The 52,786-nt window shown below is 54.5% G+C and carries 70 protein-coding genes and 3 pseudogenes (2 of these 73 cut by a window edge); 48 read left to right on the top strand and 25 right to left on the bottom strand.

The window, feature by feature from the left end; genetic code table 11:
- From ACQG1Y_RS10180 to ACQG1Y_RS10115, 14 genes are all read right to left on the bottom strand, one after another.
- A protein-coding gene (locus tag ACQG1Y_RS10180) for a bacteriophage antitermination protein Q (RefSeq protein WP_053520726.1) crosses the window boundary here: on the bottom strand, positions 1-282 show its start. It extends 408 nt beyond the left edge of the window; the window shows 282 of its 690 coding nt (coding positions 1-282); the start codon lies at positions 280-282; the stop codon falls past the left edge of the window.
- A gap of 109 nt (positions 283-391) precedes the next feature.
- The gene (locus tag ACQG1Y_RS10175) at positions 392-589 is read right to left on the bottom strand and encodes a Lar family restriction alleviation protein (protein ID WP_071524127.1); all 198 of its coding nucleotides are present in this window, start codon (positions 587-589) and stop codon (positions 392-394) included.
- A complete protein-coding gene (locus tag ACQG1Y_RS10170; RefSeq protein WP_426736749.1) occupies positions 586-1,197 on the bottom strand; it encodes a recombination protein NinG in 612 nt (203 codons plus the stop codon). Before ACQG1Y_RS10170 ends, ACQG1Y_RS10175 begins: the two co-directional genes overlap by 4 nt.
- Entirely contained in the window at positions 1,190-1,360 is a 171-nt protein-coding gene (locus ACQG1Y_RS10165) for a NinE family protein (RefSeq protein WP_032680710.1), read from the bottom strand. Before ACQG1Y_RS10165 ends, ACQG1Y_RS10170 begins: the two co-directional genes overlap by 8 nt.
- Complete coding sequence (locus tag ACQG1Y_RS10160; RefSeq protein ID WP_414234571.1) at positions 1,360-1,815, bottom strand: YbcN family protein; 456 nt, start codon at positions 1,813-1,815, stop codon at positions 1,360-1,362. The genes ACQG1Y_RS10165 and ACQG1Y_RS10160 overlap by 1 nt, the downstream gene beginning before the upstream one ends.
- Positions 1,816-1,997: 182 nt before the next feature.
- Positions 1,998-2,354, bottom strand: coding sequence for a hypothetical protein (locus ACQG1Y_RS10155; protein WP_045332562.1), 357 nt, complete (start codon positions 2,352-2,354; stop codon positions 1,998-2,000).
- A 420-nt stretch (positions 2,355-2,774) separates the two neighbouring features.
- Positions 2,775-3,506, bottom strand: a complete 732-nt coding sequence (locus tag ACQG1Y_RS10150; RefSeq protein ID WP_426736748.1) for a hypothetical protein — start codon at positions 3,504-3,506, stop codon at positions 2,775-2,777.
- Positions 3,503-3,922: an ead/Ea22-like family protein gene (locus ACQG1Y_RS10145; RefSeq protein ID WP_426736747.1), complete on the bottom strand. Its 420-nt coding sequence runs from the start codon at positions 3,920-3,922 to the stop codon at positions 3,503-3,505. Before ACQG1Y_RS10145 ends, ACQG1Y_RS10150 begins: the two co-directional genes overlap by 4 nt.
- Positions 3,919-4,116 carry a hypothetical protein gene (locus tag ACQG1Y_RS10140; RefSeq protein WP_426736746.1) on the bottom strand — a complete coding sequence of 66 codons (198 nt, stop codon included), beginning with the start codon at positions 4,114-4,116 and terminating at the stop codon, positions 3,919-3,921. Before ACQG1Y_RS10140 ends, ACQG1Y_RS10145 begins: the two co-directional genes overlap by 4 nt.
- A complete protein-coding gene (locus ACQG1Y_RS10135) occupies positions 4,113-4,412 on the bottom strand; it encodes a protein ren (protein ID WP_426736745.1) in 300 nt (99 codons plus the stop codon). The genes ACQG1Y_RS10140 and ACQG1Y_RS10135 overlap by 4 nt, the downstream gene beginning before the upstream one ends.
- A 1-nt stretch (position 4,413) precedes the next feature.
- Positions 4,414-5,103 (bottom strand): replication protein P, encoded by a 690-nt coding sequence (locus ACQG1Y_RS10130; protein ID WP_426736744.1) that lies wholly within the window; start codon positions 5,101-5,103, stop codon positions 4,414-4,416.
- On the bottom strand, positions 5,100-5,999 hold the full coding sequence (locus ACQG1Y_RS10125; RefSeq protein WP_426736743.1) for a replication protein: 900 nt from the start codon (positions 5,997-5,999) through the stop codon (positions 5,100-5,102). Before ACQG1Y_RS10125 ends, ACQG1Y_RS10130 begins: the two co-directional genes overlap by 4 nt.
- Positions 6,000-6,084: 85 nt before the next feature.
- Positions 6,085-6,630 carry a toxin YdaT family protein gene (locus ACQG1Y_RS10120; protein WP_426736742.1) on the bottom strand — a complete coding sequence of 182 codons (546 nt, stop codon included), beginning with the start codon at positions 6,628-6,630 and terminating at the stop codon, positions 6,085-6,087.
- Positions 6,631-6,659: 29 nt separating this feature from the next.
- Positions 6,660-6,887, bottom strand: a complete 228-nt coding sequence (locus ACQG1Y_RS10115; protein ID WP_045348771.1) for a helix-turn-helix domain-containing protein — start codon at positions 6,885-6,887, stop codon at positions 6,660-6,662.
- Positions 6,888-6,998: 111 nt separating this feature from the next.
- Here ACQG1Y_RS10115 and ACQG1Y_RS10110 point away from each other — a divergent pair, with 111 nt between their 5' ends.
- The 24 genes and pseudogenes from ACQG1Y_RS10110 to add all read left to right on the top strand — a co-directional run bounded on the left by ACQG1Y_RS10110 (position 6,999) and on the right by add (position 22,081).
- Entirely contained in the window at positions 6,999-7,703 is a 705-nt protein-coding gene (locus ACQG1Y_RS10110) for an XRE family transcriptional regulator (protein ID WP_047345900.1), read from the top strand.
- A gap of 511 nt (positions 7,704-8,214) precedes the next feature.
- Positions 8,215-8,403 carry a DUF551 domain-containing protein gene (locus ACQG1Y_RS10105; RefSeq protein ID WP_426736741.1) on the top strand — a complete coding sequence of 63 codons (189 nt, stop codon included), beginning with the start codon at positions 8,215-8,217 and terminating at the stop codon, positions 8,401-8,403.
- A 145-nt stretch (positions 8,404-8,548) separates the two neighbouring features.
- The gene (locus ACQG1Y_RS10100) at positions 8,549-8,758 is read left to right on the top strand and encodes a hypothetical protein (RefSeq protein WP_426736740.1); all 210 of its coding nucleotides are present in this window, start codon (positions 8,549-8,551) and stop codon (positions 8,756-8,758) included.
- Position 8,759: 1 nt separating this feature from the next.
- Complete coding sequence (locus ACQG1Y_RS10095) at positions 8,760-8,918, top strand: hypothetical protein (RefSeq protein ID WP_286495073.1); 159 nt, start codon at positions 8,760-8,762, stop codon at positions 8,916-8,918.
- Entirely contained in the window at positions 8,915-9,124 is a 210-nt protein-coding gene (locus tag ACQG1Y_RS10090) for a hypothetical protein (protein ID WP_001514158.1), read from the top strand. The genes ACQG1Y_RS10095 and ACQG1Y_RS10090 overlap by 4 nt, the downstream gene beginning before the upstream one ends.
- A gap of 70 nt (positions 9,125-9,194) precedes the next feature.
- Positions 9,195-10,163, top strand: coding sequence for a hypothetical protein (locus ACQG1Y_RS10085; RefSeq protein ID WP_426736739.1), 969 nt, complete (start codon positions 9,195-9,197; stop codon positions 10,161-10,163).
- Between the two features lie 7 nt (positions 10,164-10,170).
- On the top strand, positions 10,171-10,455 hold the full coding sequence (gamL, locus tag ACQG1Y_RS10080) for a host nuclease inhibitor GamL (RefSeq protein ID WP_214553240.1): 285 nt from the start codon (positions 10,171-10,173) through the stop codon (positions 10,453-10,455).
- Between the two features lie 18 nt (positions 10,456-10,473).
- Entirely contained in the window at positions 10,474-11,319 is an 846-nt protein-coding gene (bet, locus tag ACQG1Y_RS10075) for a phage recombination protein Bet (RefSeq protein ID WP_045324626.1), read from the top strand.
- Positions 11,316-11,996, top strand: coding sequence for a lambda exonuclease family protein (locus ACQG1Y_RS10070; RefSeq protein ID WP_048249393.1), 681 nt, complete (start codon positions 11,316-11,318; stop codon positions 11,994-11,996). Before bet ends, ACQG1Y_RS10070 begins: the two co-directional genes overlap by 4 nt.
- Positions 11,993-12,421: a hypothetical protein gene (locus ACQG1Y_RS10065; RefSeq protein WP_048249391.1), complete on the top strand. Its 429-nt coding sequence runs from the start codon at positions 11,993-11,995 to the stop codon at positions 12,419-12,421. Before ACQG1Y_RS10070 ends, ACQG1Y_RS10065 begins: the two co-directional genes overlap by 4 nt.
- Positions 12,418-12,570: a DUF1317 family protein gene (locus ACQG1Y_RS10060; protein ID WP_023306344.1), complete on the top strand. Its 153-nt coding sequence runs from the start codon at positions 12,418-12,420 to the stop codon at positions 12,568-12,570. The genes ACQG1Y_RS10065 and ACQG1Y_RS10060 overlap by 4 nt, the downstream gene beginning before the upstream one ends.
- Positions 12,567-14,753 (top strand): Dam family site-specific DNA-(adenine-N6)-methyltransferase, encoded by a 2,187-nt coding sequence (locus tag ACQG1Y_RS10055; protein WP_426736738.1) that lies wholly within the window; start codon positions 12,567-12,569, stop codon positions 14,751-14,753. Before ACQG1Y_RS10060 ends, ACQG1Y_RS10055 begins: the two co-directional genes overlap by 4 nt.
- Before the next feature lie 2 nt (positions 14,754-14,755).
- Positions 14,756-14,971 (top strand): annotated as a pseudogene (locus ACQG1Y_RS10050) (hypothetical protein).
- A complete protein-coding gene (locus ACQG1Y_RS10045; protein ID WP_047723671.1) occupies positions 14,971-15,267 on the top strand; it encodes a DUF4406 domain-containing protein in 297 nt (98 codons plus the stop codon). Before ACQG1Y_RS10050 ends, ACQG1Y_RS10045 begins: the two are co-directional and overlap by 1 nt.
- Positions 15,264-15,455: a DUF1382 family protein gene (locus tag ACQG1Y_RS10040; RefSeq protein ID WP_426736737.1), complete on the top strand. Its 192-nt coding sequence runs from the start codon at positions 15,264-15,266 to the stop codon at positions 15,453-15,455. The genes ACQG1Y_RS10045 and ACQG1Y_RS10040 overlap by 4 nt, the downstream gene beginning before the upstream one ends.
- A 98-nt stretch (positions 15,456-15,553) precedes the next feature.
- Positions 15,554-15,742 (top strand): TraR/DksA family transcriptional regulator, encoded by a 189-nt coding sequence (locus ACQG1Y_RS10035; protein WP_426737154.1) that lies wholly within the window; start codon positions 15,554-15,556, stop codon positions 15,740-15,742.
- A gap of 78 nt (positions 15,743-15,820) precedes the next feature.
- Positions 15,821-16,267, top strand: a complete 447-nt coding sequence (locus ACQG1Y_RS10030) for a phage protein NinX family protein (protein WP_121909075.1) — start codon at positions 15,821-15,823, stop codon at positions 16,265-16,267.
- A complete protein-coding gene (locus ACQG1Y_RS10025) occupies positions 16,230-16,469 on the top strand; it encodes a DUF4222 domain-containing protein (RefSeq protein ID WP_039025583.1) in 240 nt (79 codons plus the stop codon). Before ACQG1Y_RS10030 ends, ACQG1Y_RS10025 begins: the two co-directional genes overlap by 38 nt.
- Before the next feature lie 9 nt (positions 16,470-16,478).
- Positions 16,479-16,643: a hypothetical protein gene (locus tag ACQG1Y_RS10020; protein ID WP_164076817.1), complete on the top strand. Its 165-nt coding sequence runs from the start codon at positions 16,479-16,481 to the stop codon at positions 16,641-16,643.
- Positions 16,644-16,751: 108 nt separating this feature from the next.
- Positions 16,752-17,000 (top strand): excisionase family protein, encoded by a 249-nt coding sequence (gene xisR, locus ACQG1Y_RS10015; RefSeq protein ID WP_150189013.1) that lies wholly within the window; start codon positions 16,752-16,754, stop codon positions 16,998-17,000.
- Positions 17,001-17,032: 32 nt separating this feature from the next.
- Positions 17,033-18,313 carry a site-specific integrase gene (locus ACQG1Y_RS10010; RefSeq protein WP_045345348.1) on the top strand — a complete coding sequence of 427 codons (1,281 nt, stop codon included), beginning with the start codon at positions 17,033-17,035 and terminating at the stop codon, positions 18,311-18,313.
- A gap of 44 nt (positions 18,314-18,357) precedes the next feature.
- Positions 18,358-19,764 (top strand): annotated as a pseudogene (malX, locus tag ACQG1Y_RS10005) (maltose/glucose-specific PTS transporter subunit IIBC); the annotation flags it as partial.
- A 49-nt stretch (positions 19,765-19,813) separates the two neighbouring features.
- Positions 19,814-20,986, top strand: a pseudogene (locus ACQG1Y_RS10000) (MalY/PatB family protein).
- A gap of 96 nt (positions 20,987-21,082) precedes the next feature.
- The gene (add, locus tag ACQG1Y_RS09995) at positions 21,083-22,081 is read left to right on the top strand and encodes an adenosine deaminase (protein ID WP_032653360.1); all 999 of its coding nucleotides are present in this window, start codon (positions 21,083-21,085) and stop codon (positions 22,079-22,081) included.
- A 56-nt stretch (positions 22,082-22,137) separates the two neighbouring features.
- On the opposite strand, the gene ACQG1Y_RS09990 is transcribed toward add, so the two are convergent.
- Positions 22,138-23,178, bottom strand: coding sequence for an oxidoreductase (locus ACQG1Y_RS09990; RefSeq protein WP_032648137.1), 1,041 nt, complete (start codon positions 23,176-23,178; stop codon positions 22,138-22,140).
- Positions 23,179-23,417: 239 nt separating this feature from the next.
- Here ACQG1Y_RS09990 and blr point away from each other — a divergent pair, with 239 nt between their 5' ends.
- From blr to gstA, 12 genes are all read left to right on the top strand, one after another.
- A complete protein-coding gene (blr, locus tag ACQG1Y_RS09985) occupies positions 23,418-23,543 on the top strand; it encodes a division septum protein Blr (RefSeq protein WP_151884424.1) in 126 nt (41 codons plus the stop codon).
- A gap of 229 nt (positions 23,544-23,772) precedes the next feature.
- Positions 23,773-23,988, top strand: coding sequence for a transcription modulator YdgT (gene ydgT, locus ACQG1Y_RS09980; RefSeq protein WP_000217941.1), 216 nt, complete (start codon positions 23,773-23,775; stop codon positions 23,986-23,988).
- Between the two features lie 85 nt (positions 23,989-24,073).
- Entirely contained in the window at positions 24,074-24,514 is a 441-nt protein-coding gene (locus tag ACQG1Y_RS09975; protein WP_017693547.1) for a DUF2569 domain-containing protein, read from the top strand.
- Between the two features lie 76 nt (positions 24,515-24,590).
- Entirely contained in the window at positions 24,591-25,172 is a 582-nt protein-coding gene (rsxA, locus tag ACQG1Y_RS09970; RefSeq protein WP_000133206.1) for an electron transport complex subunit RsxA, read from the top strand.
- On the top strand, positions 25,172-25,750 hold the full coding sequence (gene rsxB, locus ACQG1Y_RS09965; protein WP_257438657.1) for an electron transport complex subunit RsxB: 579 nt from the start codon (positions 25,172-25,174) through the stop codon (positions 25,748-25,750). Before rsxA ends, rsxB begins: the two co-directional genes overlap by 1 nt.
- Positions 25,743-27,764, top strand: a complete 2,022-nt coding sequence (gene rsxC, locus ACQG1Y_RS09960; RefSeq protein WP_368740520.1) for an electron transport complex subunit RsxC — start codon at positions 25,743-25,745, stop codon at positions 27,762-27,764. The genes rsxB and rsxC overlap by 8 nt, the downstream gene beginning before the upstream one ends.
- Complete coding sequence (gene rsxD / locus ACQG1Y_RS09955; protein ID WP_257438656.1) at positions 27,765-28,817, top strand: electron transport complex subunit RsxD; 1,053 nt, start codon at positions 27,765-27,767, stop codon at positions 28,815-28,817.
- A 10-nt stretch (positions 28,818-28,827) separates the two neighbouring features.
- A complete protein-coding gene (gene rsxG, locus ACQG1Y_RS09950; protein ID WP_003857590.1) occupies positions 28,828-29,448 on the top strand; it encodes an electron transport complex subunit RsxG in 621 nt (206 codons plus the stop codon).
- A gap of 2 nt (positions 29,449-29,450) precedes the next feature.
- Positions 29,451-30,137 carry an electron transport complex subunit E gene (locus ACQG1Y_RS09945; RefSeq protein WP_003857592.1) on the top strand — a complete coding sequence of 229 codons (687 nt, stop codon included), beginning with the start codon at positions 29,451-29,453 and terminating at the stop codon, positions 30,135-30,137.
- A complete protein-coding gene (nth, locus tag ACQG1Y_RS09940) occupies positions 30,134-30,769 on the top strand; it encodes an endonuclease III (RefSeq protein ID WP_015570668.1) in 636 nt (211 codons plus the stop codon). The genes ACQG1Y_RS09945 and nth overlap by 4 nt, the downstream gene beginning before the upstream one ends.
- A 613-nt stretch (positions 30,770-31,382) precedes the next feature.
- Positions 31,383-32,891 (top strand): dipeptide/tripeptide permease DtpA, encoded by a 1,509-nt coding sequence (gene dtpA / locus ACQG1Y_RS09935; protein ID WP_003857596.1) that lies wholly within the window; start codon positions 31,383-31,385, stop codon positions 32,889-32,891.
- 105 nt (positions 32,892-32,996) lie between these two features.
- Positions 32,997-33,602 carry a glutathione transferase GstA gene (gstA, locus tag ACQG1Y_RS09930; protein ID WP_003857598.1) on the top strand — a complete coding sequence of 202 codons (606 nt, stop codon included), beginning with the start codon at positions 32,997-32,999 and terminating at the stop codon, positions 33,600-33,602.
- Between the two features lie 90 nt (positions 33,603-33,692).
- On the opposite strand, the gene pdxY is transcribed toward gstA, so the two are convergent.
- From pdxY to anmK, 5 genes are all read right to left on the bottom strand, one after another.
- Entirely contained in the window at positions 33,693-34,553 is an 861-nt protein-coding gene (pdxY, locus tag ACQG1Y_RS09925) for a pyridoxal kinase PdxY (RefSeq protein ID WP_214604565.1), read from the bottom strand.
- Positions 34,554-34,619: 66 nt separating this feature from the next.
- Complete coding sequence (tyrS, locus tag ACQG1Y_RS09920) at positions 34,620-35,894, bottom strand: tyrosine--tRNA ligase (RefSeq protein WP_017384594.1); 1,275 nt, start codon at positions 35,892-35,894, stop codon at positions 34,620-34,622.
- A gap of 125 nt (positions 35,895-36,019) precedes the next feature.
- Positions 36,020-36,676: a pyridoxamine 5'-phosphate oxidase gene (gene pdxH / locus ACQG1Y_RS09915; protein ID WP_032648127.1), complete on the bottom strand. Its 657-nt coding sequence runs from the start codon at positions 36,674-36,676 to the stop codon at positions 36,020-36,022.
- Positions 36,677-36,733: 57 nt separating this feature from the next.
- Positions 36,734-37,057: a C-type lysozyme inhibitor gene (gene mliC, locus ACQG1Y_RS09910; protein WP_006808994.1), complete on the bottom strand. Its 324-nt coding sequence runs from the start codon at positions 37,055-37,057 to the stop codon at positions 36,734-36,736.
- 93 nt (positions 37,058-37,150) lie between these two features.
- Positions 37,151-38,275, bottom strand: a complete 1,125-nt coding sequence (anmK, locus tag ACQG1Y_RS09905) for an anhydro-N-acetylmuramic acid kinase (protein ID WP_022650944.1) — start codon at positions 38,273-38,275, stop codon at positions 37,151-37,153.
- Positions 38,276-38,530: 255 nt separating this feature from the next.
- Between anmK and slyB the strand changes: the two genes are divergently transcribed.
- Entirely contained in the window at positions 38,531-38,998 is a 468-nt protein-coding gene (slyB, locus tag ACQG1Y_RS09900; RefSeq protein WP_003857604.1) for an outer membrane lipoprotein SlyB, read from the top strand.
- A gap of 193 nt (positions 38,999-39,191) precedes the next feature.
- The gene (locus tag ACQG1Y_RS09895) at positions 39,192-40,556 is read left to right on the top strand and encodes a sensor domain-containing diguanylate cyclase (protein ID WP_023303565.1); all 1,365 of its coding nucleotides are present in this window, start codon (positions 39,192-39,194) and stop codon (positions 40,554-40,556) included.
- 35 nt (positions 40,557-40,591) lie between these two features.
- On the opposite strand, the gene slyA is transcribed toward ACQG1Y_RS09895, so the two are convergent.
- Positions 40,592-41,032 carry a transcriptional regulator SlyA gene (slyA, locus tag ACQG1Y_RS09890; protein WP_006808997.1) on the bottom strand — a complete coding sequence of 147 codons (441 nt, stop codon included), beginning with the start codon at positions 41,030-41,032 and terminating at the stop codon, positions 40,592-40,594.
- A gap of 187 nt (positions 41,033-41,219) precedes the next feature.
- Between slyA and ACQG1Y_RS09885 the strand changes: the two genes are divergently transcribed.
- From ACQG1Y_RS09885 to ACQG1Y_RS09875, 3 genes are read left to right on the top strand one after another with little or no spacing between them, the layout of a single operon-like run.
- Positions 41,220-41,456, top strand: coding sequence for a DUF1656 domain-containing protein (locus ACQG1Y_RS09885; RefSeq protein WP_003857607.1), 237 nt, complete (start codon positions 41,220-41,222; stop codon positions 41,454-41,456).
- Between the two features lie 2 nt (positions 41,457-41,458).
- A complete protein-coding gene (locus ACQG1Y_RS09880; RefSeq protein WP_219378637.1) occupies positions 41,459-42,319 on the top strand; it encodes an efflux RND transporter periplasmic adaptor subunit in 861 nt (286 codons plus the stop codon).
- The gene (locus tag ACQG1Y_RS09875) at positions 42,319-44,352 is read left to right on the top strand and encodes an FUSC family protein (protein ID WP_026080711.1); all 2,034 of its coding nucleotides are present in this window, start codon (positions 42,319-42,321) and stop codon (positions 44,350-44,352) included. The genes ACQG1Y_RS09880 and ACQG1Y_RS09875 overlap by 1 nt, the downstream gene beginning before the upstream one ends.
- Here ACQG1Y_RS09875 and sodC read toward each other — a convergent pair.
- The 3 genes from sodC to ACQG1Y_RS09860 all read right to left on the bottom strand — a co-directional run bounded on the left by sodC (position 44,331) and on the right by ACQG1Y_RS09860 (position 46,115).
- Complete coding sequence (gene sodC / locus ACQG1Y_RS09870) at positions 44,331-44,849, bottom strand: superoxide dismutase [Cu-Zn] SodC (RefSeq protein ID WP_023303563.1); 519 nt, start codon at positions 44,847-44,849, stop codon at positions 44,331-44,333. The genes ACQG1Y_RS09875 and sodC overlap by 22 nt on opposite strands.
- A gap of 81 nt (positions 44,850-44,930) precedes the next feature.
- Positions 44,931-45,827, bottom strand: coding sequence for an aldo/keto reductase (locus ACQG1Y_RS09865; protein WP_015570678.1), 897 nt, complete (start codon positions 45,825-45,827; stop codon positions 44,931-44,933).
- Between the two features lie 48 nt (positions 45,828-45,875).
- Positions 45,876-46,115, bottom strand: a complete 240-nt coding sequence (locus ACQG1Y_RS09860; RefSeq protein WP_017384600.1) for a DUF1289 domain-containing protein — start codon at positions 46,113-46,115, stop codon at positions 45,876-45,878.
- Between the two features lie 147 nt (positions 46,116-46,262).
- Between ACQG1Y_RS09860 and eptA the strand changes: the two genes are divergently transcribed.
- The 5 genes from eptA to rnt all read left to right on the top strand — a co-directional run bounded on the left by eptA (position 46,263) and on the right by rnt (position 50,943).
- A complete protein-coding gene (gene eptA, locus ACQG1Y_RS09855; RefSeq protein ID WP_332945590.1) occupies positions 46,263-47,888 on the top strand; it encodes a phosphoethanolamine transferase EptA in 1,626 nt (541 codons plus the stop codon).
- Between the two features lie 41 nt (positions 47,889-47,929).
- On the top strand, positions 47,930-48,529 hold the full coding sequence (locus ACQG1Y_RS09850) for a TetR/AcrR family transcriptional regulator (RefSeq protein WP_017384602.1): 600 nt from the start codon (positions 47,930-47,932) through the stop codon (positions 48,527-48,529).
- A gap of 53 nt (positions 48,530-48,582) precedes the next feature.
- Positions 48,583-49,680: an alkene reductase gene (locus tag ACQG1Y_RS09845; protein ID WP_015570682.1), complete on the top strand. Its 1,098-nt coding sequence runs from the start codon at positions 48,583-48,585 to the stop codon at positions 49,678-49,680.
- Between the two features lie 99 nt (positions 49,681-49,779).
- Entirely contained in the window at positions 49,780-50,187 is a 408-nt protein-coding gene (gene gloA / locus ACQG1Y_RS09840) for a lactoylglutathione lyase (RefSeq protein WP_003857623.1), read from the top strand.
- Between the two features lie 96 nt (positions 50,188-50,283).
- Complete coding sequence (rnt, locus tag ACQG1Y_RS09835; RefSeq protein WP_003857625.1) at positions 50,284-50,943, top strand: ribonuclease T; 660 nt, start codon at positions 50,284-50,286, stop codon at positions 50,941-50,943.
- Positions 50,944-51,021: 78 nt separating this feature from the next.
- On the opposite strand, the gene grxD is transcribed toward rnt, so the two are convergent.
- Positions 51,022-51,369 carry a monothiol glutaredoxin 4 gene (gene grxD / locus ACQG1Y_RS09830; protein ID WP_003832760.1) on the bottom strand — a complete coding sequence of 116 codons (348 nt, stop codon included), beginning with the start codon at positions 51,367-51,369 and terminating at the stop codon, positions 51,022-51,024.
- Positions 51,370-51,707: 338 nt separating this feature from the next.
- On the opposite strand from grxD, the gene ACQG1Y_RS09825 reads away from it, so the two are divergent.
- Entirely contained in the window at positions 51,708-52,466 is a 759-nt protein-coding gene (locus tag ACQG1Y_RS09825; protein WP_017384605.1) for a C40 family peptidase, read from the top strand.
- A 122-nt stretch (positions 52,467-52,588) separates the two neighbouring features.
- A protein-coding gene (sodB, locus tag ACQG1Y_RS09820) for a superoxide dismutase [Fe] (RefSeq protein WP_023296387.1) crosses the window boundary here: on the top strand, positions 52,589-52,786 show its 5' end (the start). 384 nt of this gene lie beyond the right edge of the window; 198 of the gene's 582 nt are visible here — the first part of the coding sequence; its start codon is at positions 52,589-52,591; its stop codon lies beyond the right edge, outside the window.

Genomic DNA, 52,786 nt, shown 5'->3' with positions numbered 1-52,786 from the left:
GACAGCGCGGCGCCATGATGCTGTCACGAATTCTGCCGGGCTGACAAGCGCGATAGAAGATCCCTTAGCGCGGGACTGACTGCCGCTCATCGCCGGGCCATCAGGGTTAACTTTTCGGCCGGTGACCGGATCGGTGATTTTCTTCCGGCCCCGGCTGCGCGCCGTCGCGGTGAATTGCGCGTTCTCGGCGAAAGCTACCAGCTGCCCTTTCGTCGCCCCGCTCAAATCTGCGGTCGCCACAATGAGCTGCTGACGTACGTATTCCAGTTGCTGACTGTTCATGCGGCTTCCTTCTGTGGCTGGTTGGTTTTGGTCTGGCTGTGCTTTGCTACTGGTAGCATGCTGGCGCGCTTAACGCTTTCGGCCTGGTATCTGACAATCTGCTCTCTGGTCATGATGGCCTCCGATTCCACGCACGAATCGCATCGCGTTTTGTTGGATATGTGTCGGTTATTGGCTTAATTAGGCACTGCTTAGTTGCGCATCCGGCATAAACACCATCACCATCGGCAACCAGTTCTGCCTCACCACCACAGAATGGGCAGTTAAGAAGTGAAGCCCAATGCGGAAGCTTGAGGTCGTAAATCATGCGGCCTCCCGCTGTTTCAGCGCGCGAAGGTCTGCCCTGGCCTTGGCGCGTATGCCGTCCAGTTCTTCACGTGTGTATCGATGGGTTTCGTTGTTGGATTCCAGCGCCAGCACGCGTTCTTCGCCGATCAGATCGACCAGCGCGGAACGGTACGCCTCGATGTTCCCGGATTTGTGAACGTTGCACGCGGAGCACTGGAGCCAGATATTGTCCGGGTTAAAGCGAAGTTGTGGTGCGGCGGCCGTGGTGCGATAATGCCCGGCATGCCAGGCAAAAGCGGTCTTGGTTCCGCAGGAGATACAGCCGTGCCCGGCGGCCAGCAGCATTTCGCGACGCCAGTCGTTGAAGGCACGCTGAGTCATCTGCACCCAGTGACGGATCGGCTTCAGTTCATTGCGACGTGCAGCGCGCCGCTGGCGTCCCGCCTTCTCTTCGGTGCGCTGACGCTGCGCTTCCTTCTGCTTGGCGGCTTCACGGGCTTTTGCCGTCTGTTCTTTGCCGATCGCGCTGGCGCACTCGAATGAGCAAACTACCTGCCCGTCGCGTACCGGGTGGAACCACTGGCGACAGGCTTTATGGGCGCACTTGCGGCGCGGTAACTTAGCCATGCGTTCTCCTCGCCGCGAGACGCAGCCATTTCTGATCCACCAGGCGGGCGGTGTAGTCTTTCATAGTCGGGATGTCGGACGGCTTAACCGCGGGCTTAGGCTGGCGGCGCGCCGGAACGCGGAAGATTTCGTTTGTGATGACGCGAGAGAGTGGAGTAGACATCATGCCTCCTGCTTATCGCGCAGCTGCTGATATTCACAGCTCTGCGGGATGGTCAGGTGGCAGCCGATATTCATCGCCCAGGCTTCGACTTTGCACAGGAAGATGTACATCTCGCCGGTTTCCAGCTCTGACGTATGGCGGAGGGATTGGACCGTGGTAACCTCGCCGGACACGACATCTACCCGGTCTTTGCTTTCGTAGCCGAGATAGGTGTGCTTCATCGCGTCTTTGACCCACTCAGACGTAGCGAAGGTCTTGCCGCGGGCGATGAGGTACTCGCTGATTTCCGTGTACCACATGTGGCTGAGGGCGTTCTGCGACAGGCTGCGCTTCTCGCGCCACGGCTTAACCTGAAGGCGGAAGCATTGCCCGGCATCCAGTAATGGCTGAATCTGCTGGCCGATGGCCGCGAAGTTGCCGCGATGGAGTTTGATGCCGTCTACTGGGAGAACCATACGGCCTCCTTAACGGAAACCGCAGAATGCAGAAAATCGCAGGTGCATTTCTGCATCTGTGACAAGGTGAGGAGTTCAGATTGTGGTCGCATTTAAGTCCCCTTAAATGCGCAGAAGTCACCGGAGTTGTTCAGGCTCCGATGACATGATTATGGCTGGATGATTATGGAAAATCAAAATTATTAGTTATGTTTGATTTGTTCAAGAGTGGCTTTCATGCCAACCAAGGAAATATTTAATTCTTTAACTTTATCTGTGTTGTAAAACTTCGAGTTAAGCCAGTACTCTGACTTTTCTAAACATCTCTTAGCCAGATCGCGATCATAATCAATAACATCAGATGATGCTTCATACCAAAGCCTATAAAGATGCTCTTCCTGTTCCGTGTCGTTTGGCTCACCACGTCTCAGTTTTTCTGTGTATACAACTGTAGGCGAAATTGCATTGGTTAATCCCTTGATAGCTTTCAGCCTGAGTTCGGACTTATTTTTTTGCCACTCATGCAGGCGTTCTACCATCCATACAAGTAAGGTATCCATGGAGTTGCCGTTTTAAGTAAACCGTTTTACGTAGGCGACTGGAGGGCCGAGTTTATGCTTTTTCGCATCGCTTTCGGTTGGCTGGCCGGAATCGATCCGGGCATGCTCCTCTGGCAAATTGGTTGTCTGACCTCTCGGGTTTTCATGGGTTAACCTTCAATCGCAACACTGAAGGCAAGAGCTGAACACCCCCAGGGTGAACTGGTAGACATCGGCACAGCCTCCGTCGCCACTCTTTGCCCACTATCCAATCTTGTTCCATCCCCTGGTCAGACACTCAGATGTTGCGCTCTGCAGCGGCATGCGGGGGAATACAAAAACTCGGACAAAATAAGGCCCTCCTTTCTGGATCTCTCGCGGGGATAAAACTATTAAACAGGCGTTCGTCTAAAGATTCAACTATACAACATATGGTTTTTTTCAGATCTTAGGTGCCGCTGAAATCATCGCCGCCCAGCATAACTTCGCCCGGTGCGCCGCTTGCTGGCATCCGCTCATTGCTTCGTATACTTCCCATTCCTTCTCATCGCTAAAGCTCTCATCTGGCTCTGATTCGAACCCATTGACGATCATGTCTTCTGTCGGCTCAACTGGCACCGCCACCCAACCATCCGGAATCACCGTAGAGTTGCCGCTGGTCGACTCGGCAATTTTTGGCGAAGAATCCAGAGCTGGCTTGGTCTGCATGGTGGTGGTCGACTCGGCGTTTTCGGCACCCTGAAGCATGGCGGCGCGTAAGTCTCTTACCTCCTCAGCAAGTCGATGCGCACAGTGCGTATAGGCTACAGCGACTCTCCTTTCGCAATTCATCGCATGGTTCAGCATTTCTCCAGCAAGGTTATCCAGCGCAGTTATGTCCAGCACAGATACCGGCGCTGGAGGGGCAGAGTAATAATACTCGTCCTCAATGCCCTCAACGGGTTTTGAGAAGCCGATAAAAGTACCGTAATGCCAAGGATAAGGGCCATATGGTTCAACGGTCACTCGACGCCAGCGGTGAATAGCAGGCTCCGCTTCGAGCGATGCCAGCGCCAGCTTCATCGCAGCGAGCGCCATCGCCGCATCTTCGTTTACTGCGCCTGGCACAGCATCGCGCTCTTCTTCAAGCTCCGCGATGGTCTTCAGGAGCCATTCTTTGGTAAGGGTAATCATGATGCTGCTCCTTTACCGGCTGCGGCGGCGTTGACTCCAGCATCGTGCAGTGCCTCAAGCACCTGATGCTGCTTGTAAACCATTTCCGTGTGATACGGCTCATCGAAATCGACGCGATGCAACATGCTATAGCGCTGTGGAAGTACAACCTCCCGCGCCTCCAGCTCAGCAATCCGCTTGTCTTTGGCTTCCAGCTCATCCAGCAGCGCCAGCACGATGGCAGGGTTGGCTGCGGCTATGAAGTCAGCTAGATGGCTTTCCCCATTAACAGATTCGCAGCTCGCGATGTGGTCATAGCAAACATTGTCACCTACATCGTAACGACCGCCATAAACACTATTCCCTTCAGCGTGCCAGTCATCACCATCTAAAGCCGTGGCTAATTGGCGCAGCGCCTGTTTGTCGATGTTGCTCATTGGACGGCCTCCTCCATGGCTGGGTCTGCAGGTAAAGTCATGTGCGGCACTTCAATCAGTTCTGCTCTAGCATCAGCCGTGTTCAGCGCCATTAATGCGACGATCCGCTTCTGCTCAGCATCCATTCGTAACGTTACTGTCTTGCCGTTCAAATTGAAGAACACCGCTACGTTTTTGACATCTTCGATTTTCATACCCCTACCCTCCCCCAAACCATCAATACTCGCTTCATCGCCGCGCTGTTGCGGCATTCCTGAAATATTCCGTTGGTGCAGCTGCGCGCGGTGCCGTCCTGCTCTTCCGGCGTGGCCAGGCGATAAGTCACCGTTCGCCAGACCTTGCTCACCCGGATAATTTTTCGAGACTTTTCCAGATCGAGAGCGTTCTTCGTGATGCAGTTGATGGTCATACCGCACTCTGTGGCCACATCCTTCGCGGTGAAGGTGCGGTGCGTTTCGAGATAACGCAGAATTGCCTGTTTGCCATTCATCTCACACCATCCCGTTCGACTTGTTGCGGTTGTACTTGGCCAGCAGCAGCTGGATCGGCGTCGGACCGTGATCGGCAGCCGGTGCCGCTATTGCCCGGCGTACCGGCGGCACTGGCTTACCATCGGTGACACGCCTCTCCCACATGTCCAGCAGGTCGCCCGCGTCACGCGCCAGCTCACCATGAGTCAACTGGCGCTCTGTGCTGCGGTGGCGTAGTTCTACGCAGATGTGGTACATGACCGGCTGCGACCAGGGGAATTGCTCACTGGAGGTGAATTCGAACGAACGGTTACGCCAGTCCCAGTATTCGGCGATCACCTGGTCAACGGTGATGCCCAGCACTCCACCACTCTGTTTGCACCAGGCGACGAACTGACCCGGCGACGGCAGGAATGGGCGCTCCTGTCGGCGGGCAATGCGCATTCCGGCATCGACCTGCGCCATTGAGTGGATACCGTTCTCCTGAAAAGCCAGCAGCCACTGACGGCGAAATTCGTTCAGGTCGTCCTGAGTTCGGAAGTTAGCCATGCTGGCCGGGAACGCGGCTCGTAGCTCGTTAAACAGCTTGTTGAATACCTGAGCTACCTGCTCTACCGGCGCGCGCTCCTGGTACTGCTCTGGCAGGTTATGGGCCATACGGCTCATCTGCTCGCGGTCGTGGTTACGCATTTGTTCCCCAAGAGATTTCATCGCATCACCTCATAGGCCCAGTCAGTGTTGTTGAAGTCCAGATCCGGCTTGGCGGCTGGTTTGACAGAGAACTTCGGCTTAAACAGCCCCTGATATCCGTTAGCAATACTGGTGTTGATCACGCCCACCGGGTTATGTCCGTCTTCCAGGCACTCTTTCAGCAGCTTGAATGCCTTCATGACGGTCAGCTCAGTTTTGATTGGCTTGCCAGACTGCTTGCGGTAGGCAACCCATTCCTGCCATGCGGTTTGATTTAGCCACTCAGGAACGTCAACACTGAGCGGATCAAACTTGTCCTTCCCCCTTGGGGGATTAGAGGGGGTATTAGTTTTTATATTTGTCTTTGGAAGAATGTCTTTGGTGTTCCCTGTTTTCAGGGATACCTCTCCCTGTTTTTGGGGATGGTTATCCCTGTTTTCAGGGATGGTTTGTTGGGTGATTTTGCTATCCCCGATTTCAGGGATGGTAATAACCTGCGTTACAACTTCAGCGACCGGGAAACTGACCGGGCACTTTGCACATTTTGGCTTTGTGTAAGCCCAGCTATCCAGGAGCGTGTTAATCCCGATGTAACGTGTCTGCCCGATTCTGCGCATCTTGATGATGTTGCGATAAGCCAGGCTGAGCACAGCTTCAGAAACGTGCTTAACGGCCAGCCTGGTTTTATCAGCAATGAGACTGTTGGTGATCCTGTCTTCTTTTTTGGACCAGCCATACGTCAGGCGAACAATAGCATTCAGCACGCGGAATTCACGCCCCGAAAGCTCTACGAAACACAGGGCATCCTGAATCTGGTTAGCAAGGCGAAGATAGCCATTTTCCAGATCGGCCATGCGATTCTCCTGCTGCGCCGGTTGTTGCGCAGGGAATTTGATTACTTTGGCGGTGTTTGCCATAATTACTCCCGTTACTTGGCGTAACACAGTGTGATAAGGGCCTTTGAAGTTACCGCTTCAAGGGCTTTTTCTTTTCTGGTGCCTCTCACATAACCCCCAGCATCGAAGTGACCATAGTCATCAGCGGGCCTACCTGCTCCGGCATGAGGCGGAACAGCGACGCTATACCCTCGCTTACCTCTTTCAGCTTCTGATGCTCTGGTGCGTCCAGGAGCACTGCCTGCTTAGCTTCGGCGCACTCTTTCATCGCAGAGGCGATTAGCGACATCGTGTCGTTCTTCGGAGCCAGGCGGTTGCGGTACTCAAGCGGCAGGACGGACATGATTGCGGGCGTCAGCTGGCGAATGTTGTTGGCGGCGTATTCGGTGTCGCCATCGATCCAGCGGAAAACCTTCTGCATCTGGCGATGCGAGTCAGTCGGGATATCCAGCCCGGTGCCGCCGGTTGACCGCCACTCTTCCACAATCAGCGCGGCGACAAATTCACGGCTGCGGCAATCAGCTGCCCAGGCGCGAACAGCTGCACGGATCCCATCGATGTTTAACGCCTTGGAATCAAGTTCCCGGCGATTCTGGTAAATCATCGCCGTTGGCGAAAATTTGTTACCTTGTTGATACGCAAGTGAATGCATTGCTTTCCCTTTCGTGGTTATGGCCGCCGTTAAGCGGCTGTGTTATTCGCCCCAAGCAGCTGGGCGAGGTCTGGACGGATATCTGCTGGTTTGAGCTTGCCGTTGGTTGCAGTGACAATCTTCATTACGTAGCGGGCATCAATTCCGCCACCGTGCAACCAGCGCCATACCGTCGGCTGCGCCACACCGCAAAGGTCGGCTAATTTCTTCTGGCTACCAGCGATATCAATGGCGCGCTGGATGGTTTTGTTCGTCATATTCCAATTCCTATGAGTATTGGTGTGAATTGATAATAGCAATGCGTATTGATTTAGGCAATAGCTAAACGTGTTTTGACCATCAATACGCAAGCGTATAAATTTAAACTCATGAAAAAAGAAACTCTTGCAGAACGCCTTAATCAGGCAATGGAACTATCTGGCATGTCTCAGGGCGCTCTGGCTAAGGCGTCTGGCGTCGCTCAGCCCACTATCTGGCGGCTGACCAGCGGAAATGCCCGCGGCTCAACTAAAATCGTTGAGATCGCCAATGCGCTTGGCGTTCGCTCTGAGTGGCTTTCAACCGGAGTTGGACCGATGCGTGACGATGGTCAAATGCCCGCAATTTCGCAGCCAAAAACAGAGCTGGCGCCTACTGACACATTCCGCATTGAAGCGCTGGACTTTTATGTTAGCGCTGGGCCAGGAGCCATCAACAGCGAATTTGTAGAGGTGCTTAGATCCGTGGAATATTCAGTCGAAGACGCTCGCCGGATGTTCAATGGCAGGAAGGCTGAGCAGATCAGAATCATCAATGTTCGCGGTGACAGCATGTCCGGAACCATTGAGCCAGGCGACTTACTGTTCGTCGACATCAGTGTTCAGCACTTTGATGGTGATGGTATTTACGCCTTTATCTACGACGACACATCCCACGTTAAACGCCTCCAGAAGATGAAAGATAAGCTGTTGGTCATCTCCGACAATCAGACCTATCGCCCGTGGGATCCGATCGAAAAAGAAGAAATGAATAGGATACTCGTGTTTGGCAAGGTGATTGGCAGCATGCCTCAGACTTACAGAAAACACGGTTAACACACCTAGCTACAAATCAGACCCAGCCATAGTGCTGGGTTTTTTTATTGCCCGCAGCAAGCCCACTCATCACAGCTATACACACCGCAGGAAAATACGATCTGAATCCCAATCACTCGAAAAAATATCAAAATAAATTCCTTTAGCTATCAGCGCCTTAATAGCAATTGCTATTATTTAATATCAATACGTATTGCTATAAACAATACTCATCGCTATTATCAATCCATCGAAACGAAACATCGACAGCTGAGCGAAGTTAGCCAGCGGCGATGTTGAGATTCGGTCAGTCGAACGGCGCGACAGTAAACCATGCGTCGGACGCCCGGCGGGCTCAGGGAGAGCGGCAATGGTGCGTAACTGGAATGTTTTGGGCTGGCAGACGGTTATCAGCTAGTTGGTGAGGTAATGGCTCACCAAGGCGACGACGGCCTTCCCTGCTGCTTGAAAGTGGGGAGCCAGCGCCAAAGCATTTCTCCCGCATCAGCGGGTAACGACAGAGGGTAAGGCGATGGAGTGGATTAAGTGTAGTGAAAGGCAGCCGCTGAAAAATCGACTGCTACTGCTTTTTGTTGATGGTGATTATGAGTTTGGAAAGTTGCAGGAAGATGATTTTTTTATCTACACAAACGGCGCATTTAAGAAGCGCTATGCACCTCAGGAAGTAACGCATTGGGCAATGCTCAATCACCCTGAATGACCCGCTCCGGCGGGTTTTTTATCGGCCATACATAGGCAGATTTTCGAGTCTGCCCATTTATGACAACCGGCGGCCATCCACCGCCCATTAGCGCAGAAGTCTTGTATTAACCGTTCCGTTCGCCGCGATAAGGCCAAGAGGATTTATGAGTGATTTGGAGTTTGGCTTAAAAATATACGCCTTATGGTTTGTCGGGATGTTTCTGCTCTGCATAGCAATCAACTCGCTGACGAAAAAAGAACATCGCCAGCCACTTTCAAAACTAGCCATTGACCATGTACGCATGTCTTCCGCAATAACCATTGTGGGCCTGATCGTGTGCGGTATGGGCTGGTTCTTGTTCAAGGTGGTGTGAGATGACAGTCACCCACAACGGCAAGCAGTACACCGCCAAAAAGCTCAACGATAACGAGTGGCAGCTGACGTCGGTATCGAACCCGCGCGACAAGCTGACAATGAACCGCTGGCACATGAAGCTGGCTGGTCTCCTGGAACAGGTTGAGGTGAAGGTATGATGCACCACTACGGCACCACCCCGCTCATTCGCCAGTGCGTAACACCCGGCATGATGGCAATGCATGAAGGCCGAACCTATCGCGTATCAGCAGTCATTCAGGAGCGCAAATGGGTATACCTGCACACCGATGCAGAAATCATCCGCCTCAGTGACTGCGTGATTGACGTCCTTCTGGACGGTCACGGCAACCCTATCCAGCACTAACCACCCTATTCAACCGATCGGCCTGGCATTACGCGGGCGGGATCTGTACATCCAAATTTCAGGAGAAACCATGAGCGCAGTAACGGACTTAACTGTCATCGAAATCAAGCCGGAGCAGGCGCCTGTGCTTTACGTAGCCGGAGGCCTTGACGCTTATCTCGAGCAAATTCGTCAGGCAGTAAACGAAGTGCCGGACCTGTCCACGAAGAAAGGCCGTGACCGTGTCGCCTCTCTGGCGGCGCAGGTGTCCCGCAGTAAGACGGCTATCGAAAAGCCAGGCCGTGAGTACCTGAAGCGCCTGAAAGAGGCTGTGCGTCCTGCTGAGGCGGAAATTAAGCGTTTCGTTGATGCCTGCGACGAGCTACGTGATGCCACCCGCCGCCCACTCACCGAATGGGAAGCCGTGCAGGAGCGCATCAAGGCTGAAGAAGCCATGAACGCGTTGCACGCCGAAGCGCTGGAGATGAACGAAGAGTTCGACCGACAGCGCGCCGCGCAGATCGAGGCAGACCACGAAATGGCTCTGCTGATGAATGACGCTTTCGACCGTGACCGCGAAGAGAAGCGCCGCCAGGAAGAACAGGCTCAGCGTGAACGTGACGAGCGACTGAAGCAGGAAGCCGCTGACAAAGCAAAGCGCGAAGCCGAAGAGAAGCATAAAGCGGAACTTGAGGCTGCAGCTCGACGCGAAGCTGATGAGAAAGCTCGCGCTGATGCCGCTGAGCGTAAGCGCAAAGAAGACGCTGAACGTGCAGAACGCGAAAAACAAGAAGCCATCTCCGCAGAGCAACGCAAAGCCCAGGAAGAAGCTGATCGCATCAAGCGTGAAGCTGAAGCGAAAGAAAAAGCCCGTATGGAAGAAGAGCAGCGTAAAGCGGAGGAAGAAGCGCGCCGCGCAGCTGACAAAGAGCACCGCCGCACCGTCAACCGTCGTGTCTACGCAGACCTGATTGCTCAGGGCATCCCAGAAGAATTCGCACAGAAAGCAGTGCTGGCGATCGCTGGCGGCAAAGTGCAGGACGCGCACATCAAATATTGAGGCAACCATGAACGCATTCCTGACTTACGACCGCATCGAAGATCGGCGCTGGGTTGAGCAGCAGCTCACCGACGAGAAAGAGAAGTGGATCGACGACCGGGCGCAACAAATCATCGACATGATGCCAAAAGAACCGTCTGGCCTCTTCCACTTCACGGTCCCGATTGACTCCAGCCCATACGAAGGACTTCGCAGCGATAAAGCTGGCGAGGCCTACAACGATTTCATTTCGGCAGTTGCTTACGCCCAGGCGGAATACGACTGGGAACATCGTACCGGCTGCCCGTTTTAATTTTTGAGGGGATTAACGATGGCAAACGAATTAACAATCACAGCGACGTCACTTCAGGAGATAGGCGTCGACGTCTCCACCTGGAGCGCGCTGAAGAATAGCATCTACCCTGGCGCCAAAGACGAATCGGTAATGATGGCGCTTGACTACTGCCGCGCACGCCAGCTGGATCCGTTGCTCAAACCTGTCCACCTCGTTCCGATGTACGTCAAAGACTCGAAAACAGGTAAAGGCGACTGGCGCGACGTGGTCATGCCGGGCATCGGGCTTTACCGCATTCAGGCGGACCGCTCAGGTGATTATGCCGGTGCCCGCGAACCAGAGTTCGGTCCAGACACGACGCAGACGCTTTCTGGTGTCGAGGTCACATTCCCTCAGTGGTGCAAATACACCGTCTACAAGCGCATGCCTAGCGGAGAGATCGTCGAGTTCAGCGCCAAAGAATACTGGATTGAAAACTACGCCACCGGCGGACGCGACACCACGGCGCCGAACGCGATGTGGAAAAAGCGCCCATACGGCCAGCTGGCTAAATGCGCAGAAGCCCAGGCGTTGCGTAAGGCATGGCCTGAGATTGGACAGCAGCCTACCGCCGAAGAAATGGAAGGCAAATCACTGGACGTTGATATCCGTGACGTCACGCCCCGCAGCACCACAGAAGCGCTTCCACCAGCCGCAAGCGAAGAAACCATCCAGTCCATTACCAATCTTTTGAAAGAGCTTGGTAAGGACATGGAGCAAGACTTTCTTCCTCTTTGCAGCGACATCTTCAAGCGGCAAATCCTTGAGGCGTCAGAACTCACTGAAGAAGAGGCGCAGAAAGGGTATGGCTTCCTTCAGAAAAGAGCTAAGGCGGCAGCATGACACCAGAAATTATCCTGGCCCGGACCGGTATTGACGTAACAACCATCCAACAGGGCGATGAGGCGTGGCACCGGCTGCGCCTCGGCGTCATCACCGCCTCCGAAGTGCATAACGTCATCGCAAAGCCAAGATCTGGGAAGAAGTGGACAGACATGAAAATGTCCTACTTCCACACGCTGCTCGCCGAGGTATGCACCGGCGTCGCGCCAGAGGTTAACGCCAAGGCGCTGGCCTGGGGCAAGCAGTACGAGGAAGACGCCCGCACCCTCTTCGAGTTCACCACGGACGTGAAAGTCACGGAGTCTCCGATCCTGTTCCGTGACGAGAGCATGCGCACCGCGTGCTCCCCTGACGGCCTGTGCAGTAACGGATTCGGTCTTGAGCTTAAATGCCCTTTCACCTCTCGCGACTTCATGAAATTCCGCCTTGGGGGTTTTGAAGCCATCAAGTCTGCGTACATGGCCCAGGTGCAGTACAGCATGTGGGTTACCGGAAAAGACGCCTGGTTCTTTGCAAACTACGACCCGCGCATGAAACGCGAAGGTATTCACCACGTCGTCGTTGAGCGGGATCCACAGTACATGACCGATTTCAACGAAATGGTGCCGGAGTTCATCGAGAACATGGACGAGGCGCTGGCGGAAATCGGCTTCACGTTCGGGGAGCAGTGGAAATGAAACGCACACCCTTCTACCGCAGGCCCGGGCGCACCGGGCAATTCTCCGGCCTCCGAGAGCGCGTTATCTGGATGATTCAGACGCGCGGTCGCCCGGTCACCGGCAGCGAAATCGCCGAGAAGTTTGGCGTATCGCTCATTGAGTTTAACCGGGTCGCCAACGGCATTACCCGCGGCTCAGGACAGATAGCGCAGATCGTTGAGTCGGGAAAATGGGTCAACGAGGACGGCATCTGCGACCGGGCATTCGACCTGGTCACGAAGCCAAAGGTCGTAACGCCGCAGGGCAAATCGCGGCTGTTCACCCGGCGCGCCATAGAGCAGTCGCAGGAAGGTAGACGGCAGGAATGCATTGAACGTGCCGCCCGCCGCCGCCGCCTGATTGCTCAGGGCCTCTACATCGACGAAATGGAGTCCATCCTATGACTCACGCTCACGACGACATCAGGGTTGGCACGCTGTGCCTTCCCTTCATTGGTAAAGGCTGGCTAATGCCCTGGGGTGAAGTGGTCAGCAATCCATTAAAGGCGCAGCGGCTCGCTGAGGAATATCGGGAAAGGCAGGAGGCGGCATGAAATACGGAAGCGTGTGCAGCGGTATCGAAGCTGCCAGTAAAGCGTGGGAACCTCTCGGCTGGAAACCTGCCTGGTTCTCTGAAATCGAACCATTCCCCTCAGCCGTCCTCGCCAATCACTGGCCGGAAGTAACCAACCTCGGCGACATGACCAAAATCGCCGATGCGGTGCGCACTGGTGATGTCGAAGCGCCTGATGTTCTGGTCGGCGGTACGCCCTGCCAGGCATTCAGCATCGCCGGCTTACGTGAAGGCCTGTCTGATGACCGCGGCCAGTTAACCCTCTCTTACGTGGAATTAGCCAATGCAATCGACGCAAAGCGCCGCGAACGCGGTGAGCCAGAATCAATCATCGTCTGGGAAAACGTCCCCGGAGTGCTCAGCAGCAAAGACAATGCCTTCGGGTGCTTTCTGGCAGGACTTGCCGGAGAAAGCAGTGAGTTGCAGCCAGCAGGGGGAAAATGGACGCACGCAGGTTGTGTGTCTGGACCAGAAAGGGTTATCGCCTGGCGCGTCCTTGATGCTCAATTTTTCGGAGTGGCCCAACGACGCCGCCGTGTGTTCGTTGTCGCAAGTGCTCGAAAAGGATTCGATCCCGCAGCGGTACTTTTTGAGCTCGACAGCGTGCGCCGGGATTCTGCGCCGCGCCGAGAAACGCAAAAGGCTGTTGCCGCACTTACTGCAAGAGGCGTTGGAACGTGTGGCGCAGACGACAACCAGGCACAAGCTGGACGCCTGATTGCGCAGTGCGCCAGCGGCGATATTAGTCATACGCTGAAAGGTGAAGGTTTCGATGGTAGCGAGGACGGCACCGGGAGAGGAACTCCAGTTATCGCTTTTGGCGGCGGTAATACCAGCGGGAACATCGATGTGGCCGCATGCCTGACCGCCAAGGGCCAGCGCATTGACTTTGAAGTGGAAACCTTCGCCGTACACGGTACGCAGGATCCTGACACCAACCGAGAACTGGCGCACACTCTTGGACGCAACAACGGACAGGAAAACGCGATAGTTACTGAACCATTCACATTGGCAATCCGTGGTCGCTCAGAAGGAAGTACGGTCGAGGTGAGAAATGACGGCACAGCCAACGCGCTGTTGACGCCGAATGGCGGCCGTGCAGGCATGGGTGTAGGCGCTATCGGGTGGGGTATGCAGGTTCGCCGCCTAACACCGATTGAGTGCGAGCGCCTTCAGGGCTTTCCTGATAATCACACTCTGATCGGCTGGCGCGGAAAGGATGCTGATGAATGTCCGGACGGGCCACGCTATAAAGCCATCGGCAATAGCATGGCAGTACCGGTAATGCGCTGGATTGGTGAGCGCATCGCCGCCGCGCTTCCAATCGAAACGCCTGCACTGCGCAACTGGCAGCGCCCGTTCCTGAAATGGGCTGGCGGAAAATATTCTCTGCTTCCGGATCTGGACCGACTTATACCAGCCGGTAAACGCCTCGTTGAGCCATTCGTTGGTGGCGGCTCGGTGTTTCTCAACTCCGAAAAGCACGAGTCTTTCCTGCTTGCTGACGTCAATGCAGATCTTATTAACCTCTATCAGATGCTTGAAGTGGACCACATCAGAGTATGTTCGCTTGCCAGAATGCTGTTTGAGCGTGCCAACAGTGAGGTTGCGTACAAAGAGCTTCGGGATGAGTTTAATAACCAGCGCATGGGAGCGCCGGAGCGTGCAGCAGCCTTTCTCTTCCTCAATCGACACTGCTTTAACGGCCTGATTCGGTACAACCGTGATGGTTTCTTTAATGTTGGCTGGGGCAAGTACGAAGCTCCCTATTTCCCAGAGATTGAGATAAAGGCTTTTAAGCAGAAGTCGCATAAATGCGTGTTCCTGAATGCTGAATTTCGCAGGACCCTGGCGCTGGCCAGTGAAGGTGATGTGGTTTACTGCGACCCGCCTTATGAGCCGTTGCCTGGTACCGCTGGTTTCACAAATTACGCCGCTGGCGGGTTCTCATGGGCTGATCAGATTTCACTTGCGGAAAGCTGTGTAGCAGCCCACCAGCGAGGCGCGAAAGTTCTTATCAGTAACTCAACAGCTCCACGAGTTCTTGAGCTTTATGAGCAGCACGGATTCATCCTTCATCATGTTGATGCCCGGCGGGCGATATCCAGCAAGGGCAGTACGCGTGAGACGGCGAAGGATATCGTCGCCACTTTGGGGATTTAACCATGACGCCAGAAACAGACAACGCCATCCGCGCCGCCTGACGCCGCTGCGCCGAGGAAATCCAGCAGGCCATGCGCAAGAAGCCAAAGCCTAACTGGAACGAAACTGTGCCTCCCATCATCAACAAGCATCACAAGAAAATTGAAGTTCTGGGAGTTAGCCTCCTGGAGTTCGTCGTATACACAGGGCGGCTTAATCGCCGCTTCGGAGTTGAATAGTGAAAATATACATCGCTGGGCCAATGAGCGGCCTACCTAATTTTAACCGTGCCGCTTTTAACCATGCGCATTTTCATCTCTGGTCGAAAGGCCATATTGTTCTGAATCCCGCCCGTCTACCAGATGGATTAACCCAGGCCGAGTACATGGACATCTGCCTGTCTATGCTTCGCTGTGCTGATGCTATCTACATGCTTGAAGGCTGGGAGCACTCCGCTGGTGCCCGAGCGGAGAATGCGCTGGCCGAGAAGCTTGAAATGGAAATTATCTTCCAGGAAGAGGATCGCGCCGCATGAACCGAGCCTCACCCGTTGATTTGAGGAAGAGCCTCGAAATCGCCAATAACCTTGCGCATATCGGGATTCGCTTCGTGCCGATTCCGGTGGCGACTGAGGAAGATTTCCAGACACTGGCCGCCGAGCTATCTCGACGGCTTGAGCAGATAGCAGTCGAAGCCGAGAAGAATGATGGCGGTGCAGCATGACGGCACTAATCACCAGGTCGCTATCGCGGCCTTTTTTATTGCTTGCGTTCACCTTCAACCGAATTAACCGACAGTTCCGGGAGCATTGACCATGGCAGATTGAAGAGCTTCAGCGTAACGCTGCCCTTTCCGCTCACCGCATCGACCGTAATGCCGTATCAGCTGAGCATTGTGAGGAATGCGACGAACCAATTCCCGAGCCGCGGCGCGCTGCCGTTCCCGGCTGCCAGACATGCGCTGAGTGCCAATCCGTTATCGAACTGAAGAATAAGCAGAGGGGAATGTAATGTGGCCTATATGCAAACACTGCGGCCGTATGTGCTGGAGTGGATGGTGTATCAAATGCGACAAGCGGGGGTGATGTGATGGATTACACCATGCTAACCGACGATGAAATCAATGCGTTGGTAATAAAGCAACTTATCCTCACTGGCTTTTACACCGACGATCCACAGGAAGTTAGCCACCGCCAATACGTTAGCGATGGATGGTGCTGGGGCCGAGGCACAGAAACCGGACTGCGCAACAAAGACGGCTCTGTTTTCGTTACTCACCAGAATGGACATCGCCTTGATTTTTGCAATGACCCAGATGTCGCCTGGCAACTTATCGCCAAGCACAGAATCTCCATCGAGTTTGATGGTGACGACAGTACAGAGCCACAAACTACATGGTGCCATACGCGAAACCTGGACCGGACGTGCGGTACTGATTACCAGAAGAACCCGCTGCGCGCCGCGATGATTACCTTCCTTTTAATGCAGGAGCTTCCCAATGTTCCAGCTAATTCAACGGGGTCAGATTTACGCTGACCAGCACGGTTGGCCCGTCATCATCCATAGCTGCACTTCTCAGATAGTCCGCTACTGGCGACAGGGCCGGATCAACACCGCTTCAATCGACCGATTCAACAATGATTTTGAGCACCTCGATCACCGTGAGGCGGCACAGATACGCGCCGAACTGGAGACGAGTGAGCACATTAAATCGCTGCGCGCCCAGCGCGCGGCATGAGGAGAGACTATGTCGGCATATGATGAAATTATGAACGCACTCGCCTTCTACTTCGGTGATGGAGAAGGTCTAAACCCAAGCGAGGAAAGCATCCGTGAAATTATCAGCCAGGAGCATGACCCAATTGAGACGATTGCTAAAGCGCTAGACGATTACCGCGCATCGAAGCCATGACGCAACTGATAGCCAGTTATGAGCTGGCTATTGGGTGCGAAAGCACCGCCTCACATCCCTTGATGTTATTGCCGCCTACGGGCGGCTTCTTTTTGCCTGGAGAAAACCATGAGCGACATTATTCAGCTGGTACCAAACAAATGGGTCACAGAGGAACTTTTAACTGCGACAACCGGCATGTCAAAGCACATGATTCAGCATGCCCGCCGGTCTACCTGGATGGAGGGAAAGCATTATCGCCATGTTGCCCCTGATATGGCACCTAAGCAAAACAGCCCAATCATGTATAACCGCTATGAGATAAACCACTGGATCGAGCACCAAAGCCCAGCGAAACGCCGGAGAATATCTGCTTAAATGTCCTTTGGCACATCAAACGAGGAATGATTATGGCAGCATACCCAACAGGCGTAGAAGTTCATGGCGAATCGTTACGTATATGGTTCATATATCAGGGGAAGCGTGTCAGGGAAAATCTCGGCGTTCCTGACACGCCAAAAAACAGGAAAATGGCAGGCGAACTTCGGGCTTCAGTCTGCTTTGCGATAAAGACAGGCACATTCAATTATGCCTCGCAATTCCCTGATTCATCGAACGCAGAGAAATTCAGCACTGTCAGAAAGCAAATCTCACTACTTGAACTGAAATCGAAATGGCTTGGGCTTAAAGAGATGGAGCTTAGCCTCGGGACGTTGAGGCGTTACGATTGCCACCTCACAACCACTATCGAAACAATTGGTGAGCACAGGTATATCGGCAGCCTGAACACTGAAGATATCCTTAGTGCCAGGAAGGAGCTACTGAACGGCTGGCAGAAGACCAGACATGGCCTAAATCATCCACCCAAAAAGGGAAGAAGCGTTCCTACAGTCAATAGCTATATGGCATGCCTTGGCGGGATGCTGGGCTTTGCTTTCAAAAGTGGATACCTGAAAACTGATCTGATGGCAGGTATTACCCCTCTCGCAAAAGAAAGACCCATTCCAGATCCTCTTACTTCTGATGAGTATCAGAGAGTGGTTGCGGCCTGCCCAACGCTACAGTTTCAGAATATGGTTATCTTTGCGGTAAATACAGGCGTCAGGCATGGCGAACTAAGCGCGTTATCCTGGGAGGATGTGGATACTGTCAACTGGACTGTTACAGTGTCACGGAACTATTCCCTGAAGGGAAACTTCACCCTGCCAAAAACCAACGCCGGGATTCGAACAATACAGCTGACCCAGCCAGCAATTGATGCACTCAAGGCGCAAATGCCACTGACCAGAATGATGGCATCCCACAAGGTAAGCGTCAGCCTACGGGAATACAAAAAAAAGAGAACCGATGAATGCACCTTTATATTCTCGCCGTCCATTACTTCAATGAACGGTAAGAAGACGATGTGCTACGTCCCCGGATCCATTAATTCAGCCTGGCGCACTGCCCTGCGTCGTGCAGGCGTCCGACAAAGACGGTCTTATGAAACCAGGAACACATATGCGTGCTGGGCACTGGTCGCCGGAGCGAACCCAAATTTCGTTGCGCACCAGATGGGCCATTCGTCAGCGCAAATGCTATTCACGGTTTACGGTAAATGGATGACCGAGAATAACCATGACCAGGTGGGCATTTTGAACGCATCATTTACTCAAAATGCCCCACTGATGCCACATAGAAAAACCGCATAACCTTAACTATCTGATTTAACATATTAATATCACTTCAATCATGATTCATCTGGATGAGCAAGGTCGGCTCTTTTGCCTTTAGCTTCCTGCCGGTAATGTTCTGTATCGCCATTCCTCTGGGTCTGGCGCGCGAAAACAAAGGCGTGGCGGCGTTTGCGGGCTTCGTTGGCTATGCGGTCATGAACCTTGCGGTTAACTTCTGGCTGACCGCCAAAGGGATCCTGCCCACGACCGACGCGGCGGTACTGAAAGCCAATAACATTCAGAGCGTGATTGGTATTCAGTCCATCGATACCGGGATCCTTGGAGCCGTGATCGCGGGGGTGATTATCTGGATGCTGCACGAGCGCTTCCACAACATCCGCCTGCCCGATGCGCTGGCCTTCTTCGGCGGGACCCGCTTTGTGCCAATCATTACGCTGGTTGTGATGGGTCTGTTTGGTCTGATCATCCCTCTGATTTGGCCGATTTTTGCCATGGGGATCACCGGTATTGGCCGCATTATCAACGGCGCGGGTGATTTCGGCCCGATGATTTTCGGTACCGGTGAACGTCTGCTGCTGCCGTTTGGTTTACAGCACATCCTGGTTGCCCTGATCCGTTTTACGGAAGCAGGCGGCACCATGGACGTTTGCGGTCATTCCGTTAGCGGTGCGCTGACCATCTTCCAGGCCCAGCTGAGCTGCCCGACCACTCACGGCTTCTCTGAAAGTGCGACGCGTTTCCTCTCTCAGGGTAAAATGCCTGCCTTCCTCGGCGGCCTGCCGGGCGCAGCGCTGGCGATGTACCACTGTGCCCGTCCGGAAAATCGTCATAAAATTAAAGGTCTGCTGATCTCCGGCGTTATTGCCTGCGTGGTGGGCGGTACGACAGAACCTATCGAGTTCCTGTTCCTGTTCGTAGCGCCGGTACTGTACCTCATCCACGCCGTACTGACGGGCCTGGGCTTTACCGTGATGGCTGTGCTCGGTGTGACCATCGGTAACACCGACGGTAACGTGATTGACTTCGTGGTCTTCGGTATCCTGCACGGTCTGTCCACCAAATGGTATCTGGTGCCGGTTGTGGCCGCCATCTGGTTCGCGGTTTACTACGGGATCTTCCGCTTCGCCATCACCCGCTTTAACCTGAAAACGCCTGGCCGCGATACCGATACGGCCACCAGCGTTGAACAGGCGGTAGCCGGCACCATTGGGAAATCCGGATATAACACGCCGGCTATTCTGGCGGCGCTGGGCGGTGCGGATAACATTACCTCTCTGGATAACTGCATCACCCGCCTGCGTTTGTCGGTGGCGGACATGTCCAAAGTGGATACCAACGCACTTAAAGCTAACCGGGCTATCGGCGTGGTACAGTTAAACCAACACAATTTGCAGGTCGTCATTGGCCCGCAGGTACAGTCAGTGAAGGATGAGCTGGCAACCCTGATGCGAACCGTCGAAGCCTGATGCCTCGCCCCCCTCGTCATGAGGGGGTTTTACTTTACGGAGCACCGTCATGTTTGATTTTTCAACCGTCGTGGATCGACACGGCACCTGGTGTACCCAGTGGGATTATGTCGCTGACCGTTTTGGCGCTGCCGACCTGCTGCCCTTCACCATCTCTGATATGGATTTCGCCACCGCCCCCTGCATTACCGATGCGCTGCACCAGCGAATAAACCACGGGGTGTTTGGCTACAGTCGCTGGAAAAATGACGAATTTCTGGCCGCCGTGGCGCACTGGTTCCGGCAACGCTTTAACAGTCAGATTGATACCGAAACCGTGGTGTATGGGCCGTCGGTCATTTATATGGTCTCGGAGCTGATCCGCCTCTGGTCCTCGCCTGGCGACAGCGTGGTGGTCCATACCCCGGCTTACGATGCCTTTTATAAAGCCATCGAAGGCAACCAGCGTACCGTTGTTTCCGTGCCGATGCAGAAAACAGCGCATGGCTGGGAGGGCGATATGGCCGCGCTGGAAGCGGCGCTGTCAAAACCGGAAAACAAGGTGCTGCTGCTGTGTAGCCCGCAAAACCCGACCGGCAAAGTCTGGACGCGGGAAGAGCTGACCACAATGGCGGCCCTGTGTGAACGTTATGACGTAGCGGTGATCAGCGACGAAATTCATATGGACATGGTATGGGGCACGCATCGTCATACCCCGTGGAACGAGGTTGCGCGCGGTAAATGGGCGCTGCTGACCTCGGGTTCCAAAAGCTTCAACATTCCGGCGCTGACGGGTGCCTGGGGGCTTATCGCCGATGACGCCAGCCGTAGCGCCTATCTGAATGCATTAAAAGGTCGGGACGGACTCTCTTCCCCTTCCGTGCTGGCGCTGACCGCGCACATTGCTGCCTACCGACAGGGAGAACCCTGGCTGGACGCGCTGCGGACCTATCTCGAAGAAAACCTGCGCTACATTGCTGACGAACTGAATACTGCATTTCCGACACTCAACTGGCAACCGCCCGAGGCCACCTATCTGGCATGGATCGATCTCAGCCCGCTTGGCATTAATGACAATACGCTGCAAAACGTGCTGATTGATTAGCAAAAAGTGGCCATCATGCCGGGATATACCTATGGGGATGAAGGTAAAGGCTATGTGCGTCTGAACGCCGGCTGTCCGCGTAGTAAGCTTGAACAGGGCGTTCAACGCCTTATCGCCGGCATCAACACTCTGCTGTAAATCATTTGCGCAACGGAATATTCCCTTGCGCAAATAGCTTTTTACCCCGTTTTGTTTTTATAATATGGCGCACTTTAACCAGCAAAGAGTGCGACCATGATTGATACACGCCTGCCTTTAACTGATATTCACCGCCACCTCGACGGAAACATTCGTGCCCAAACCATTCTCGATCTTAGTCGCCAGTTCAATTTAACCCTCCCTGCCGAAACGCTTGAAACCCTGATCCCGCATGTTCAGGTCACGTCGAACGAACCGGATCTGGTGAGTTTTCTGAGCAAGCTCGACTGGGGCGTGAAGATGCTGGCCTCGGTCGATGCCTGTCGCCGTGTCGCCTTTGAAAACATCGAAGATGCGGCGCGTAACGGCCTGCACTATGTTGAACTGCGTTTCTCCCCGGGCTATATGGCGATGACCCACAACCTCCCCGTAGCGGGCGTGGTTGAAGCGGTCATTGAAGGCGTGCGTGAAGGCTGCAAAACCTTTGACGTTCAGGCGCGTTTGATTGGCATTATGAGCCGTACCTTCGGTGAAGCGGCCTGTCTTCAGGAACTGGAAGCATTACTGGCGCATCGCGACCAGATCACCGCCATCGACCTGGCCGGTGACGAGCTGGGCTTCCCGGGCAGTCTGTTCCTGTCTCATTTCAACCGCGCACGTGATGCAGGATGGCATATTACCGTTCATGCGGGCGAAGCTGCGGGGCCGGAAAGCATCTGGCAGGCCATTCGTGAACTGGGTGCGGAACGTATAGGTCATGGCGTGAAAGCCATTGAAGATCGTGCGCTGATGGATTTCCTCGCCGAACAACGTATTGGAATCGAATCCTGCCTGACCTCCAATATTCAGACCAGTACAGTAGCGTCGCTGGCGCAACACCCGCTGAAAACCTTCCTCGAACACGGGGTGCTGGCTTCGCTGAACACGGACGATCCGGCGGTTCAGGGCGTGGATATTATTCACGAATACAACATCGCCGCACCACAGGCCGGGCTGAGCCGCGAGCAGATCCGTCAGGCGCAAATCAACGGGCTGGAGATCGCCTTCCTGACGCCTGAAGAGAAACAGGCGCTGCGCGATAAAGTTGCTCAGTAGTCCTCTTTACTGCCGGGTGGCGCTGCGCTTACCCGGCCTACGAAAGCGTTTAGCACTTATGCCAGACAGAGCGTTGCGCGATGTTTGGCAGATTCGATCCCGAGCTCGATGAGCTCCATAATCTGAATTGCCTGGCTTGCGGGAACCGGATTTTCACCTGAACCGTTCAGCGCGTCACGAATGGCGGCGTAATACGCTGGATAGTTCCCCGGCAGGGTCAATACCGTCTCTTCAACCAGTACCTCCCCCTCCGCACGCGTCACCACCCCGTCGCGCATGTCGTAGCCCCAGTCCTCCTGCGGTAAGCGTTCGCCATTTTTGAGGCGCTCTTCCTGCGGATCCAGGCCGAACTTCACATAGCTGCCGCGCGCCCCGTGAATGATATAGCGGGCCGATTCCGCCGCCGCAAGCATTGTCCCGTGCAGCACAATGCGCCGCTGCGGATAACTCAAAATGGCATGGAAATAGTCGGTGGTCTGCGCCCCCGGCCTGAGCTGCGCTAAATCGACCGTCATGCTCACGGGCAAACCAAACAGATGAACGGCCTGATCGAGAAGATGCGGCGCTAAGTCATACCAGATGCCGCTACCCGGTCCCGCCTGCTCGCGCCAGCGATCTCGCACCTGCGGACGATAACGATCGAAGTGCGACTCAAAAAAGGCAATTTCGCCGAGCGTGCCTTCGTTTATCAGCGCCTTAACCGTCAGGAAATCGCTGTCCCAGCGCCGATTGTGAAAGACCGATAATAACCGACCCAGACTACGCGCCAGCGCATCCAGCTCGCGCGCCTGTGACAACGTCACGGTGAAGGGCTTATCGACAACAACATGTTTCCCTGCCTCCAGCGCCGCTTTCGCCAGGGGGAAATGAGTGTCGTTAGGAGTTGGAATGATAATAAGGTCAATATTAGGATCGTTAAACAGATGCTTAGGCTCCGTTACCACCGGCACGGCTGGCCAGTCGGCGCGGACCTTAGTCTCATCGCTGCTTGTGATAGCCGCCAGTTCCATTCCCGGCGTGCCGGCAACCAGCGGTGCATGAAAGGTTTTGCTTGCGTACCCGTAGCCAATAAGACCGACGCGGATGTTTTCACTCATCGTTTGCCCCCTCGCTGTGCGCTTATTTATCACTGGCCTTGTGCTTAACGCACAGATTAATAATGTGCCCTGTGAGTTAAAATAGCATCTTGCGACAGCGTTTTTTGTTACCTCGCATTAAAGTGTGTATATGGGTTCGGGGAATCGTTCCCAAAGCGCTTGCTCTGGCGAAAAGGGCGCTGTAACATTTGTAATCTGTATTTATGGATAAATTACAAACACAAATTATGTCGTCAATAATTAATCGAATCATTGAATTAGCGGGATGGATTGTCCTTGGAGTTTCAGTCGTGTTGCTCGGCATTGCCAGCCATATCGATAACTACCAGCCGCCGGAGCCTGTTACTGTCGCACAACAAAAGTAAGCCGTGTCGTCATAAAGCGTGACACATTACGTCATGGAACGTATTGCCAGCCGTAATGAACGGGGTTACCCTTCTCTTCCAGGCATCTGCTGATGCCTGAATCTTCGCAAAGAAAACTCCTAATTTCGTCGCGTTACCCGAGTGGACAGTTTACGTCTTTATTAATCCGTTTATTATTCGAACGCATTACCTTTATGGGTATTACCCTTTTATATGGAAACTTATTAACATGACAGTTCAGGACTATTTATTAAAATTTCGCAAGATCAATTCCCTTGAAAGCCTGGAAAAACTGTTTGACCATCTGAACTACACGCTGTCGGATAATCAGGACATCATCAATATGTACCGCGCTGCTGACCATCGTCGCGCCGAACTGGTCTCTGGCGGTCGTCTGTTCAATGTGGGGGAAGTGCCTAAATCCGTATGGCGTTACGTTGTATAAGAAAGTAGCCTTCGGCGTGAAATGTTATATACTCTCCGCCCTGCAAATTTCTGTATAACATTTCGCGCAGACTATGGGAGAGCGTATGACCGCATTGCCTGGAGAGAGAATTGGGGGCTGGTTAATCGCCCCGCTGGCATGGCTGCTGGTGGCATTATTAAGCGCTTCGCTGGCGCTGTTGCTATACACCACCGCACTGGTTACGCCTCATGCTATCCAGACACTGATGTCCCAGAGTGCGCTCAATATTGCAACGTGGTTTGTGTCGTTCGTTTTCGCGATCGCGATGTGGTACTACACGCTGTGGCTGACTATCGCCTTCTTCAAACGCCGCAAAAACGTGCCGAAACATTACATTATCTGGCTGCTGGTCTCCGTGCTGCTGGCTGTCAAAGCATTCGCTTTCTCGCCAGTGTCTGACGCGCTGGCGGTTCGCCAGTTACTGTTTCCGCTACTGGCGACGGCGCTTCTGGTCCCTTATTTCAAGCGTTCGACGCGCGTTAAGAAGACCTTTGTCAACCCGTAATAACCTTACAGTTAACCTGTTGTGGCCTGTTGTCGTTTATCCGATAATAGGCGGCTATTTTATTTCAGGCTAAATAATGACCGATTACTTACTGCTCTTTGTCGGAACTGTGCTGGTTAATAACTTCGTACTGGTGAAGTTCCTTGGCCTGTGCCCGTTTATGGGCGTCTCCAAAAAGCTGGAGACGGCAATGGGCATGGGGCTGGCGACCACCTTCGTGATGACGATGGCCTCCATTTGCGCATGGCTGATTGATACCTGGATCCTGATCCCGCTCGACATGCTCTACCTGCGCACCTTGTCCTTTATTCTGGTCATTGCGGTTGTGGTGCAATTTACCGAGATGGTGGTGCGGAAAACCAGCCCTGCCCTGTATCGCCTGCTGGGCATTTTCCTGCCTCTCATCACCACCAACTGCGCGGTGCTGGGCGTGGCGCTGCTCAATATCAACCTTGGGCATAATTTCCTGCAATCGGCGCTGTACGGTTTTTCCGCGGCGGTCGGTTTCTCTTTTGTTATGGTCCTGTTCGCCTCGATTCGCGAGCGTCTGGCCGCGGCGGATATTCCCGCGCCGTTTCGCGGTAACGCCATCGCTCTGGTGACCGCAGGTTTAATGTCTCTGGCCTTTATGGGCTTTAGTGGTCTGGTGAAGTTGTAATGAGTGCTATCTGGATTGCCATCGCGTCCATCAGCGTACTGGGACTCGTCTTTGGCATCATTCTGGGTTATGCCTCCCGCCGGTTTGCGGTGGAGGACGATCCGGTGGTTGAAAAAATTGATGAACTTTTACCGCAGAGCCAGTGCGGGCAGTGCGGCTACCCTGGCTGCCGCCCTTACGCTGAGGCGGTGGGCGTGCAGGGCGAAAAGATCAACCGCTGCGCACCGGGTGGCGAAGCGGTCATGCTTAAAATAGCTGCCCTGCTGAACGTCGATCCCCAGCCTGTCGACGGCGATGAACAGGCCCAGGAGCCCGTTCGTGCCCTTGCTGTCATCGACGAAGCCAACTGCATTGGCTGCACCAAATGTATTCAGGCGTGTCCTGTTGACGCCATTGTGGGCTCAACGCGCGCGATGCACACCGTTGTGGCGGATCTGTGCACCGGCTGTAATCTCTGCGTGGCGCCCTGCCCGACGCAGTGTATAGAACTACGCCCGGTTGAAACGACTACTGAAAGCTGGAAGTGGGACCTTCAGTCCATTCCGGTTCGCAATATTCCTGTGGAACAACATGCTTAAGTTATTTTCTGCCTTCAGAAAAGAGAAGATCTGGGATTTCGACGGCGGCATTCATCCGCCTGAGATGAAATCGCAGTCTAACGGCACGCCGCTGCGCCAGATCCCGCTGGCGACCCGTTACGTTATGCCCCTTAAACAGCATATCGGCGCGGAAGGTGAACTGTGCGTGAAAGAAGGCGATAGCGTTCTTCGCGGCCAGCCGCTGACCTTTGGTCGCGGACGGATGTTGCCGATACATGCCCCGACTTCCGGTAAGGTGGTGGCTGTTGCCCCCCATACCGTTGCCCATCCGTCGGCGTTGTCTGAGCTGAGCGTGATCATTGAAGCCGATGGTGAAGACCGCTGGATCGATCGTGACGGCTGGAGCGACTACCGTTCCCACAGCCGTGAAGCGCTGATTGAACGCATTCATCAGTTCGGCGTGGCGGGTCTGGGGGGCGCAGGCTTCCCGACCGGCGCTAAGCTTCACGGCGGCGGCGATAAAATCGAAACGCTGATCATCAACGCCGCCGAATGCGAACCGTACATCACCGCCGATGACCGTCTGATGCAGGACTGTGCCGCGCAGGTGGTGGAAGGGATTCGCATTCTTGCGCATATTCTGCAACCCCGCGAAGTGCTGATCGGTATTGAGGACAATAAACCGCAGGCCATTTCGATGCTGCGTGCGGTACTGGCGGACAGCCACGATATCGCCCTGCGAGTGATCCCGACCAAATACCCGTCCGGCGGGGCAAAACAGCTGACGCAGATCCTGACCGGCAAACAGGTCCCCCACGGGGGCCGTTCGTCCGACATCGGCGTGCTGATGCAAAACGTGGGAACCGCCTACGCGGTGAAACGTGCGGTGATTGACGGCGAGCCATTGACCGAGCGCGTCGTCACGCTGACCGGCGAGTCCGTCTCCCGTCCCGGCAACGTCTGGGCGCGTCTGGGTACGCCGGTGCGTCATCTGCTGGAACAGGCTGGCTTCTGCCCGGGTAGCGATCAACTGGTCATTATGGGTGGCCCGCTGATGGGCTTTACCCTGCCGTGGCTGGATGTGCCGGTGGTGAAGATTACCAACTGCCTGCTCGCCCCTTCCCCAACGGAGATGGGCGAAACGCAGGAAGAGAAAGGCTGCATACGCTGTAGCGCCTGTGCGGACGCATGCCCGGCAGATTTACTGCCGCAGCAGTTGTACTGGTACAGCAAAGGCCAGCTGCACGATAAAGCCCAGGCGCATAACCTGGCTGACTGTATTGAATGCGGTGCCTGCGCCTGGGTCTGCCCAAGCAATATTCCGCTGGTGCAATACTTCCGTCAGGAGAAAGCCGAAATCTACGCCATCTCCATGGAAGAAAAACGTGCCGCTGAAGCGAAGGCCCGCTTTGAAGCGCGTCAGGCGCGACTGGAGCGCGAGAAACAAGCCCGTCAGGAACGCCATAAGCAGGCTGCCGTCCAGCCTGCGGCGAAAGATCAGGATGCCATTAACGCAGCCCTGGCCCGCGTGCGCGAGAAGAAAGCCACCGCCGCCCAGACGGTTGTGATCGCTCCGGGAGAAAGACCGGACAACAGCGAAGCGATTGCGGCCCGCGAAGCGCGTAAAGCCGAAGCTCGCGCGCGTCAGGCGGAGAAAGCGCAACACGCCATACCGGAAGCCGATATCGACCCGCGTAAAGCGGCAGTGGAAGCGGCTATCGCCAGGGCAAAAGCCCGTAAGGCCGGTCAGCAGACAGTGGTGGTTGAACAGGAAGCGACGGATCCGCGCAAGGCGGCCGTTGAAGCCGCTATCGCCCGTGCCAAAGCACGAAAAACGGCACAGGTTCAGCCAGCCGAAGAGAGTGAAGCGCCTGTCGACCCGCGTAAAGCCGCCGTTGAAGCGGCCATCGCCCGTGCCAAAGCACGAAAAGCGGCACAGCAGGACGAACGGCCTGCGGCCGCCAACGACGATCCACGCAAAGCCGCAGTCGCCGCCGCGATTGCGCGCGTTCAGGCAAAGAAAGCCGCGCAGCAAGCCGTTAACGAGGATTAAATGGTTTTCAGAATTGCAAGTTCCCCTTATACCCATAACCAGCGCCAGACATCGCGTATTATGATGCTGGTGTGCCTGGCCGCGCTGCCAGGTATTGCCGTACAGTGTTGGTTTTTCGGCTGGGGTACGCTTTTCCAGTTAGTTCTGGGTTGCGCCAGTGCCGTCGCAGCGGAAGCAGCGATCCTGAAGCTGCGCAAAATGGAAGTGACTCGCATCCTGAGCGATAACTCCGCCCTGTTGACCGGCCTGTTGCTGGCCATCAGCATTCCCCCGTTCGCCCCGTGGTGGATGGTGGTATTGGGAACGGTGTTTGCGGTGATCATCGCCAAGCAGCTGTACGGCGGGCTGGGCCATAACCCGTTTAACCCGGCGATGATTGGCTACGTGGTACTGCTGATCTCCTTCCCGGTACAGATGACCAGCTGGCTGCCACCGCATGAGATCGCCGCCACCGTCCCCGGCTTTATGGATGCCCTGCACGTTATCTTTAACGGCCACACCGCGCTGGGCGCAGATATGAACGCGCTTCGCATGGGCGTGGACGGCATCAGCCAGGCCACCCCGCTCGATACCTTCAAAACCTCCCTGCGTGCCGGACACAGCGTGGAGCAGGTGATGAAATCGTCTATTTACAGCGGCGTACTGGCGGGTGCTGGCTGGCAGTGGGTCAATCTGGCCTATTTGTTGGGCGGCGCGTTCCTGCTGCAACAGAAGGCAATCCGCTGGCATATTCCGGTGAGTTTCCTGGTGACGCTGGCCGTCTGCTCGACGCTCGGCTGGGTCATCTCACCTGAGTCACTGGCCAGCCCGCAGCTCCATCTGCTCTCCGGCGCGACCATGCTCGGGGCATTCTTTATTCTGACCGATCCGGTCACCGCCTCTACCACCAACCGAGGACGTCTGATTTTCGGCGCGCTGGCGGGTTTGCTGGTCTGGCTTATTCGCAGCTTTGGCGGTTATCCGGACGGCGTGGCATTTGCCGTGCTGCTGGCTAACATCACCGTTCCGCTCATCGACTACTACACGCGGCCACGCGTGTACGGTCATCGCTAAGGGTCACGCCATGCTAAAAACAATGCAAAAACACGGCGTTACGCTGGCGATCTTCGCTGCCGCCCTCACCGGGCTGACCGCGCTGGTAAATGAACTGACGAAAACAACCATTGCAGAGCAGGCAATGAAGCAGCAAAAGGCGCTGTTCGATCAGGTGATCCCATCCGACCTCTACGATAATGACTTGCAAAAAAGCTGCTTTGTCGTGCAGGCTCCGCAGCTCGGTAAAGGACCCCATCGTGTTTATATTGCCCGCAAGGGCGATAATCCCGTGGGTGCCGTCATGGAAGCCACCGCGCCGGACGGTTACTCCGGTGCGATTCAGCTGCTGGTTGGCAGCGATTTTTCCGGCACCGTGCTGGGCACGCGCGTGACGGAGCATCACGAAACGCCGGGCCTTGGCGACAAAATTGAAACACGCTTAAGCGACTGGATCTTACACTTCGCCGGAAAGATGATTCATGGCGAAGACGATCCTGCTTTCGCGGTGAAAAAAGATGGCGGCGAGTTTGACCAGTTCACGGGTGCCACGATTACCCCACGCGCGGTGGTCAACGCCGTCAAGCGCGCCGGGCTGTATGCCGAAACGCTGCCCGCGCAGATCAATCATCTTTCCACCTGTGAGGAGTGACCATGAGCCAGGTTAAAGAGGTTATCGTCCAGGGTCTCTGGAAGAACAACTCCGCGCTGGTACAGCTGCTGGGGCTGTGTCCGCTGCTGGCGGTGACGTCTACCGCCACCAACGCGCTCGGGCTGGGGCTGGCGACCACGCTGGTGCTGACCCTGACTAACTTTTCCATTTCTGTTTTGCGCCGCTGGACGCCGTCGGAAATCCGTATTCCGATCTATGTCATGATCATTGCGTCGGTGGTCAGCGTGGTGCAAATGCTGATTAACGCCTACGCATTTGGCCTGTACCAGTCGCTCGGGATTTTCATTCCGCTTATCGTGACTAACTGTATTGTCGTAGGCCGCGCTGAAGCCTTTGCGGTGAAAAACAATCCGGCCATATCCGCGCTGGATGGTTTTTCCATCGGCATGGGCGCGACTGCCGCCATGTTCGTTCTCGGCTCTCTGCGTGAAATTTTGGGCAACGGTACGCTCTTCGACGGTGCGGACGCGCTGCTTGGCGGCTGGGCGAAGTCGCTGCGTATTGAGGTGTTCCATACGGACACTCCGTTCCTGCTGGCCATGCTGCCGCCTGGCGCCTTCATTGGCCTTGGAATGATGCTGGCGTTAAAATACCTGATTGATGAAAAACGTAAACGCCGCGCCGCTGAGCGCAGCGTACAGGAAGGGATCCCCGAGAAAGCAGTATGAATAAAGAGAAACGCATTGCGATCCTGACGCGCCTGCGCGATGAGAATCCTCATCCTACGACAGAGCTGAATTTTAACTCGCCGTTTGAACTGTTGATCGCGGTGCTGCTCTCTGCACAGGCGACGGACGTGAGCGTCAACAAAGCCACGGCCCTGCTCTACCCTGTCGCCAATACGCCGCAGGCCATGCTGGAGCTGGGCGTTGAAGGTGTGAAATCCTATATCAAGACCATTGGCCTGTTTAACAGCAAGGCCGAAAACGTCATTAAGACCTGCCGGATCCTGCTGGAGCAGCACGGCGGTGAAGTCCCGGAAGACCGCGCTGCGCTGGAAGCGTTGCCGGGCGTCGGGCGTAAAACGGCAAATGTGGTGCTGAACACGGCGTTTGGCTGGCCGACTATCGCCGTGGATACCCATATCTTTCGCGTCTCTAACCGTACCCGGTTCGCGCCGGGTAAAAACGTGGAAGAGGTGGAAGAGAAGCTGTTAAAAGTGGTCCCGGCGGAATTTAAGGTGGACTGCCACCACTGGCTGATCCTGCACGGACGGTATACCTGTATTGCCCGTAAGCCACGCTGCGGTTCCTGCATTATCGAAGATCTTTGCGAATACAAAGAAAAAGTCTATCCCTGAGCGTAAACCACCTTACTTCTTACCTGTTCAAGCCCTTAAAATTAACAAGGGCTCTGATATCTTCCCGATTGACCATAAATTGCCCTCTCTTTCTCCTTTACGCATTGTCGATTCTTCGGTCATTTAACACTCAAACAGGTTAATAGTTTTTTCATCACCAAAAATTTCTATACATCTGTGATCGCGATCACTCTGATAACCTGATGTTGGATTTTTGTTGTTAAAACCCGCCCAACCCCTTTGTCAGACAAGATTTCATCGATTCCACACCGCACATAAGACCAGTCATTTTTCAGAATATGGGCTATATCACTGCCAATCACCCAAAATAGCAGAACATATCGCCATACAGCCGTTGAACAGGGTCGTTTACAGTGAAAAAAACCATCAATTTTGAACGGATGAGATTTAACGCTGTATAACATTTGCATGAACCGATGATTATACCGCCAGAGTTATATGTAACAGATTATTACAAACGTATTGCCAGATGGGGCTGGATAGTGAACATTACCCGCCGTTTCCCCTCCCAATATAACTATAAAGCGGATGGACTACGGTCATCACGCTATGAACACCCCCGTTAATATGGGATGTAAAAAAAGAGGTATATGTGTCTACTGCAAACAATAAACCAACAGATGAGAGCGTAAGTCTTAACGCTTTCAAACAGCCTAAAGCGTTCTATCTCATTTTCTCTATCGAATTATGGGAACGTTTTGGCTACTACGGCCTGCAAGGGATCATGGCGGTTTACCTGGTTAAACAGCTGGGTATGTCTGAAGCCGATTCCATCACGCTGTTCTCTTCCTTCAGCGCCCTGGTGTATGGCCTGGTCGCTATCGGCGGCTGGTTAGGCGATAAAGTTCTCGGTACTAAACGTGTCATTATGCTGGGCGCCGTTGTTCTGGCGATTGGCTATGGACTGGTTGCCTGGTCCGGGCACGATGCAGGTGTGGTTTACATGGGTATGGCTACCATCGCGGTAGGTAACGGCCTCTTCAAGGCGAACCCGTCTTCCCTGCTCTCTACCTGCTACAGCAAAGATGACCCACGTCTGGACGGTGCATTTACCATGTACTACATGTCCATCAACATCGGTTCCTTCTTCTCTATGCTGGCAACCCCATGGCTGGCCGCAAAATTCGGCTGGAGCGTAGCGTTTGCGCTGAGCTTCGTGGGTATGCTGATCACCGTTGTGAACTTCCTGTTCTGCCGTAGCTGGGTTAAAGACTATGGTTCAAAACCAGACTTCGAACCCGTGCACATGGGCAAACTGCTGGCAACCATCGTCGGCATCGTGATCCTGGCCGCTGTCGCCACCTGGCTGCTGCACAACCAGGGCGTTGCACGTGCCGTACTGGGCGTGGTTGCGCTGGGTATCGTGATTATCTTCGCGAAAGAAGCCTTTGCGATGCAGGGTGCGGCACGTCGTAAGATGATTGTGGCGTTCATCCTGATGCTGGAAGCGATCATCTTCTTCGTTCTGTACAGCCAGATGCCAACGTCTCTGAACTTCTTCGCTATCCGCAACGTTGAGCACTCCATCCTTGGTATCGCGTTCGAGCCGGAGCAGTATCAGGCCCTGAACCCGTTCTGGATCATGATTGGTAGCCCGATTCTGGCCGCTATCTATAACAAGATGGGCGACCGTCTGCCTATGCCGCACAAGTTCGCTATCGGTATGGTGCTGTGCTCTGGCGCATTCCTGGTGCTGCCTCTGGGGACGAAATTCGCGACCGACGCGGGTATCGTGTCTGTTAACTGGCTGATCCTGAGCTATGCGCTGCAATCCATCGGTGAACTGATGATCTCCGGTCTGGGCCTGGCGATGGTTGCGCAGCTGGTCCCTCAGCGTCTGATGGGCTTCATCATGGGCAGCTGGTTCCTGACCACCGCTGGCGCGGCTATCATCGCAGGTAAGATTGCGAACCTGATGGCGGTACCAGACAACGTTACCGACCCGCTGGTTTCCCTGAATGTCTACGGCACCGTGTTCATGCAAATTGGTATCGCGACCGCCGTGATTGCCGTGCTGATGCTGCTGACCGCACCTAAACTGAATCGTATGACCCAGGACGACGACAAATCCGCTAAAGCGATCAAAACCGCGAACGCGTAATGTCATCGGGAAACGACTGAACAGAAGCCGCTAATTGATTAGCGGCTTTTTTTTTATCCGAACGCGCACTAACATAGCTGGAACCTCAGCAAAAAGGAGTTACCGATGAAACTGTTCTATAAACCGGGCGCCTGCTCTCTTGCTTCCCATATTACGCTTCGCGAGAGCGGTAAAGATTTCACGCTGGACGGCGTTGACCTGATGAAAAAGCGTCTGGAAAACGGGGATGACTTTTTTGCGATTAACCCAAAAGGCCAGGTTCCGGCCCTGCTGCTGGATGATGGCACCCTGCTGACCGAAGGGGTGGCGATTATGCAATTCCTGGCGGACAACGTACCGGATCGTCAGCTCCTTGCCCCCACCGGCAGCATTGCGCGTTATAAAACGCTGGAGTGGCTGAACTATATTGCCACCGAACTGCACAAAGGCTTTACGCCCCTGTTCCGCCCGGACACGCCGGAAGAGTACAAACCTACCGTGCGCGCGCTGCTGGAGAAAAAGTTGCAGTACGTTAACGACGCGCTGAAAGACGACCAGTGGATCTGTGGCTCGCGTTTCACCATCGCCGATGCCTATCTGTTTACCGTTCTGCGCTGGGCGCGCGCGGTTAAGCTGAACATGGAAGGATTAGACCATGTCGCGTCGTATATGACGCGCGTGGCGGAGCGTCCTGCGGTGGCAGCGGCGCTGAAAGCGGAAGGGTTGAATTAACCGAGCGGCCTGGATTGCCGGGTGGCGCTGACGCTTACCCGGCCTACAAATTCCGTAGGCCCGTGCAAGCGCAGCGGCGCCGGGCGTTTTCTAAAGCTGCGTTGCGCTAAAATAGTGCTCCGGCTTCGCGATGCGATCCTGCGCCGCGACGACCTGGAGCTCATATTCCTGCATCGTCTTCGTCGCAATCATGATTTCATAAACGGCTGCGGTGACGTGCTCCAGCGCATCGCGCAGGCTCGCGCCCTGCAATAGCTTCACCAGCAGCAAACCGCTGGTCACATCCCCGACCCCGACAGGCTGACGTGCACCGAAATCCACCAGCGGTCGACTGATATGCCAGGCTTCATCCTTCGTCACCAGCAGCATCTCAAAACGGTCCTGGCTCAACCCTGCGCGTGCCAGATGCTTAACCAGCACAATCTCTGGCCCCTGGGCGATCAGCTCGCGAGAGGCGCTGACAGCCTCTTCTACGCTGTTGACCGGATGCTCGCACAGGATCTCAAGTTCAATCAGGTTGGGGGCAATAATATCGCTGGCGGGCAAGGCATGACGGACATGAAACTCCGCAACGCCCGGCGCTACGATGCAGCCTTTTTCAGGATGTCCCATTACCGGATCGCAGCAATATTTCGCCGCGGGGTTTGCCGCTTTCACCTGGCGCACAATGCCGAGGATATGTTCCCCCTGCTCCGCCGAACCCAGATAGCCGCTGAGTACGGCATCGCAGCGTTTAAGCTGGTCGATATCCGCAATCCCCTGAACGATTTCCGTCAGATGCGACGGCGGCATTACGCAGCCGGTCCATTTACCGTACTGGGTGTGATTCGAAAACTGGACGGTATTGAGGGGCCAGACGTTAACGCCGAGGCGGCGCATCGGGAATTCCGCAGCGCTGTTGCCAGCATGTCCAAACACAACGTGGGACTGAATGGCGAGGATGTTCTTCATGTTGTACTTACCAAACCCTGTCAAAACAAAAGGGGCGTGGTTTCCCACGCCCCTGCATACTTTTAATTACTTCCAGCAGACCAGGCAGTAATTTTTCTTACCGCGACGCAGCAGCGTGTAGCGACCATAGAGACGGTCGTTCTCGGTAAAGGTGTATTCCGGATCGGCCTGTTTTTCGCCATTAATGGTGATAGCGTTAGAGGCGATGGTTTTACGCGCCTGACCGCGAGACGGCTGGAGCTCGGAGTCCACCAGCGCCTGCATCAGATCGGCGCCTTTTTCCATCTCAACCATCGGCACGCCATCCTGCGCCAGCTGTTCGAAATCCGCTTCGCTTAAATCGCTCAGGGTTCCGTTGAACAGGCTAGCCGTAATGCGCTTCGCCGCCGCCAGACCTTCTTCGCCGTGAACCAGTTTAGTCACTTCGTCCGCCAGCACGTACTGGGCGCGTGGTGCTTTACCGCTGTTCTTGTCTTCTTCTTCCAGCGCATTGATTTCTTCGATATCCATAAAGGTGAAGAACTTCAGGAAGCGATAAACGTCGGCATCCGCCGTATTGATCCAGAACTGGTAGAACTTGTACGGGCTGGTTTTCTTCGGATCCAGCCATACCGCGCCGCCTTCGGTCTTACCGAACTTGGTACCGTCGGCTTTGGTGATCAACGGCACGGTCAGACCAAACACCTGATTCTGGTGGAGGCGACGGGTCAGATCGATACCGGAGGTGATGTTACCCCACTGGTCGGAACCGCCAATTTGCAGAGAGACGCCGTGCAGCTTGTTCAGGCAGGCGAAGTCATACCCCTGCAACAGGTTGTAGGAGAACTCCGTGAAAGAGATACCCTGATCGTCACGGTTAAGACGCTGCTTTACTGCTTCTTTGTTAATCATCTGGTTAACAGAGAAGTGTTTGCCGATGTCACGCAGGAACGTCAGCACGTTCATGCCACCAAACCAGTCGTAGTTGTTCGCCGCAATCGCAGAGTTGTCACCGCAGTCGAAATCCAGGAACGGTGCAACCTGTTTACGGATCTTATCCACCCACTCCTGCACGGTGTCTTCGGTATTCAGCTTACGCTCAGCGGCTTTGAAACTTGGGTCGCCAATCAGACCGGTCGCGCCGCCAACCAGTGCGACAGGCTTATGGCCGGCCATCTGGAAGCGTTTCAGGCATAACAATGGAACAAGATGCCCCAAATGCAAGCTGTCAGCGGTGGGATCGAAGCCGCAATAGAGCGCGATCGGGCCTTGCGCCAGTCGCTCTGCTAACGCTTCCTCGTCCGTCACCTGGGCCACGAGGCCCCGCTCTTGCAATTGTTTAATCAAGTTACTGCTTGCCATCAAATTCTCCATGTATAAACGACTGCACCTTTGCCGGTACACGACTTTTCGCCTGATGCGAAAGGACCATAGAATAAAGCGCCAGCGCGGTGTGCGCTAGCGCTTAAATCAACAAATTTTGGGGATTACGGGGCCAGTCTGTCGATTTTCCAGCCACCGTTGTCGCGCTGGTATAAAAAGCGGTCGTGGAGACGGTGTTCACCGCCCTGCCAGAACTCTATCTGTTCAATGGGAATGCGGAACCCGCCCCAGAAACTCGGCAGCGGTACTTCACCCTGCTGAAACTTCTGTTTGAGTTCGAGGAATTTACTCTCCAGCACGCCGCGGGCTGAGATTCGGCTGGACTGTTTAGAGACCCAGGCGCCGATCTGACTGTCGCGCGGGCGGCTGTGGAAATATTTCACCACTTCGAGCGTAGAGAGGCGCTCCGCCTTGCCGGTAACCATCACCTGGCGCTCAAGCATATGCCACGGGAAGAGCAGGCTAATACGCGGATTATTTTCAAGGTGATGCGCTTTACGGCTGCCAAGGTTGGTGTAGAACACCAGCCCTTTCTCGTCATAATGCTTGAGAAGAACGATGCGTTGATACGGCTGACCGTTTTCATCAACCGTGGCAACGACCATCGCCGTCGGGTCGGCCAGTTTCGCTTCGCAGGCCTGCTTCAGCCAGCGTTCAAAAAGCACCAGCGGTTCGGCGGGAAGATCCTGGCGGCGCAGACCGCCTTTGGTGTATTCACGGCGCAGATGCGCAATTTGCTGTAGTTCGTCGTTATCTGACATGGCGTTAGCTGAAAGTGAGATTGGGTGGCGCTATTGTGCGCGCCCCCTTCAAAAATCTCAACGCTTCGGATTTTCAAGCTGACAATTGTTCAGCACAATGCGGTCACGCTTGTAGACGGTGGCGCTGTCGCCTTTCGACCAGAAGACGTAGATCCCGTCTGAGTAGCGCGCACCGGAGGCCGACATTCCCTGCTTCAGCGTCAACAACTTATTGTCATAAACGAAGCTGGCTTCCTGACGCGGGTTGTTCAGCTTCACCGTCAGCGGTTTTTCATCACAACGATATTCCAGCGTATCGGTTTGCATACGCTCAACGAACTGGTTATAGACGCTGCATCCGGTCATAAGAAAAGGTACAGCAATGAGAAGAAGTTTTTTCATGGGCAGATTCCGAAGACTATCCTGGTCCTGGAGGGCCTAACCGCCCTCCTGTTTTTCCCTATTTTACGGGTTACGCCTCCCGCTGAATTTCAGTTAACTCTGATTATGGCGCGGGTTTGCGGGGAAAATGGCCCCGAGGACGCTCGCCTCCCGCGCACCGGTTACGGAGGGTAAATTCCCCGGCAGACCGGCAACCGTACGCCAGGCAAGCCAGGCGAAGGCCAGCGCTTCCATATCGTCTCCGCTGATCCCGGCTTCATCAGTGGTCGTGACTTCGGTGCCTGGCAGCAAGGCGGCGAGGCGTGCCATCACCAGCGGGTTGCGGCTTCCGCCTCCGCATACCAGCAAGCGCTCACACCCGCCGCTCAGCAACACCTGTTCAGAGATCGACACCGCGGTGAGCTCCGTCAGCGTAGCCTGCACATCCTGAGGCGCAAGGCCGGGGAAGCGCGCCAGCTGACGTTCAAGCCAGCCGTAGTTAAAATATTCCCGCCCCGTGCTTTTCGGCGCAGGCAGAGCAAAGAAAGGATCGCTTAACAGGGTTTGCAGCAAGGGAAGGATCACTTTCCCCTGGCTGGCCCACTGCGCGTCTTTGTCATAGGCTTTACCGCTCTGACGCCAGATCCAGGCATCCATCAGCATATTACCGGGTCCGGTATCGTACCCCCGCACGGGTTGCCCGGGAATAAGCATCGACAGGTTGGCGATCCCGCCGATGTTCAGGACCATCCTGCGCTCTACCGGGTGCGCCAGCAGCGCCTGATGAAATGCCGGAACCAGCGGCGCCCCCTGCCCGCCGAGGGCCATATCGCGACGACGGAAATCACCCACCACCGTCACGCCGGTTTTTGCCACAATCTGGTTGTTATCGCCAATTTGCATCGTGTGCGGCGCCTCGCCGACAGGTTCATGCCAGACGGTCTGCCCATGGCAACCTATTGCCACGATATCCTGCGGGTGGAGTCTTTCCTGCTGCATCAGGGCCAGTACCGCATCAGCAAACAGCGCCCCCAGACGCACATCCAGTTGGCCCAGTTGGGAAAGCGTCAGCTGTTGCCCCTGGCAGATGTTCAGGATCTCTTCTTTTAACGAGACCGGAATTGGCCAGGTCAGGCTTGCCTGCTGCGCCACCATGTTTTCATCAATGGCGGCCAGAACGACATCCACACCGTCAAGACTGGTACCAGACATCACACCGATATAGCGACCCGATTTCATGCGCTTTCCTTACGTTACATGGGCTAAGTGCAAACACTCCATCATAAATAACGCGGCTTTGCTATGCGGTGATAATAATTTTTAACAATCTCAGACCTGTAGCACAGGCGATGTTTGTTTATGTCCCGTTAAGCCCTGTTCAGGTAAAATTTATCTATTCGGCATGCAAAGATATGAACTGTGGTCAGGAATGCCATATAATTTAACCATAACGGATGCCCCAACCGGGCGTTTTTTGGTGAACAGGAGAGTCAAATGATTTTACGTGTACTGGGCGTTTCGCTGATTGGTTTAACACTGGCGGGTTGTGTGAATGACAGTTCACTCTCCGGCGACGTATATAGTGCTTCTGAAGCTAAACAGGTACAGAACGTGACATACGGTACTATCGTTAATGCCCGTCCTGTTCAGATTCAGGGTGGCGATGACACGAACGTGGTGGGCGCAATCGGCGGTGCTGTGCTGGGCGGTTTCCTGGGTAATACCATTGGCGGCGGCACCGGACGTTCTCTGGCGACCGCAGCGGGCGCAGTTGCAGGCGGCGTAGCGGGTCAGGGCGTTCAGGGTGCGATGAACAAAACTCAGGGCGTTGAGCTGGAAATCCGTAAAGACGATGGCAGCACCATTATGGTTGTGCAGAAACAGGGTAACACCCGCTTCTCTGCTGGCCAGCGTGTTGTACTGGCAAGCAACGGCAGCCAGGTTACCGTCTCCCCGCGCTAATATCCTGATGGATGTGGTCTGTTCAGACCGCATCCATTTAACAAAATCATCGTTTCCAACAATATATTTGCACAATACATTCACATGGTGAATTATTCATTTCACCTGTTCTTGTCCGTGCGCAAAGTATTTTTTATTTCCCTCGTTTAGACTCTTCGCAATCTCTTTTTCTTTTTTAATTTTTAAATTCTCTATGCTTGCGATCTGTCGATTTGTAAAGAACCGCTTTGTGGCCTTCGCGCTTGGATGCATTGTTATCATTGCCGTATTACAAGCTTTTTTTATAAAACTTGTTGAATGGGTTCCTTCGTTTTCACCTTTGTTTTTCCCTACGCTGACGATATTTCTTCTGGTGTTTCATCTGTTTATTGCCTGTTTTATGGCAATGAAATACTGGTGCGACAGAAGGCGATTATATCTTGTTCCCATTGCCCTGGCCTTTGCCGGCTCAGCGTTATTGATGGTGGGGACTCTGTCCAGCTTCCCGGCCTGGCTTGATCTCTATCAGTTCAACGTGGCGAACTATAATGACGCCATGATTTTCTATATGTTCCGCCACTTTTTAATGGCGGTGCTGATAATCATCTCGGCATTGCTGTATACCCTGCGTACGTCCGCTCTCTCACGAAGCACCCACATCGGTATCGTTGTCGGCGCCTCGCTCTTTACGGGCAGTATGCTTGGGCTGGCATTATTCTATTCCAGCCATTCAACCCTGCTCACACTGGACCTGGTAGACAATGAAACCCGACAGTTTATGGTTCTCTGGAGCCAGGCGATTAATATCATTTTGATCGTCCTGTGGGTAGTAACGTTAATCACCCTGATGGCCATTACCCGCGTGAGGAATTTGTTTTGGGTCGGCGGCAATTTTTTATGCGTCTGTTATATCGTCACCCTGCTCATGCTATTGTTAGGCGGACACGCTGAAGATATTTCATGGTACCGGGCACGGTTATTCGAAACTGTCGCTACATTAATCATTATCTTCATCTTACTTTCCGATGTATTTAATTTGTATCGTGACTCGCATGTAAAATATCAGGAGTCTTATCAAAACTCGATCCGCGATCCCCTCACCCGTCTGTATAATCGTAGCTATTTCTATGATTCATTAAACCACGCGCTGAGTACAGCAACCCTGGCGCACCCAGTATCGGTGATCGTGAGCGATCTTGACCGTTTCAAACGCATTAACGACTGCTACGGCCATTTGCAGGGGGATAAGGTTTTACAGTTTGTCTCAAACCTGTTGACCGATTCAGTGCGACCGCAGGATATCGCAGCGCGGATCGGCGGCGAAGAATTTGTGCTCATGCTGACAAATACCCCTTCCGATCTTGCGCAACAGGTTGCCGAACGCATACGTCTCAAATTGAGCGGTTTCGACAACGTCAGCAGCGGCGGTTATCTCCCGGAACCGATAACTATCAGTATGGGGGTATTCACCGCCACCTCGCCGGAGACCAGCGCTGAAACCTGTGTGGAAAGCGCGGATAAAGCCATGTACGAGGCAAAAGAGACGGGTCGCAACCGGGTGGTGGTGTTCAGAACATGACAAAGGCCTTGCACCAGCAAGGCCTGTGAATAACGTCAGTCGCGCGACTGTAAATCGTGGATGTTTTGTTCAAGACGGGCGATGAGTCCGATCAGCATCTCCAGCTCAGCGGGGGAAATACCGGCCAGGATCTCCCCTCGCGTTTTACTGATGACGGTCTCCATCTCAGTAATAATCGGGGCCGCTTTTTCCGTCAATTTAATCCGCTTGGCGCGACGATCGCTGGCGCAGGTTTGTCGGGAGATGAGTCCCTTCTCTTCCAGCTGGTCAAGGGTACGCACCAGAGAAGGCTGCTCAATACCAATCGCTTTTGCCAGTTGGATCTGTGACTGATCGGGCGGGAGCTGATGAATGTTATGCAGCGTAACCCAGTGCGTCTGCGTAAGTTCCAGAGGTTTCAGGCGATGGTCAATCAGAGCACGCCAGATGCGTACCAACCTTGCCAGATCAGAACCTAATGGCGATTCCAATTTCATCTCCTTATAATTAGCTTGCTAAGTGATTATAGTGATTTTAGAATAGTTTGCAGTATTTGTATTGCCAAAACAAATGCAATCACGGTATTCATCATTCCTTAAAGGATGATTTACACTGAATGGTAATTCGCCATCGCATTGAAATCTGCCAATGTGGCCCTCATTCCACCGCAAAGGATCGCTGCTTGTGACGTTGTTTTCCTTCTCCGCAGGGTTGCCCCTCCAGGATTTGATTGTTGGCGCATCGGTCTACTTTCCGCCACTGTTTAAAGCCGTGATGGTCGGTTTTGTAATCTGGCTCATTGCGCATCGTCTGCTGCGCGACTGGATGTATTCCGGTGAAATCTGGCACCCGATGTTAATGGATCTCTCCCTGTTTACCCTCTCCGTCTGTCTTGGCCTTGCCGTGTTAACCGTGTGGTGAGAATAGCATTGAAAACGTTAAAATATTTTTCCACTCTTTTCGTTTTAGCGCTGGCGGTGATGGCCGGCTGGTGGCTCTGGAATTATTACATGCAGTCGCCCTGGACGCGTGACGGCAAGATCCGCGCGGAACAGGTCAGCATCACGCCACAGGTGTCCGGCAGTATCAGCGCGCTTCAGGTGAAGGACAACCAGTACGTTCATGCGGGCGATGTGCTATTCCGTATCGATGAGACCCCTTTCCACATTGCGGTGCTTAATGCCCAGGCACAGCTCGCAAAAGCTCAATCAGATCTGGCAAAAGCCAATAACGAAGCCGAACGCCGCCGCCATCTGTCGAGAAATTACATCTCTGCGGAGGATCTCGATACCGCCAATATCAATGTAAAAGCCATGCAGGCCAGCCTGAAGGTTGCAGAGGCAACGCTGAAACAGGCCGAGTGGCAACTGACCCAGACCGTGGTCAAAGCCCCGGTGGATGGATGGATCACGAGCCTGTCTACCCGTGTGGGTGATTACGCCACCACAGGCCAGCCGGTCTTCGCCCTGGTCGATAGCCACTCTTTCTATGTTGTAGGTTATTTTGAAGAGACCAAGCTGCGCCATATCCGCGAGGGTGCGCCTGCCCGGATCACGCTTTACAGCGGCGCAGAAACGTTACAGGGTCACGTTAGCAGCATAGGTCGGGCAATATACGATCAGAGCGTGGAAACCGATTCTGGCCTGGTGCCTGACATCAAACCCAACGTCCCGTGGGTGCGCCTGGCTCAGCGGGTGCCTGTTCGCGTCGAGTTTGATCAACTGCCGAAAGACATTACCCTGGTCTCTGGCACAACCTGCACCGTCGCCATCGGATCGCGATGATGAACCTGGGGGCTTTCTCCTGGCGCAATACGCCGTGGATAAAAGCGACACGGCCGCAGTGGCGTTACGCGCTGCGCAACGGCATCGCCATGTGCCTTGCGCTTACGGTTGCCTATTATCTGAATCTGGATGAGCCTTACTGGGCGATGACCTCTGCGGCGGTCGTCAGCTTCCCTACCGTCGGGGGCGTTATCAGTAAAAGCCTCGGGCGCGTGGCGGGTAGCCTGCTGGGGGCAACCGCCGCACTGCTTCTTGCCGGCCATACCCTGAACGATCCCTGGCTCTTTCTGTTAAGCATGTCGGCATGGCTGGGGCTGTGTACTTGGGCCTGCGCCCATTTTACCAATAACGTTGCCTATGCGTTTCAGCTGGCGGGTTACACCGCGGCCATTATCGCCTTTCCGGTCGTCAACGTGCTGGACACCACCGAGCTGTGGGATATCGCCCAGGCACGCGTGTGTGAAGTGATGGTCGGCATTCTGTGCGGGGGCGTCATGATGATGATCCTGCCCAGTACCTCAGATGGCACTACGCTTATCACCGCCCTTAAAACTATGCACGCACGTTTGCTGGAACATGCCAGCCTGCTCTGGCAGCCTGACAGCAGCGATGACATCCGCCTCGCGCACGAAAAGGTCATCGGCCAGATCCTGACCATGAACCTGTTGCGCATCCAGGCTTTCTGGAGCCACTACCGTTTTCGTCGCCAGAACACGCTTCTGAACTATTTACTGCACCAGCAATTGCGGATGACGAGCGCGATCTCGAGCCTTCGCCGGATGTTGCTGAACTGGCCTGCACCGCCAGCCCATACCCGGGAGATTATCGAGGCGCTGCTCGCCGCTCTTGCGCGTCCGGATGCCGATATCTATACCGTGGCCCGCATTATCGCGCCGCTCGCCCCAACGGATGAATATGACTACAGGCACCGTGCCTTCTGGCAGCGTCTGAACTATTTCTGCCGCCTGTATCTGCGTAGCAGCCGCTGGTTAAAAGCCGTCGAAAATGCCACGCCCGTCACCGAATTTTCCGTTCCCGGTAGTCCTGCTCTGGCACGCCATACCGACGCAATGGAGGCGCTGTGGAGCGGTTTTCGTACGTTTTGCGCGTTAACGGCCGTGGGCGCATGGGCCATCACCACCCAATGGGATGCGGGCAGTGCGGCCCTGACGCTTGCGGCAATCAGCTGCGTGCTCTATTCCGTCGCCGCTTCCCCCTTTAATTCCCTGACGCTTCTGCTGCGTACGCTGGTACTGCTGTCGCTATTCAGCTTCGTGGTGAAATTTGGTTTGATGGTGCAGATAACCGACCTCTGGCAATTTCTGCTGTTTCTCTTCCCGCTATTAACCACCATGCAGTTGCTCAAACTGCAAATGCCTAAACTGGCCGGTCTGTGGGGTCAGTTGATTGTTTTTATGGGCTCATTTATCTCTGTAACGAATCCACCGGTTTACGATTACGCTGATTTTCTCAACGACAACCTGGCGAAGATCCTCGGCGTGGGGCTGGCGTGGCTGGCTTTCGCTGTGCTACGCCCGGGCTCGGACGCGCGTAAAAGCCGCAGGCATATTCGGGAGTTGCGCAGGGGTTTTGTCGATCAGCTGAGCCGCAGGCCACATCTGCGCGAAAGCGAGTATGAATCGCTGGTTTACCATCATGTCAGCCAGCTGAACAACAGCCAGGATTCACTCTCCCGTCGCTGGCTGCTGCGCTGGGGCGTGGTGCTGTTAAACTGTTCGCACGTGGTGTGGCAACTGCGCGCCTGGGAGACGCGTTCCGATCCGCTGTCGCAGGTCCGTGATAACTGTATTTCCATGCTCCGAGATGTGATGAGCGAGCGCGGGGTGCAGCAGCGCCCCCTGAGCGTCACGCTCGCCGAGCTTCAGCGTATTTGCGACGCGCTGGCGCACCATCATCAGCCTGCGGCCCGCGATCTGGCGTCCATTATCTGGCGGCTGCACTGCTCCCTGTCACAGCTTGAACAGGCGCCGCCACCCGGAACGATTGGCGATCAGATCACCCCGCAGGCATAGCGCGCCCCGCCGCCGCCAAGCGGTTTAGGCTGATCGGACATGTTATCGCCGCCCACGTGGACCATCAGCGCCTTGCCTTTGACCTCATCAAGCTTTTTGAGTCGTGGCGCCACAACCGGATCGGTGGCTTTACCATCGTTATTTACCACCAGCACCGGCAAATCGCCGAGGTGCCCCATCCCTTCCGGGCCTTCATGCTTACCGGAGTTGTGCGGGTCGAGATGCCCCCCTGCGGCTTCCGCAGCTGTTGGTTTCCCCTCTTTCATTGCGGGTTGACAGCTGCCTTTGGCATGAACGTGAAAACCATGTTCGCCGGGTGGAAGAGCCTTGAGATCGGGAGCAAATTCCAGCCCTTTATCGGTTTCGGTGATTTTCACCGTCCCGATGGACTGGCCTACCCCCTGAGAAGTGACGAGATTCATTTCAACGTCCTCGCTGGCTGCCTGCGCACCTGCACAAACAACCAGCGTAACCATTGCCAGAGCAAAACGCTTCATAAGACCTCCACGGGTTATTTTTTGCACCTTAAGTCTATACCAGCGGCGCAGATTTCACCGGAAAGTCAGGTTCAGGCGTGCTCAGGGTACGTCGTAGCCCAGCGCCGCCTTGCGGATGCGGAACCACTGCTGACGCGTCATATCCAGCTCCTCAGCCACAAGCGCAGCGCGGACGCGCTCAATTTTGCCGGAGCCAATAATTGGCAGCGGTTTAGACGGCAGGCGCAGGATCCAGGCGTAAACCACCTGCTCGATACTCTCCGCATTCAGTTCGCGCGCCACCGTTTCAAGCTCGTTACGCAGCGGCTGGAATGCCTCATCGTTAAACAGGCGGCCGCCTCCCAGACAGGACCATGCCATTGGACGGATGCGCAGCTGTTGCAGTTGGTCGAGCGTGCCATCCAGCAGCAGCGGCTGATGAACAGGCGAGATCTCCACCTGATTCGTCGCCAGCGTAAACGGCAGGCGAGACTGCAATAGCGCAAACTGTGCCGGGGTGAAGTTAGACACGCCAAAATGGCGCACTTTGCCGCTCTGGTGAAGCGTCAGGAAGGCTTCCGCGACCTCATCCGCATCCATCAACGGATCGGGTCGGTGGATCAGCAGCAGGTCGATACGATCGGTGGCCAGGTTAATCAGTGACTGCTCGGCGCTTTTAACGATATGCGCGCTGTCAGTGATGTAATGCCCAAGCGCATGCTCCGGTTTTGCTGTGGTGGCAATACCGCATTTGGTCACAATCTCCATACGTTCACGCAGCGCCGGCGCACGCTTCAGCGCTTCGCCAAAGGCAGCCTCGCACTGATAGCCGCCATAAATATCAGCGTGATCGACGGTGGTGATCCCGAGATCGAGATGCTCTTCTATAAAGTCCGCCAGCTGGACCGGAGACATATTCCAGTCCATAAGGCGCCAGTAGCCCATAACAAATCGGGAGAACTCCGGGCCCTGCGGGGCAAGGGTAATACGCTGAACCATAACATTTTCCTCAAGGAAGTCATGTCACCAGTATACGCAATTACCCTGCTAAAACAGTGAAGGTTGCTGAGGTTCTTCGCTTTCAACCGCTTTGTTTGCACGAATTTTACGCAGCAGACGCTGTCGACAGAGCCGTAAGACCTCCTGCTTTTGCGCGTCGCTGAAATTTTGCCAGTTAAAACGTTCATCGCGCGTGCGCATGCAGCCACGACAGTATCCTCGTTCATCTACCTGGCAAATACCCCGGCACGGGCTCTGGACAGGGAAAAACTCCAGTTGCTCTGCCACACCTACCTCCAGAACGTCATTATTCCCTACAGTGAAGACCCTAAATGGCTTGCATGCAAGGATGTCCGCCACAAACAGAGCATTAAGGTTTCGCTAATCTTCCCTTCTTATACTCGCCGCATTGATATAACGAATGGTCTGGTCATCATGTGGTTCACTAAAAAGTTACACTGTAACGATATAAAATTTACTCTGGGCTGTGCACTTTTCTTCACCGTACTGAATGCACTGTTTATCCAGCGCAGCTGGTCAATCATTGCGCCTGCGCATCTGCACGATCTCCTGTTTGCTGCCAGCGTGCCGCTGGTGCTGTTCTGCGGCTGGGTGATTGTCTTCAGCCTGCTGAATATTCCCTTTGTTCGCAAGCCGCTCATGATTGTCCTGACCCTGGGATGCGCCGCCGCAACCTGGTTTATGTATACCTATGGCACGGTTATCGATCAGAACATGATTGTTAACGTGTTCGAAACTAATTCCCAGGAAGCGACTGCCCTGGTGACGCCGCAGATGATCCTGTGGCTGGTCGTTGCGGGTCTGGTTCCATCGATTATTTTAGCCCTGACGCGCATTCGCACCGGAAAATGGTGGTATGCCCTCCTGACGCGTGTCGCCGCTATGCTGGGTGCGCTGCTGGTGATCATCCTGGTCGCGGCGGTGTTTTATAAAGATTATGCTTCGCTGTTCCGTAATAACAAAAGCATCGTCAAAATGGTTACCCCGGCGAATTACGTGAGCGCCGTGGTGAAATACAGCAAAATGCGCTGGTTTGCCGGCGACCAGACGCTGATCCGCATTGGCGAGGATGCTCATAAAGGCGCACTGATTTCCAGCCAACGCAAGAAAACCGTGCTGATTGTGGTGGTGGGCGAAGCCTCCCGCGCCGCAAACTACTCGTTAAATGGTTACCCGCGTGAAACCAACCCCGAGCTGAAAAAGAAGGATGTCATCAACTTCCCCCAGGCCTCCTCCTGTGGCACGGAAACCGCCGTTTCCGTCCCCTGCATGTTCTCCGGCATGACGCGGAAAAAATATGACGCGGACCTCGCCCATCACCAGGAAGGTCTGCTCGATGTACTTAACCATGCCGGTTTCAACCTGCTGTGGCGCGACAACGACGGCGGGTGTAAAGGCGCCTGCGACCGCGTGCCGCACACGGACATGACCCAGTGGAAACTGGATCAGTTCTGTAAGGACAAATCCTGTATCGACGACGTCAACCTCTACCGTCTGGACAACGTACTGGATGGAATAAAGCAGGATACGGTTCTGGTTATTCATCTGATGGGCAGCCACGGTCCGGCCTACTACAACCGTTATCCGGACAGCTTTCGCAAGTTCACCCCAACCTGCGATACCAATGAAATTCAGGATTGCGATCATCAGTCGCTGATCAATACCTATGACAACTCGATTTTGTATACCGACAGCGTGGTCAGCAGAACCATCGACGCGCTAAAAGCCCGGCAGGCCAACATGAACACGGCGCTCATTTACCTCTCCGATCACGGTGAATCGCTGGGCGAAAGCGGAATTTACCTGCACGGTACGCCGTATATGCTGGCCCCGGAGCAGCAAACGCATATTCCGTTTATATTCTGGCTCTCCCCGGATTATGCGAAAAACTTCGGCGTAAACACGGATTGCCTGCGTGACCATGCCGCAAAAGAGGCGGTTTCACAGGACAATTTATTCGCCACCGTTCTGGGCATGATGGACGTGAAATCAGCGGTTTATCAACCGCAGCTGGATATTCTGTCGCAATGTCGTCGCTAAGCGGGCTTGCATTAGACCGAACGGTCTATTAGAGTAAGGGCATGAGCAGACACACTGAACACGATACACGAGAACATTTGCTGGCTACCGGCGAGCGCCTTTGCATGCATCGCGGGTTTACCGGTATGGGGCTGAGCGAATTGTTAAAAACCGCTGAAGTACCTAAGGGATCGTTTTATCACTATTTTCGATCCAAAGAGGCGTTTGGCGTTGCCATGCTGGAGCGGCACTACGCCAGCTACCATCAGCGCCTGGCAACCCACTTCGCCAGCGGTGAAGGTGACTACCGGGATCGTGTTCTGAACTACTATCAGGAAACGCTGACGCAGTTCTGTCAGCAGGGCATCATCAGCGGCTGCCTGACGGTAAAACTGTCTGCCGAAGTGTGCGATCTCTCCGAAGATATGCGCACCGCAATGGATAAAGGGGCCAGCGGCGTTATTGCCCTGCTGGCTCAGGCGCTGGAGAGCGGGCGCAATGAAAAAACGCTCTCCTTCTCCGGCGATCCGCTCACGCAGGCACAGGTGCTCTATTCCCTCTGGTTAGGCGCCAACCTGCAAGCAAAAATGTCTCGCAGCGCCGTGCCGCTCGAAAGCGCGCTGGCGCATGTGAAAAACTGTATTACCGCGCCTGGCGTGTAGCCGGCGTTTTTATTTACCCTTTTACTAGTCGACTGGTCTACTCAGGAGCCGTTATGTCCGCTGAAAAGCTGTTTACCCCACTGAAAGTGGGTGCCGTTACTGCCCCAAACCGCGTGTTTATGGCCCCACTTACCCGTCTGCGCAGCATCGAGCCGGGCGATATCCCAACGCCATTGATGGGTGAGTATTACCGCCAGCGCGCCAGCGCGGGCCTGATTATCTCCGAAGCCACGCAGATTTCTGCTCAGGCAAAAGGCTACGCCGGTGCACCGGGTCTGCACAGCCCGGAACAGATCGCCGCGTGGAAAAAAATCACCGCAGGCGTGCATGCTGAAGATGGCCGTATTGCGGTTCAGCTGTGGCACACCGGTCGTATCTCACACAGCAGCATCCAGCCTGGCGGTCAGGCGCCGGTTTCTGCCTCTGCCCTGAACGCCAATACCCGCACTTCCCTGCGCGATGAAAACGGTAATGCGATCCGCGTCGACACCACCACGCCACGCGCGCTGGAGCTGGACGAGATCCCGGGTATCGTGAATGATTTCCGTCAGGCCGTCGCCAACGCCCGGGAAGCGGGCTTCGACCTGGTTGAGCTTCACTCTGCGCACGGTTACCTGCTGCATCAGTTCCTGTCCCCGTCTTCCAACCAGCGTACCGACCAGTACGGCGGCAGCGTTGAAAACCGCGCGCGTCTGGTGCTTGAAGTGGTGGATGCTGTCTGTAATGAGTGGAGCGCAGACCGCATTGGTATTCGTGTCTCCCCGATCGGTACTTTCCAGAACGTCGACAACGGTCCGAACGAAGAAGCAGACGCGCTGTATCTGATTGAAGAGCTGGCGAAACGCGGTATCGCCTATCTGCACATGTCCGAGCCGGACTGGGCAGGCGGCAAGCCTTACAGTGAAGCCTTCCGTCAGAAAGTGCGCGAGCGCTTCCACGGCGTGATTATCGGGGCGGGTGCGTATACGGCAGAGAAAGCCGAGGATTTGATCGGTAAAGGCCTGATCGACGCCGTGGCCTTTGGCCGTGACTACATTGCTAACCCGGATCTGGTTGCCCGTTTGCAGAAAAAAGCCGAACTGAACCCGCAGCGTCCTGAAAGCTTCTATGGCGGCGGCGCGGAAGGTTATACCGACTACCCTTCACTGTAATCCCGCTTTGTACATTGATAGCGGCGACCTTTCGCCGCTATACTAAAACATCGTTTCTGTTCAAAAAGATAATCCATTCCACTGGTTAATGAGGAAATTATGCGCCTACTTCACACCATGCTGCGCGTTGGCGACCTGCAACGTTCCATCGATTTCTACACTAACGTTCTGGGCATGAAGCTGCTGCGCACCAGCGAAAATCCGGAATATAAATACTCCCTGGCGTTTGTCGGTTACGGCCCGGAATCTGATGAAGCGGTCATCGAGCTGACCTACAACTGGGGCGTGGACAGCTACGAGCTGGGTACGGCTTACGGCCACATCGCGCTGGAAGTGGATAACGCCGCCGAAGCCTGCGAACGTATCCGCAGCAATGGCGGCAACGTCACCCGTGAAGCCGGTCCGGTTAAAGGCGGTACCACCGTAATTGCGTTTGTGGAAGATCCGGACGGTTATAAAATCGAACTGATCGAAGCCAAAGACGCTGGTCGCGGCCTGGGCAATTGATCCCGCAGGGCGCACTTTGCGCCCGTTGTTTTGCTGCATCACCTCTCAAAATTTGCCATAATGCGCACTGCTTTTTCCCCCTTGTAAGAGACCCTGATGTCCGATAACGCTCAATTTACCGGTCTGTGCGACCGTTTTCGTGGTTTTTATCCCGTTGTCATTGATGTTGAAACAGCCGGATTTAACGCTAAAACCGATGCGCTGCTTGAGATTGCCGCCATCACGCTGAAGATGGATGAACAGGGCTGGCTTGTACCGGACACCACGCTGCATTTCCACGTTGAACCCTTTGAAGGGGCAAACTTACAGCCAGAGGCGCTGGCCTTTAACGGTATCGATCCGACAAACCCGCTGCGCGGGGCGGTAAGCGAATACGAGGCGCTGCACGCCATTTTCAAAATGGTGCGCAAAGGCATGAAAGAGAATGACTGTAGCCGCGCCATCATGGTGGCCCACAATGCCACCTTTGATCACAGCTTCACTATGGCTGCCGCCGAGCGTGCCTCGCTCAAGCGTAATCCATTCCATCCGTTTGTGACCTTCGACACCGCCGCGCTGAGCGGCCTGGCGCTGGGGCAAACCGTGCTCTCTAAAGCCTGCATCACGGCGGGTATTGCGTTTGACGGCACCCAGGCGCATTCCGCGTTATACGACACCGAGCGTACGGCGGAGCTGTTCTGTGAGATCGTCAACCGCTGGAAACGTCTCGGCGGCTGGCCGCTGCCGATGGGCGACGAGGCCGATCTTCAATCGTAGGTTGGGTAATCAATAGCCCCACAGGACAAAAAAAAGCGACCAACATAATGTGGTCGCTTTTTTATATCCGCAGAAAACTTACTCTGCGTCCGGCTCTTCGGTTTTATACTTCGCCGCAGTCTCTTTGATCAGCTGTTGCAGTTCGCCGCGCTGATACATTTCAATCAGGATGTCGCATCCGCCGACCAGTTCACCATCAACCCACAGCTGTGGGAAGGTCGGCCAGTTGGCGTATTTTGGCAGTTCAGCGCGAATGTCCGGGTTTTGCAGGATATCAACGTAAGCAAAACGCTCACCACAGGCGGACAGTGCCTGAACCGCTTGCGCGGAGAAGCCGCAGCTTGGCAGCTTCGGAGAACCTTTCATGTACAGGAGAATTGGGTTTTCAGCGATCTGGCGCTGAATTTTTTCAATAGTGGTGCTCATGTCTTGCTTCCTTTAACTTCTGTTACGGCATCAGTCTGACATTGTAGCGGGTCAGGCCGACATCGGAAAATAACATTTTTGTCACGTCTAATTATTTTATCGCTTATCGCATAAAGTTGCATTGCTAATGTCGTTTATCCCCAGACGAGGTGCGGTTTTGCTTAAGGAGCGAACAGGAGTGCGACAGAATGGTGAATTTTTTTGCACTTGCTAACGAAACATAATTTTTGAATGAAAAATGCTATTAACTTCTTCTGAATTTATGGATTAGAATCGACAGGTTTTGTAAATCTCACGCGGGTATACATTGTGGCCTGCATTTATCAGGGGACTGCCCAGTGGCGCGGATAACTAAAATCTCGATGACGCTCTGTGCTTTACTGTTTACCACACTCTCATTTACGCCAGCGGCGAACGCCTCTGAACAGGCGCGGCATTCTGCTGTACAAAAATCGCATCTGGCAAAAACCACAGAACGTAAGAAAAAAACCACCAGTAAAACAGTAAAGAAGAAAACCACCGCTCAGACCAAAAAGACCGCCTCCAGTAAACCCAAAACTCTCCGTTCCGGCACGCACAAAACCACCCGCACGACCGCCAGCCTGGTGAATGAAAAATGCACCGTGCGCAAAGGCCATAAAACGAAATGCGCAAAAGTGACGAAGCTGGCTGACGTGCATAAAGCGCGTATGCAGAAAGCGCAAAAAACGGCGATGAACAAACTGATGGGGCAAATAGGTAAACCGTATCGCTGGGGTGGCACCTCTCCGCGCACCGGTTTTGACTGTAGTGGGCTGGTTTATTATGCCTATAAAGATCTGGTGAAGTTTCGCATTCCACGCACCGCCAATGAGATGTACCATCTGCGCGACGCCGCGCCTGTAAACCGTGGCGAACTGCAAAATGGCGACCTGGTGTTCTTCCGCACCCAGGGACGCGGTACGGCCGATCACGTTGGGGTGTATGTGGGTAACGGTAAATTTATCCAGTCACCGCGCAGCGGTCAGGACATTCAGATCACCTCCCTCAGCGAAGATTATTGGGTGCGCCACTATGTGGGTGCGCGCCGCGTGATGACGCCAAAAACCATTCGCTAAACCCTGCCCTGCCGCCTCCATGGCAGGGTAAGTTCCTCTTTTGCATACCCTTTCAATTTGCTATTCTGTCCTTGTTGTCTGTAGGGTTATTGGCAACGTATAAAACTATAAGGAGAGAAGCAATGTCGTTCGAATTACCTGCACTACCGTATGCAAAAGACGCCCTGGCCCCGCACATTTCCGCGGAAACCCTGGAGTACCATTACGGCAAGCATCACCAGACCTATGTCACCAACCTGAACAATCTGATCAAGGGCACCGATTTTGAAGGCAAAACGCTGGAAGAGATCGTGCGCAGTTCAGACGGCGGCGTATTCAAC

It is taken from the genome of Enterobacter cloacae complex sp. 397G4 (assembly GCF_050031515.1).
GTDB lineage: Bacteria > Pseudomonadota > Gammaproteobacteria > Enterobacterales > Enterobacteriaceae > Enterobacter > Enterobacter hormaechei_C.
The sequence above is the reverse complement of the archived record's forward strand: the minus strand, read 5'-3'. Positions and strand labels throughout refer to the sequence as shown.

Coding starts and splice junctions, on each gene's coding strand:
- ACQG1Y_RS10160 (WP_414234571.1), bottom strand. CDS start 1,815: ATGGTTCTCCCAGTAGACGGCATCAAACTCCATCGCGGCAACTTCGCG.
- sodC (WP_023303563.1), bottom strand. CDS start 44,849: ATGAAGCGTTTTGCTCTGGCAATGGTTACGCTGGTTGTTTGTGCAGGT.
- eptA (WP_332945590.1), top strand. CDS start 46,263: ATGTGGTTCACTAAAAAGTTACACTGTAACGATATAAAATTTACTCTG.
- grxD (WP_003832760.1), bottom strand. CDS start 51,369: ATGAGCACCACTATTGAAAAAATTCAGCGCCAGATCGCTGAAAACCCA.
- ACQG1Y_RS10165 (WP_032680710.1), bottom strand. CDS start 1,360: ATGTCTACTCCACTCTCTCGCGTCATCACAAACGAAATCTTCCGCGTT.
- bet (WP_045324626.1), top strand. CDS start 10,474: ATGGCAAACGAATTAACAATCACAGCGACGTCACTTCAGGAGATAGGC.
- ACQG1Y_RS10095 (WP_286495073.1), top strand. CDS start 8,760: ATGACAGTCACCCACAACGGCAAGCAGTACACCGCCAAAAAGCTCAAC.
- ACQG1Y_RS10140 (WP_426736746.1), bottom strand. CDS start 4,116: ATGAAAATCGAAGATGTCAAAAACGTAGCGGTGTTCTTCAATTTGAAC.
- rnt (WP_003857625.1), top strand. CDS start 50,284: ATGTCCGATAACGCTCAATTTACCGGTCTGTGCGACCGTTTTCGTGGT.
- ACQG1Y_RS10135 (WP_426736745.1), bottom strand. CDS start 4,412: ATGAATGGCAAACAGGCAATTCTGCGTTATCTCGAAACGCACCGCACC.
- pdxH (WP_032648127.1), bottom strand. CDS start 36,676: ATGTCAGATAACGACGAACTACAGCAAATTGCGCATCTGCGCCGTGAA.
- slyB (WP_003857604.1), top strand. CDS start 38,531: ATGATTTTACGTGTACTGGGCGTTTCGCTGATTGGTTTAACACTGGCG.
- ACQG1Y_RS10010 (WP_045345348.1), top strand. CDS start 17,033: ATGGCAGCATACCCAACAGGCGTAGAAGTTCATGGCGAATCGTTACGT.
- ACQG1Y_RS10175 (WP_071524127.1), bottom strand. CDS start 589: ATGATTTACGACCTCAAGCTTCCGCATTGGGCTTCACTTCTTAACTGC.
- ACQG1Y_RS10125 (WP_426736743.1), bottom strand. CDS start 5,999: ATGGCAAACACCGCCAAAGTAATCAAATTCCCTGCGCAACAACCGGCG.
- tyrS (WP_017384594.1), bottom strand. CDS start 35,894: ATGGCAAGCAGTAACTTGATTAAACAATTGCAAGAGCGGGGCCTCGTG.
- ACQG1Y_RS10150 (WP_426736748.1), bottom strand. CDS start 3,506: ATGATTACCCTTACCAAAGAATGGCTCCTGAAGACCATCGCGGAGCTT.
- ACQG1Y_RS10145 (WP_426736747.1), bottom strand. CDS start 3,922: ATGAGCAACATCGACAAACAGGCGCTGCGCCAATTAGCCACGGCTTTA.
- rsxA (WP_000133206.1), top strand. CDS start 24,591: ATGACCGATTACTTACTGCTCTTTGTCGGAACTGTGCTGGTTAATAAC.
- ydgT (WP_000217941.1), top strand. CDS start 23,773: ATGACAGTTCAGGACTATTTATTAAAATTTCGCAAGATCAATTCCCTT.
- ACQG1Y_RS10025 (WP_039025583.1), top strand. CDS start 16,230: ATGTTCCAGCTAATTCAACGGGGTCAGATTTACGCTGACCAGCACGGT.
- ACQG1Y_RS09975 (WP_017693547.1), top strand. CDS start 24,074: ATGACCGCATTGCCTGGAGAGAGAATTGGGGGCTGGTTAATCGCCCCG.
- ACQG1Y_RS09865 (WP_015570678.1), bottom strand. CDS start 45,827: ATGGTTCAGCGTATTACCCTTGCCCCGCAGGGCCCGGAGTTCTCCCGA.
- rsxC (WP_368740520.1), top strand. CDS start 25,743: ATGCTTAAGTTATTTTCTGCCTTCAGAAAAGAGAAGATCTGGGATTTC.
- ACQG1Y_RS09850 (WP_017384602.1), top strand. CDS start 47,930: ATGAGCAGACACACTGAACACGATACACGAGAACATTTGCTGGCTACC.
- add (WP_032653360.1), top strand. CDS start 21,083: ATGATTGATACACGCCTGCCTTTAACTGATATTCACCGCCACCTCGAC.
- anmK (WP_022650944.1), bottom strand. CDS start 38,275: ATGAAATCGGGTCGCTATATCGGTGTGATGTCTGGTACCAGTCTTGAC.
- pdxY (WP_214604565.1), bottom strand. CDS start 34,553: ATGAAGAACATCCTCGCCATTCAGTCCCACGTTGTGTTTGGACATGCT.
- gamL (WP_214553240.1), top strand. CDS start 10,171: ATGAACGCATTCCTGACTTACGACCGCATCGAAGATCGGCGCTGGGTT.
- ACQG1Y_RS09990 (WP_032648137.1), bottom strand. CDS start 23,178: ATGAGTGAAAACATCCGCGTCGGTCTTATTGGCTACGGGTACGCAAGC.
- ACQG1Y_RS10115 (WP_045348771.1), bottom strand. CDS start 6,887: ATGACGAACAAAACCATCCAGCGCGCCATTGATATCGCTGGTAGCCAG.
- ACQG1Y_RS09875 (WP_026080711.1), top strand. CDS start 42,319: ATGAACCTGGGGGCTTTCTCCTGGCGCAATACGCCGTGGATAAAAGCG.
- ACQG1Y_RS09945 (WP_003857592.1), top strand. CDS start 29,451: ATGAGCCAGGTTAAAGAGGTTATCGTCCAGGGTCTCTGGAAGAACAAC.
- ACQG1Y_RS09845 (WP_015570682.1), top strand. CDS start 48,583: ATGTCCGCTGAAAAGCTGTTTACCCCACTGAAAGTGGGTGCCGTTACT.
- rsxB (WP_257438657.1), top strand. CDS start 25,172: ATGAGTGCTATCTGGATTGCCATCGCGTCCATCAGCGTACTGGGACTC.
- xisR (WP_150189013.1), top strand. CDS start 16,752: ATGAGCGACATTATTCAGCTGGTACCAAACAAATGGGTCACAGAGGAA.
- ACQG1Y_RS10090 (WP_001514158.1), top strand. CDS start 8,915: ATGATGCACCACTACGGCACCACCCCGCTCATTCGCCAGTGCGTAACA.
- ACQG1Y_RS10020 (WP_164076817.1), top strand. CDS start 16,479: ATGTCGGCATATGATGAAATTATGAACGCACTCGCCTTCTACTTCGGT.
- ACQG1Y_RS10170 (WP_426736749.1), bottom strand. CDS start 1,197: ATGGCTAAGTTACCGCGCCGCAAGTGCGCCCATAAAGCCTGTCGCCAG.
- rsxG (WP_003857590.1), top strand. CDS start 28,828: ATGCTAAAAACAATGCAAAAACACGGCGTTACGCTGGCGATCTTCGCT.
- ACQG1Y_RS10030 (WP_121909075.1), top strand. CDS start 15,821: ATGGATTACACCATGCTAACCGACGATGAAATCAATGCGTTGGTAATA.
- ACQG1Y_RS10065 (WP_048249391.1), top strand. CDS start 11,993: ATGAAACGCACACCCTTCTACCGCAGGCCCGGGCGCACCGGGCAATTC.
- ACQG1Y_RS10155 (WP_045332562.1), bottom strand. CDS start 2,354: ATGGATACCTTACTTGTATGGATGGTAGAACGCCTGCATGAGTGGCAA.
- rsxD (WP_257438656.1), top strand. CDS start 27,765: ATGGTTTTCAGAATTGCAAGTTCCCCTTATACCCATAACCAGCGCCAG.
- ACQG1Y_RS10100 (WP_426736740.1), top strand. CDS start 8,549: ATGAGTGATTTGGAGTTTGGCTTAAAAATATACGCCTTATGGTTTGTC.
- ACQG1Y_RS10055 (WP_426736738.1), top strand. CDS start 12,567: ATGAAATACGGAAGCGTGTGCAGCGGTATCGAAGCTGCCAGTAAAGCG.
- ACQG1Y_RS10085 (WP_426736739.1), top strand. CDS start 9,195: ATGAGCGCAGTAACGGACTTAACTGTCATCGAAATCAAGCCGGAGCAG.
- ACQG1Y_RS10040 (WP_426736737.1), top strand. CDS start 15,264: ATGAACCGAGCCTCACCCGTTGATTTGAGGAAGAGCCTCGAAATCGCC.
- ACQG1Y_RS09895 (WP_023303565.1), top strand. CDS start 39,192: ATGCTTGCGATCTGTCGATTTGTAAAGAACCGCTTTGTGGCCTTCGCG.
- slyA (WP_006808997.1), bottom strand. CDS start 41,032: ATGAAATTGGAATCGCCATTAGGTTCTGATCTGGCAAGGTTGGTACGC.
- mliC (WP_006808994.1), bottom strand. CDS start 37,057: ATGAAAAAACTTCTTCTCATTGCTGTACCTTTTCTTATGACCGGATGC.
- ACQG1Y_RS10070 (WP_048249393.1), top strand. CDS start 11,316: ATGACACCAGAAATTATCCTGGCCCGGACCGGTATTGACGTAACAACC.
- ACQG1Y_RS10060 (WP_023306344.1), top strand. CDS start 12,418: ATGACTCACGCTCACGACGACATCAGGGTTGGCACGCTGTGCCTTCCC.
- nth (WP_015570668.1), top strand. CDS start 30,134: ATGAATAAAGAGAAACGCATTGCGATCCTGACGCGCCTGCGCGATGAG.
- ACQG1Y_RS10105 (WP_426736741.1), top strand. CDS start 8,215: ATGGAGTGGATTAAGTGTAGTGAAAGGCAGCCGCTGAAAAATCGACTG.
- ACQG1Y_RS10110 (WP_047345900.1), top strand. CDS start 6,999: ATGAAAAAAGAAACTCTTGCAGAACGCCTTAATCAGGCAATGGAACTA.
- ACQG1Y_RS10130 (WP_426736744.1), bottom strand. CDS start 5,103: ATGAAATCTCTTGGGGAACAAATGCGTAACCACGACCGCGAGCAGATG.
- ACQG1Y_RS10120 (WP_426736742.1), bottom strand. CDS start 6,630: ATGCATTCACTTGCGTATCAACAAGGTAACAAATTTTCGCCAACGGCG.
- gloA (WP_003857623.1), top strand. CDS start 49,780: ATGCGCCTACTTCACACCATGCTGCGCGTTGGCGACCTGCAACGTTCC.
- gstA (WP_003857598.1), top strand. CDS start 32,997: ATGAAACTGTTCTATAAACCGGGCGCCTGCTCTCTTGCTTCCCATATT.